General features: G+C 36.9%; 53 protein-coding genes and 1 riboswitch. Of the genes, 20 read left to right on the top strand and 33 right to left on the bottom strand.

The features are described from left to right. Nucleotides 1-104: 104 nt before the first annotated feature. The 6 genes from N782_RS10330 to N782_RS10305 form a co-directional block, all read right to left on the bottom strand. Nucleotides 105-1535 carry a hypothetical protein gene (locus N782_RS10330; RefSeq protein ID WP_036819263.1) on the bottom strand — a complete coding sequence of 477 codons (1431 nt, stop codon included), beginning with the start codon at nucleotides 1533-1535 and terminating at the stop codon, nucleotides 105-107. Nucleotides 1536-2147: 612 nt separating this feature from the next. Further along, a complete protein-coding gene (locus N782_RS10325; RefSeq protein WP_036819261.1) occupies nucleotides 2148-2885 on the bottom strand; it encodes a LytR/AlgR family response regulator transcription factor in 738 nt (245 codons plus the stop codon). Between the two features lie 92 nt (nucleotides 2886-2977). Beyond that, the gene (locus tag N782_RS10320) at nucleotides 2978-5917 is read right to left on the bottom strand and encodes an ATP-binding protein (protein ID WP_036819259.1); all 2940 of its coding nucleotides are present in this window, start codon (nucleotides 5915-5917) and stop codon (nucleotides 2978-2980) included. A 120-nt stretch (nucleotides 5918-6037) separates the two neighbouring features. Next, on the bottom strand, nucleotides 6038-7345 hold the full coding sequence (locus N782_RS10315) for a lysine N(6)-hydroxylase/L-ornithine N(5)-oxygenase family protein (protein ID WP_052111290.1): 1308 nt from the start codon (nucleotides 7343-7345) through the stop codon (nucleotides 6038-6040). Nucleotides 7346-7566: 221 nt separating this feature from the next. Next, entirely contained in the window at nucleotides 7567-8559 is a 993-nt protein-coding gene (locus N782_RS10310) for an NADPH:quinone oxidoreductase family protein (protein WP_036819257.1), read from the bottom strand. A 112-nt stretch (nucleotides 8560-8671) separates the two neighbouring features. Continuing rightward, nucleotides 8672-9295, bottom strand: coding sequence for a methanogen output domain 1-containing protein (locus N782_RS10305; protein ID WP_036819255.1), 624 nt, complete (start codon nucleotides 9293-9295; stop codon nucleotides 8672-8674). 182 nt (nucleotides 9296-9477) lie between these two features. On the opposite strand from N782_RS10305, the gene N782_RS21525 reads away from it, so the two are divergent. Then, nucleotides 9478-9618: a hypothetical protein gene (locus N782_RS21525; protein WP_161783100.1), complete on the top strand. Its 141-nt coding sequence runs from the start codon at nucleotides 9478-9480 to the stop codon at nucleotides 9616-9618. A gap of 145 nt (nucleotides 9619-9763) precedes the next feature. Here the strand turns inward: N782_RS21525 and N782_RS10300 are convergent, their stop codons facing one another. The 6 genes from N782_RS10300 to N782_RS10275 all read right to left on the bottom strand — a co-directional run bounded on the left by N782_RS10300 (nucleotide 9764) and on the right by N782_RS10275 (nucleotide 15730). Then, a complete protein-coding gene (locus N782_RS10300) occupies nucleotides 9764-10579 on the bottom strand; it encodes a hypothetical protein (RefSeq protein WP_036819253.1) in 816 nt (271 codons plus the stop codon). Between the two features lie 97 nt (nucleotides 10580-10676). Then, nucleotides 10677-11240: an energy-coupled thiamine transporter ThiT gene (gene thiT, locus N782_RS10295; protein WP_036819251.1), complete on the bottom strand. Its 564-nt coding sequence runs from the start codon at nucleotides 11238-11240 to the stop codon at nucleotides 10677-10679. A 110-nt stretch (nucleotides 11241-11350) separates the two neighbouring features. Continuing rightward, a riboswitch (TPP riboswitch) is annotated at nucleotides 11351-11452 on the bottom strand. A gap of 129 nt (nucleotides 11453-11581) precedes the next feature. Further along, nucleotides 11582-12490, bottom strand: a complete 909-nt coding sequence (locus N782_RS10290) for an aminoglycoside phosphotransferase family protein (RefSeq protein ID WP_052111289.1) — start codon at nucleotides 12488-12490, stop codon at nucleotides 11582-11584. Nucleotides 12491-12599: 109 nt separating this feature from the next. After that, entirely contained in the window at nucleotides 12600-13520 is a 921-nt protein-coding gene (locus tag N782_RS10285; RefSeq protein ID WP_036819249.1) for a ketopantoate reductase family protein, read from the bottom strand. A gap of 526 nt (nucleotides 13521-14046) precedes the next feature. Further along, nucleotides 14047-14463 (bottom strand): YkvA family protein, encoded by a 417-nt coding sequence (locus N782_RS10280; protein WP_036819247.1) that lies wholly within the window; start codon nucleotides 14461-14463, stop codon nucleotides 14047-14049. Nucleotides 14464-14755: 292 nt separating this feature from the next. Continuing rightward, nucleotides 14756-15730 carry a C40 family peptidase gene (locus N782_RS10275; protein ID WP_036819244.1) on the bottom strand — a complete coding sequence of 325 codons (975 nt, stop codon included), beginning with the start codon at nucleotides 15728-15730 and terminating at the stop codon, nucleotides 14756-14758. Nucleotides 15731-15962: 232 nt separating this feature from the next. Between N782_RS10275 and N782_RS10270 the strand changes: the two genes are divergently transcribed. The 4 genes from N782_RS10270 to N782_RS10255 all read left to right on the top strand — a co-directional run bounded on the left by N782_RS10270 (nucleotide 15963) and on the right by N782_RS10255 (nucleotide 19370). Continuing rightward, nucleotides 15963-16310, top strand: a complete 348-nt coding sequence (locus N782_RS10270; protein ID WP_036819242.1) for a YflT domain-containing protein — start codon at nucleotides 15963-15965, stop codon at nucleotides 16308-16310. Nucleotides 16311-16564: 254 nt separating this feature from the next. Beyond that, entirely contained in the window at nucleotides 16565-17857 is a 1293-nt protein-coding gene (locus tag N782_RS10265; RefSeq protein WP_036819241.1) for a Na+/H+ antiporter NhaC family protein, read from the top strand. Nucleotides 17858-18027: 170 nt separating this feature from the next. Then, entirely contained in the window at nucleotides 18028-18612 is a 585-nt protein-coding gene (locus tag N782_RS10260; RefSeq protein ID WP_152600756.1) for a sigma-70 family RNA polymerase sigma factor, read from the top strand. Beyond that, nucleotides 18609-19370 carry a hypothetical protein gene (locus N782_RS10255; protein ID WP_036819237.1) on the top strand — a complete coding sequence of 254 codons (762 nt, stop codon included), beginning with the start codon at nucleotides 18609-18611 and terminating at the stop codon, nucleotides 19368-19370. The genes N782_RS10260 and N782_RS10255 overlap by 4 nt, the downstream gene beginning before the upstream one ends. A 96-nt stretch (nucleotides 19371-19466) precedes the next feature. On the opposite strand, the gene N782_RS10250 is transcribed toward N782_RS10255, so the two are convergent. The 8 genes from N782_RS10250 to N782_RS10210 form a co-directional block, all read right to left on the bottom strand. Then, nucleotides 19467-19664, bottom strand: a complete 198-nt coding sequence (locus tag N782_RS10250; protein ID WP_036819235.1) for a hypothetical protein — start codon at nucleotides 19662-19664, stop codon at nucleotides 19467-19469. A 122-nt stretch (nucleotides 19665-19786) separates the two neighbouring features. Then, nucleotides 19787-22051 (bottom strand): S-layer homology domain-containing protein, encoded by a 2265-nt coding sequence (locus tag N782_RS10245; protein WP_036819232.1) that lies wholly within the window; start codon nucleotides 22049-22051, stop codon nucleotides 19787-19789. An 809-nt stretch (nucleotides 22052-22860) separates the two neighbouring features. Next, complete coding sequence (locus tag N782_RS10240) at nucleotides 22861-23724, bottom strand: ABC transporter permease (RefSeq protein ID WP_036819229.1); 864 nt, start codon at nucleotides 23722-23724, stop codon at nucleotides 22861-22863. Further along, complete coding sequence (locus N782_RS10235) at nucleotides 23708-24652, bottom strand: ABC transporter ATP-binding protein (protein ID WP_420805589.1); 945 nt, start codon at nucleotides 24650-24652, stop codon at nucleotides 23708-23710. Before N782_RS10235 ends, N782_RS10240 begins: the two co-directional genes overlap by 17 nt. 72 nt (nucleotides 24653-24724) lie before the next feature. Then, the gene (locus N782_RS10230; RefSeq protein ID WP_036819224.1) at nucleotides 24725-25891 is read right to left on the bottom strand and encodes an anti-sigma factor family protein; all 1167 of its coding nucleotides are present in this window, start codon (nucleotides 25889-25891) and stop codon (nucleotides 24725-24727) included. Beyond that, nucleotides 25878-26444, bottom strand: coding sequence for an RNA polymerase sigma factor SigX (locus N782_RS10225; RefSeq protein WP_237582642.1), 567 nt, complete (start codon nucleotides 26442-26444; stop codon nucleotides 25878-25880). Before N782_RS10225 ends, N782_RS10230 begins: the two co-directional genes overlap by 14 nt. 306 nt (nucleotides 26445-26750) lie before the next feature. Continuing rightward, nucleotides 26751-27626, bottom strand: a complete 876-nt coding sequence (locus N782_RS10220) for a DUF1028 domain-containing protein (RefSeq protein ID WP_036819222.1) — start codon at nucleotides 27624-27626, stop codon at nucleotides 26751-26753. Between the two features lie 661 nt (nucleotides 27627-28287). Further along, a complete protein-coding gene (locus tag N782_RS10210) occupies nucleotides 28288-29985 on the bottom strand; it encodes a BCCT family transporter (protein ID WP_036819217.1) in 1698 nt (565 codons plus the stop codon). Nucleotides 29986-30316: 331 nt separating this feature from the next. Here N782_RS10210 and N782_RS10205 point away from each other — a divergent pair, with 331 nt between their 5' ends. Further along, entirely contained in the window at nucleotides 30317-30886 is a 570-nt protein-coding gene (locus N782_RS10205) for a 3D domain-containing protein (RefSeq protein ID WP_052111287.1), read from the top strand. Between the two features lie 98 nt (nucleotides 30887-30984). Here the strand turns inward: N782_RS10205 and N782_RS10200 are convergent, their stop codons facing one another. Next, nucleotides 30985-32085, bottom strand: a complete 1101-nt coding sequence (locus N782_RS10200) for a M24 family metallopeptidase (RefSeq protein WP_338048256.1) — start codon at nucleotides 32083-32085, stop codon at nucleotides 30985-30987. A 251-nt stretch (nucleotides 32086-32336) separates the two neighbouring features. Here N782_RS10200 and N782_RS22190 point away from each other — a divergent pair, with 251 nt between their 5' ends. Continuing rightward, entirely contained in the window at nucleotides 32337-32897 is a 561-nt protein-coding gene (locus N782_RS22190; RefSeq protein ID WP_084103050.1) for a 3D domain-containing protein, read from the top strand. Nucleotides 32898-33055: 158 nt separating this feature from the next. Continuing rightward, nucleotides 33056-33397 carry a DUF3889 domain-containing protein gene (locus N782_RS10190; RefSeq protein ID WP_237582641.1) on the top strand — a complete coding sequence of 114 codons (342 nt, stop codon included), beginning with the start codon at nucleotides 33056-33058 and terminating at the stop codon, nucleotides 33395-33397. Between the two features lie 61 nt (nucleotides 33398-33458). Here the strand turns inward: N782_RS10190 and N782_RS10185 are convergent, their stop codons facing one another. Beyond that, nucleotides 33459-34016: an NAD(P)H-dependent oxidoreductase gene (locus tag N782_RS10185; RefSeq protein WP_036819266.1), complete on the bottom strand. Its 558-nt coding sequence runs from the start codon at nucleotides 34014-34016 to the stop codon at nucleotides 33459-33461. 326 nt (nucleotides 34017-34342) lie between these two features. On the opposite strand from N782_RS10185, the gene hutH reads away from it, so the two are divergent. From hutH to hutG, 4 genes are read left to right on the top strand one after another with little or no spacing between them, the layout of a single operon-like run. Beyond that, entirely contained in the window at nucleotides 34343-35878 is a 1536-nt protein-coding gene (gene hutH, locus N782_RS10180; protein WP_036819210.1) for a histidine ammonia-lyase, read from the top strand. Beyond that, on the top strand, nucleotides 35875-37533 hold the full coding sequence (gene hutU / locus N782_RS10175) for a urocanate hydratase (protein WP_036819207.1): 1659 nt from the start codon (nucleotides 35875-35877) through the stop codon (nucleotides 37531-37533). The genes hutH and hutU overlap by 4 nt, the downstream gene beginning before the upstream one ends. Before the next feature lie 20 nt (nucleotides 37534-37553). After that, complete coding sequence (gene hutI / locus N782_RS10170) at nucleotides 37554-38834, top strand: imidazolonepropionase (protein ID WP_036819205.1); 1281 nt, start codon at nucleotides 37554-37556, stop codon at nucleotides 38832-38834. After that, nucleotides 38806-39747 (top strand): formimidoylglutamase, encoded by a 942-nt coding sequence (gene hutG, locus N782_RS10165; protein ID WP_036819203.1) that lies wholly within the window; start codon nucleotides 38806-38808, stop codon nucleotides 39745-39747. Before hutI ends, hutG begins: the two co-directional genes overlap by 29 nt. Before the next feature lie 312 nt (nucleotides 39748-40059). On the opposite strand, the gene N782_RS21520 is transcribed toward hutG, so the two are convergent. The 3 genes from N782_RS21520 to N782_RS10150 all read right to left on the bottom strand — a co-directional run bounded on the left by N782_RS21520 (nucleotide 40060) and on the right by N782_RS10150 (nucleotide 43210). Then, a complete protein-coding gene (locus tag N782_RS21520) occupies nucleotides 40060-40209 on the bottom strand; it encodes a hypothetical protein (protein ID WP_161783099.1) in 150 nt (49 codons plus the stop codon). 924 nt (nucleotides 40210-41133) lie between these two features. Beyond that, on the bottom strand, nucleotides 41134-42444 hold the full coding sequence (locus N782_RS10155) for an amino acid permease (protein ID WP_036819200.1): 1311 nt from the start codon (nucleotides 42442-42444) through the stop codon (nucleotides 41134-41136). Nucleotides 42445-42502: 58 nt separating this feature from the next. After that, a complete protein-coding gene (locus N782_RS10150) occupies nucleotides 42503-43210 on the bottom strand; it encodes a hypothetical protein (RefSeq protein ID WP_052111286.1) in 708 nt (235 codons plus the stop codon). Between the two features lie 138 nt (nucleotides 43211-43348). Between N782_RS10150 and N782_RS10145 the strand changes: the two genes are divergently transcribed. Then, the gene (locus tag N782_RS10145) at nucleotides 43349-43882 is read left to right on the top strand and encodes a hypothetical protein (protein ID WP_036819199.1); all 534 of its coding nucleotides are present in this window, start codon (nucleotides 43349-43351) and stop codon (nucleotides 43880-43882) included. A 63-nt stretch (nucleotides 43883-43945) separates the two neighbouring features. Here N782_RS10145 and N782_RS10140 read toward each other — a convergent pair whose 3' ends face one another. Continuing rightward, complete coding sequence (locus tag N782_RS10140; RefSeq protein WP_036819197.1) at nucleotides 43946-44371, bottom strand: pyridoxamine 5'-phosphate oxidase family protein; 426 nt, start codon at nucleotides 44369-44371, stop codon at nucleotides 43946-43948. Between the two features lie 153 nt (nucleotides 44372-44524). On the opposite strand from N782_RS10140, the gene N782_RS10135 reads away from it, so the two are divergent. Beyond that, a complete protein-coding gene (locus tag N782_RS10135; protein WP_036819195.1) occupies nucleotides 44525-45061 on the top strand; it encodes a ferritin-like domain-containing protein in 537 nt (178 codons plus the stop codon). 62 nt (nucleotides 45062-45123) lie between these two features. Here the strand turns inward: N782_RS10135 and N782_RS10130 are convergent, their stop codons facing one another. Both N782_RS10130 and pgmB read right to left on the bottom strand, forming a co-directional pair. Beyond that, nucleotides 45124-46368 (bottom strand): S-layer homology domain-containing protein, encoded by a 1245-nt coding sequence (locus N782_RS10130; RefSeq protein ID WP_036819192.1) that lies wholly within the window; start codon nucleotides 46366-46368, stop codon nucleotides 45124-45126. 1032 nt (nucleotides 46369-47400) lie between these two features. Further along, a complete protein-coding gene (pgmB, locus tag N782_RS10120) occupies nucleotides 47401-48081 on the bottom strand; it encodes a beta-phosphoglucomutase (protein ID WP_036819187.1) in 681 nt (226 codons plus the stop codon). A gap of 175 nt (nucleotides 48082-48256) precedes the next feature. Here pgmB and N782_RS10115 point away from each other — a divergent pair, with 175 nt between their 5' ends. Both N782_RS10115 and N782_RS10110 read left to right on the top strand, forming a co-directional pair. Further along, complete coding sequence (locus N782_RS10115; RefSeq protein WP_036819185.1) at nucleotides 48257-48634, top strand: IDEAL domain-containing protein; 378 nt, start codon at nucleotides 48257-48259, stop codon at nucleotides 48632-48634. Nucleotides 48635-48898: 264 nt separating this feature from the next. Further along, nucleotides 48899-49228, top strand: a complete 330-nt coding sequence (locus tag N782_RS10110; protein WP_036819183.1) for a four-helix bundle copper-binding protein — start codon at nucleotides 48899-48901, stop codon at nucleotides 49226-49228. Nucleotides 49229-49852: 624 nt separating this feature from the next. On the opposite strand, the gene N782_RS21515 is transcribed toward N782_RS10110, so the two are convergent. Continuing rightward, nucleotides 49853-49996 (bottom strand): hypothetical protein, encoded by a 144-nt coding sequence (locus N782_RS21515; protein WP_161783098.1) that lies wholly within the window; start codon nucleotides 49994-49996, stop codon nucleotides 49853-49855. Between the two features lie 230 nt (nucleotides 49997-50226). Between N782_RS21515 and N782_RS21285 the strand changes: the two genes are divergently transcribed. After that, complete coding sequence (locus N782_RS21285) at nucleotides 50227-50595, top strand: hypothetical protein (RefSeq protein WP_152600755.1); 369 nt, start codon at nucleotides 50227-50229, stop codon at nucleotides 50593-50595. 107 nt (nucleotides 50596-50702) lie between these two features. Then, nucleotides 50703-51041, top strand: a complete 339-nt coding sequence (locus N782_RS10100; RefSeq protein WP_161783097.1) for a tetratricopeptide repeat protein — start codon at nucleotides 50703-50705, stop codon at nucleotides 51039-51041. A 105-nt stretch (nucleotides 51042-51146) separates the two neighbouring features. Here the strand turns inward: N782_RS10100 and N782_RS20720 are convergent, their stop codons facing one another. The 4 genes from N782_RS20720 to N782_RS10080 all read right to left on the bottom strand — a co-directional run bounded on the left by N782_RS20720 (nucleotide 51147) and on the right by N782_RS10080 (nucleotide 54234). Next, complete coding sequence (locus tag N782_RS20720; protein WP_052111285.1) at nucleotides 51147-52823, bottom strand: D-alanyl-D-alanine carboxypeptidase family protein; 1677 nt, start codon at nucleotides 52821-52823, stop codon at nucleotides 51147-51149. A gap of 195 nt (nucleotides 52824-53018) precedes the next feature. Then, nucleotides 53019-53420 carry a secondary thiamine-phosphate synthase enzyme YjbQ gene (locus N782_RS10090; RefSeq protein ID WP_036819177.1) on the bottom strand — a complete coding sequence of 134 codons (402 nt, stop codon included), beginning with the start codon at nucleotides 53418-53420 and terminating at the stop codon, nucleotides 53019-53021. A gap of 99 nt (nucleotides 53421-53519) precedes the next feature. After that, nucleotides 53520-53984: an RDD family protein gene (locus N782_RS10085; RefSeq protein WP_237582640.1), complete on the bottom strand. Its 465-nt coding sequence runs from the start codon at nucleotides 53982-53984 to the stop codon at nucleotides 53520-53522. Beyond that, a complete protein-coding gene (locus N782_RS10080) occupies nucleotides 53977-54234 on the bottom strand; it encodes a hypothetical protein (RefSeq protein WP_036819173.1) in 258 nt (85 codons plus the stop codon). The genes N782_RS10085 and N782_RS10080 overlap by 8 nt, the downstream gene beginning before the upstream one ends. 155 nt (nucleotides 54235-54389) lie before the next feature. Between N782_RS10080 and N782_RS10075 the strand changes: the two genes are divergently transcribed. After that, nucleotides 54390-54848 carry a LytTR family DNA-binding domain-containing protein gene (locus N782_RS10075; protein ID WP_036819171.1) on the top strand — a complete coding sequence of 153 codons (459 nt, stop codon included), beginning with the start codon at nucleotides 54390-54392 and terminating at the stop codon, nucleotides 54846-54848. Next, nucleotides 54838-55239 carry a DUF3021 domain-containing protein gene (locus N782_RS10070; RefSeq protein ID WP_036819169.1) on the top strand — a complete coding sequence of 134 codons (402 nt, stop codon included), beginning with the start codon at nucleotides 54838-54840 and terminating at the stop codon, nucleotides 55237-55239. Before N782_RS10075 ends, N782_RS10070 begins: the two co-directional genes overlap by 11 nt. Nucleotides 55240-55350: the final 111 nt, after the last annotated feature.

The following is a 55350-nucleotide window of genomic DNA, read 5'->3' as shown; positions in this document are numbered from 1 at the left end:
TCCAACTCATACTATCTCGAATCCAAGTCTTCAAGATTATGCCTCTTATATGAAATATTAAAAGAGCATCGCAGTACATATACTACAATGCTCACGTGATTAAGCTATAGTAGGATTACGCCCAAAACAGTTGCTATGATTAAGCCAATGATAACAGGAAAAAAATTCTTCCTTACTAGTTCCATTACTGGCACGCCACAAAAACCTGCAATTGCAATCATGGAGGACCAGGCGATAATAGTTCCTCCTCCAGTCCATATGGAACCCATTTGACCAATTGCTGCAAGTGTTCCTGGATCCATTCCATTTCCAGCTAATGCTCCAGATAAAGCTCCAGTTAATGGTAACCCAGAAAATCCAGAACCATCTAGTCCTGTAATGATTCCGATAAGAAGAATGCTAAATGCTGCTAATAAATTGCTTTGTGGCAAATACTCCTGTGAAGATTGAACGAGATCAAATAAGAATGCTGGTGGTGTTTGATCACTTAACGAGAGAATTGCTCCAGAAAAGTCAGCACTCCCCAGGAAAAAGAAACCAGCAATTGGGATCACAGGACCCATCGCTTTAAATGCAAATACAAATCCGTCTGTTATATGATCACTAATATAATCAAGAGCACGGTGACGTCCGAAAGCGACAGTTGCCATTAACAAAAGAATAACGGCTACTCCACCTATAAAAGCTGCCCCATCTCCTCCTTCGAAACCACCCATTCTTCCTGACCCTAATTTTGTAGCAACCATAAAAATCATAACCCCGACCATAGATAAAGGTACTAGGATGGCAAACAGCTTACTCCATAATCCAATATCATTCCTATTGAAACTTCCTTTATGCTCACTCTTTGCCAGCCCCTGTAGAGCTTTTAATTCACCTTCTATTTTAGGGTCATGTTTATGTCGTATGGTTTTTCTATTCAACATATATGCTAGACCGATTGCCACAACACCAGTAATAATAGAAAGAACAAGCGCTTTATCCACAATTTCAGAAGGATCAATTCCTGCTGAACTAGCAGATAAACCAGGTGCTACCTGCATAATATAGTCAGAGGATAAAGCCATTCCTTGACCTGCTAAAGCGACGGCCATAGCAGCCATCATAGCAGGTAAACCAGCTCTTACAGCCGCTGGTACTAATAACGCACAAATCAAGGGCACAGCTGGCGTTGGCCAGAAAAACAGAGAAATTACATACGTAATACCTACCAAGACAAAATAGGCTATGTGACCATTCGTCATTACCTTTTGGATTGGCTGTATCATCCTTCGATCAGCCCCAAGATCCTTTAATGCTTGTAAGAGAGCAACCATAAATGTAATGATTAAAAAGATATTAAACAATTCCTTTGCAGCTACTAGATTTGCATTAAATACTGCTGTAAATCCACTTACAACATCGCCTTTATATACCCATGCCACAATAAAAGTTCCTAATAACGTTGGTAATACTACACCTTTTCGAAATACCATCGTCATAATGATAAGTAATGTAATGATCGCATATAACCAATGGGTAACACCTAATTCCATGGAAACATCACTCCCTATAGACTCACACTTAGTGTGATGTACTATATGCACACATGCCTAGAGAAGTGATACTGAGCTAGTAGACGCTTTATTATTTATTGTAGTTACCTATATTAATCATAAAAAAAGCAATGCATTACTGCATTACTTTTTCCGTCTCTATATATTTCCAGTCGTCTCTAATTCCCTATAAATGGGTTCTTTTTATTTATACTTCTTGGAGGCCAATATGGTAAAAACAATTAATTATGCTACTTAATAATCGAAAGGAGAAAATTAAGCACTTCTTTACCGAAACGAAAGACCTAATACTTTTTAACCAATTACTAACCTCAACTATAGATTACCAACAAACCAAAAAATGGTCAAAACGAAAAACGCTCATATAGACGTAAAAACACCCCTTTCAAGCGTAACCTTCACCTATTCACCCCCAATAATTACCTTTTTAAAACATATTTAGAGGGAATTGTTCAACATATAAAACACTACAACCTAGTTTCCCTTATCTATCCATGCAGAACGTAAGCTCAGAATGCCTTGTTTGGTTGATGTTGTTACGTGATGTAGCAGCCTATAAAACAAAAAAAGAAGCAACGAAGAACGTTGCTCCTAAATAGGTGCATCCAATAGTTGCTGCACTCGGTTGATATTTTGTTTTGAAATTTGAGCAGGCTCTTCGTACCCATCAAAATACACTAGATAACTCTTCCCAGATGTTTGTATCCTTGCAACATGAGTAAGATTAATAATAAAGGAACGATGTGACTGTACAAAACGATTGTCTAGATAATCTAGAAAGTATTCTAGAGTTTCTGACGAGGAGTATTGTTCACTAATAGTATGAATAATGGACTTTCGATCATTTTTTTCGATAAACAAGATATCATCAACCTGGATATAATACATGGAACGGTTGAATCTTATTGGAATACGTGTAAAAGCTTTCGCTCTTTGTGGAGGTTGAGGCTGTTTTTTTTCCAAAATAGCCTTAGCTCTTTCCAATGCCAGCATTAGCCTACTCATTTGAATAGGTTTTAATACATAATCTACTGCATATAATTCAAATGCTTCCACAGCAAATGATTCATGCGCAGTAGTAAAAATATAGTCAAGTGTTGGCATACTCTTTTGAATCTCTCGAATGGCTTTAATTCCTTTTATTTTTGGCATTTCTATATCACAAAGAACTAAGTCGGGCTGATGTAATAATGCTTTCTCTATAAGTTCTTCCCCGTCTTTTGCCTCATCGATAATTTCAAACGAATCCACTACCATCTTATCAATCATTTGTCTAAGTAGCTTTCGTGAAGCTTCTTGGTCATCTGCTATTAAAATGCTATATGGCATGTGCACCATCCTACAAATTTATAATTTCATAATACTAGTATAAGGGAAAACGGTTACTTTGTTTAGGGTTTGTGACATATTACCACTCTTTCTCAATCATCCTTATACATGTATTTATGAATCATTTGTGAGAATTTAGATACCTGTAAAGGCTTAGTCATATAATCCTGAAATCCAGCTGCCAAACCTTTTTCTACATCTCTCGGCATTGCATTGGCACTAATTGCTACAATTGTAATGTTCTTTGTCTCATGAATTCCTCTCAGTTTCTCAAGCACTTCATACCCATCAATACCTGGTAAATTTAAGTCTAATAAAATTAAGTCAGGCTCATGTGCTTGAGCTAAATCAATCCCAATCTCACCATTAACAGCAGAAAACAATTCAATATCATCATACTTACGAAGAATCTTCTGAACTAAATGTAAATTAGCAGGATTGTCTTCAATATATAATAACTTCTTTTTGTTAACAAAGCTAAAAGGTTCTTCATTGATAGCCGCTGATACACCTTGGTTTATACCCTCTACTTCTTCTACCAAAGGAAGTTCAACCCAAAATGTACTCCCTTTTCCAACCTGACTTTTAACCGAAATAGTTCCATTCATCATCGCGACAAGTTGCTTTGTTAACGTTAAACCAATACCTGTACCTTCAATAGGGCTATCTTCTTTCACTCTAGTAAATGGTTCGAATATATGTTGTATTTCTTCTTCTTCTATACCAAAACCAGAATCTTCAACGATGAATTGCATATGGTCATTTTGTGTATAACAGCTAAATCGAATCTTCCCTCTATCTTCATTATATTTGACTGCATTGGATAATAGATTAAGCAAAACTTGCTTCAATCGAGTTCGATCAGCATAAACATATGTTGATTCATATGGTTCTATGGACTGATCAAGTGTGATTTCTCGTCTATCAGCTAACGGCTGGGTAATACTCATAACTTCCTCAACCACAGGTGCTATTTCGACAGGCTCAATGGATACAGTTAGTTTTCCAGATTCAATTTTGGCTAAATCAAGTATTTCATTAATCAAAGTTAGTAAGTGGTTACCTGCCTTAATTATCTCTTCTACATTTTCCAATTGAGATTCTGTTAAAGATTCATCAGCATCAAATTCAAGTAGCTGAGCAAATCCTAAGATAGCATTCATTGGTGTTCGAAGCTCATGACTCATACTAGACAAGAAGTCAGATTTAGCCGCTGAAGCGCGCTCTGCTTCTTCTTTGGCATGTCGAAGGGATTCTTGTAGCTCCTTCAAATCCGTAATATCCCTTACACTTAGCACGAAATGTTTTTGTTGATCATCTGTACCATATATAGGTGATAATCGACCTTGGAACCAGCGATATCCACTCATAGTTTGGATATAATATTCAAGATTCTTTGATTGCTTTGTCCTGTCCACTTCTTTAATGGTAGACATGAATAAATCTGCATCTTCTTTAGGGAACACTTCTTGTATAGAAGAGCGAAACAGTTCATCCTTAGGTCGAGTTAATTTTTGTTCATCACTAGTCCAAATATTAATATAGCGACCATCAGAATCAATACGCATGATGATATCATCAATGGAAGAGATAAGTGCCCTTAAGTCTGACTCCTTATCTTCTACTTTGGATTGAGCACTTTCTAATTCCTTGTAAGCACTCCCTAAGTTGTGCCCCATTGCTGTAATGCTATTAGATATTTTGTCCAATTCTATAATAGAAAAGGATTTCTGGCTTTGAAAATAATTCCCTTTTCCTATGTCATCAACCATTTCATTCATTTCTACTAATGGCTCAGATATTTGATTACTCATCTTATGTGTTTTTCGGTATAGGTATAAAAAGTAAAGTAAGTAGACAATGAGTAAGCCAGCAATCATGAGCACACCAATTTTAATTAGATGGGAATTTACTGTAGAGATATTCTTATAAATATTATTTTCCTTCACAACTGCCATGAGCTTCCATCCTGTTTCAGGAATAGTGGACCACACAACTAGTTGTTGCTCATTATTCAAATTCGCTTTTGTCATACCGTTCTTTTTCCCATCCATAATGGAAGCAATATGCTGCGTCTCTTTACGCTTAAACATGTTAAATTTATCAGGCTTAAGCGTATTCTTCATGACTGCACTTTGATAGGTATGTTCATTCAATTCTGTGATGCCAAATACCTCTTCTCCTTGTTTCGGTAGAGCAAGAATTGTACCATCTTCCTCTATCAGCATACCAAAACCGCTCCACGGAATGTTTAAGTCTAATACATTATTTGCTATGTTCGATATCGTCACGTCTATTCCTACTACCCCTTCAAGAAAACCTCGATTATAAACAGGGGCAATCGAAGAAGCAATCCAACCTTTACCAGCAGGATCTAAATATGCATCCGTCCACACAACTCCTCTAGAAGGGTTATATTCCTCATTGGCTTTAAAGTAAAAGTTATACTGAGGTATATACATGCTAGCTGAATATTGATCTAATACATCAAAATAAGGATAAATAATATTTAGTGAATCATATGTATTCATATAGACAGCAGAAGCTAATAAATGCGTTTCATATATGTCTTTCATCAAGGATTGCGTTGATAGGAGTTGGGCTACCTTTTCTTTATCATGTTTAGCAGCTGTTCTTATTGCACTATAGTACACTGCAGCTCCATCATTATCAAGATTACTCTTTGAATAATAAACGCCTTTACTAGAGTAACCTAGACGGTTTTCATCTTCAGGAGAAAGCTGTGCTGGAACTTCTAATGCCTTCGCAACTTGTTTGCGATACAGATTAGTTGAATTTGATATCGATTGAATTTGATTTGCAATAACTTCTCCTTCTCTAGAGGCCATTTGTTGAAGATCTTGATGAGCCTCTTCTCTCAAAGAGTCAACCGTAGTACGTTTAGACCATTCATATGTTACAAAATACATCCCTATAAATAACAATTCAACGACTAATAAAGGTATAAGAGCAGTTCGTATAAAAGAACTCCATATCCATTTGGTAAGCGGCCATTTTTGATGATGTTTCATCTCATATTCACCTCACTTTTAACCCCATCAGAAACATTTGTAGGTATGTAGTCTTTTTAAGTTTTTTAATTAAGCAAAAAATGATCAACTAGAACGGACTAGCTGATCATAGGCACTTTTTTATACATCAAAGGTTTGGAATACATTTTTCTCAGGGATTTTATATATTTCTCTCCCCATTAGATGATTTATAATTACCTTATTCCGATGAACAGCCAAACCTAAATTGGTTGATCCCACTCCATGTGTATGCGAGATTCCGCTATGAACATATATTTCATTACTAGTTTCTTTTGTTTTATCTAAACGGTAATCACCAAGAACTTTATAACGGCCCTCTTCATCCCATCTTAATAGAGATGTCAGATTATGAATGAATTCTGGAACGTATGGTTTATACCCTGTTGCTGCAATTACCACCTCACTATCGAGAGTGAAACGTTCCTTTTTTTCAGTATGCAAACAATTAATTTCGTATGAAATTCCATCTTCTTTCCTACGAATATTCTCTACTTCAGAAAGGACACGCAAACTTACATTCACTTCATTTGTACCTATTGAATTTTCATACAGAAGGTTATAAATATCTGTAATTGTATGATTACTTATGCCTTTATAAAATAAATCTTGTGAAGCAAACACTTCCTCTTTTTGCTTCTGTGGGAGCTGATAGAAATAATCAACATAATCTGGTGAAAAGTGCTCTAAACTTAATTTTGATTCTTCCATCGACGCAAAACCAGATCTTGTAATCCAATCTAAACGGTAGCCAAACTCACACTGTTCCTTCAAAAGTTCACGAAACGTTTCTGCTGCACTTTGACCAGAGCCTATAACCGATATAGATTTTGCACGTCTACATCGTTCCTGATGAGATAAAAATTCTGCAGTATGAAATACATCTTCGTTAGGTAAATCTTGAAAGGATTGGGGCATTGTTGGTACACTACCTGTTCCCATTACGATATGTTTGCTTCTATACCGTTCTTGCTCACCTGACTCAACATTCATAATGTCTATTATATAATGATCTTCTCCTTCTTCTGAATGTCGGATATCCTCCACCTTCGAACCAAACTTACAACTATTTATGTCGTTTGCTACCCATTGGCAGTAGTCATTATATTCTCTTCTTGGGATATCAAGTCGTTGTAAAAAGTAGAATTGGTACATACGTTCATGTTCATTCACATAATTCAAAAATGTATATTTACTTTTAGGGTCTGCCATTGTTACTAAGTCTGCAATAAATGGAACTTGCATGACTGTACCTTCAATCAACATTCCCGGATGCCAATTAAATGTTTCAGTTTGTTCAAAAAAGAGTGCATTAATCTCTGGTTGATCCTCCAGTAATGCAGCTAAGCTTAAATTAAAAGGGCCAATCCCTACACCAATGATGTCATACATGAATTTATGTTCTTTCATTCCTTCACTCCTCAGTTGATTATCATTGTCTTATGTAAAATCTATTTTTATGTTAGCACAAAATGTTACATCCTGTAACTTTATTACTAAGGAACAATAGCTCATGTTTCCAACCTGGTAGAGGTTAGAGATAACAAACATTTTATAAAGGTAAACAAATATGAGAAAGGACATCTACCAACTTGGCAGATGTCCTTATTATACCGTATATGTCGATAGGATTATTCCCCTAACGTTACAATCGTACGTCCTTTAACATTACTTTGCAAAATATCGCTTAATGTATGAGGTAGTTCCTCTAAAGATATTTCACGTTCAATGGTGTTTAATTGATTTGGTTTTAAATCAGTCGCAATTCGTTGCCATACCTTTTTCCGAGTCTCCATTGGACAATACACAGAATCAACGCCTAGCAAATCTACACCCCTAAGGATAAATGGCATAACTGTTGTTGGAATTTCAACTCCGGCAGTTAATCCACTTACTGCGACTGCACCTCCATATTTCAGTGAACTAAGTACTGAAGCTAGAGGTTTGCCACCAACAGGGTCAACTGCAGCTGCCCATGTTTGCTTTTGTAATGGCTTAACCTTCTCTGGAGTCACATCTTCTCGACCAATAACGTCTGAAGCCCCTATAGATCGCAAGAAGTCTGCTTCTGATTCTTTCCCTGTTGAAGCCACTACATTAAATCCTCGCTTTGATAGCATCGCTACAGCCATACTACCAACACCACCAGTAGCCCCTTGAACTAGAACTGGACCATCTTCTGGAGTTAAACCATTTTGTTCTAGCTTATGAACAGATAATGCAGCTGTAAATCCTGCTGTACCAAATGTCATGGCTTCCTTTAATGTCATGCCTTCAGGTAAAGGTACAATCCAGTCACTATTAACACGGGCATATTCACTAAATCCACCATCATGTGAAACACCAAGCTCATAGCTCGTAACAATTACTTGGTCTCCCTCTTCATAACGTTCATTACTGGAATCTACCACAGTTCCGGCTAAATCAATTCCAGGTACAATTGGGTATTGTGGTACAACTTTAGATTTAGAGACTGTAGCTAAACCATCTTTATAATTCACACTTGAATAAGCAACCTTAACGGTTACATCTCCTTCAGGCAGGTCTGCTTCTGTTCGGTTTACTATCTCTGTTGTAACGTTTTCTTCTTGTTTTGTTGCTAGTAATGCTCGAAATGTCATCATTAGACTCCCTTCTTTGTTTGAGTACTGCTAGTTCACCATACAATGTAACGAATACAATCAGCAAATTTCACGCATAAAAAAGAGCACAGAGATGCTGCACTCTTTAATCAATTCATTTTTGTTTGTTGACCTGTTTTTTCAATTCTTCAATTTCTGCTAATAATTCTGAAACCATGTCATCGCTTTTTCGTAATTCTTCACCTAACATTTTAATGGTCTCTTCTTCCCAAGTAAAAGGGTCCCCTTGTTCTGGTGTAACGGGTAAATCTATATATTCTTCACCTTCAACCTCATTTGGTGAAAAATAAATATAAACCTTACATCCATCGTCACCATTTGCTATTCGTTCTTGAATGCTTACTTTCCCATATCCAAAATGTCGAGAGGCTATGCCACCAAACACACTAGATGTCATCATGCACAAATGAGGTGCATCCTTAACCACATCCCCGAATGGACATTGATGAGCCTTCACTACTACACAATCAGGATGGACAGAATCAATTTCAAAATGCCCACCGATTGAGTTTTTTATATCTACAATTAACTCAGCATACTCATCCACAGATAATGTATAAGGTTGATTTAGATAGAAACTTTCTACCCATTCTCCTGTACGAATACCTAATTGACGGATGTATTCCTCTGCTTTTGCACCAATACTTTGGTGATGTATGTTGGCATATTGTGCAATTAATTTTGATAAAAAGAGCTGGCTACTTAATTGACTATTCATCATATTCACCCCTGTCTCTTCCCATAATCAAATGATGTATTTGCTACACTTCTAATACACTAAAACCAAGCTTAGTAAACATTTCTTAAAGATTTCGGTCAGGTAAAAAGATATTTAGTTAACATGGAATGAATAAATAATCTTGCTACGTGCTATTACTAAACAAAAAAGGAGGGTTTATAATGGAAAACCAGTCCATGATGGAAGATTACAATACAGCCAATCTTTCCGATGAAATGCTCCATGAAATTAAAGCATTAGAAAATAAACTTAAGAATGAATCGGAGGAGCAAATTATTTTAATTGCATACACTCATAAATAACGAAATTACAAAGACTTATATATAGAAAACTCACCTCATGTTGTACCAGAAAAAAGAATTGTTAAAAACCAATATTGATAGCCACATTCTAAACATTTAAAAAATGGAGAGCCTGTTAATATGAACAGGCTCTCCATTCTGATAATTACCCATCTATCGTTACAGGCTTTAGTCTCCCTTTACTATATTGGAAGTATTTCGGGTCTTGTTTTTCCATAATCACTTTTAGAACCTTCTGATTATCTCGTTTCACAATCAGGACAGCTTTTCCTGGTGTAGCTTTTGCCACATCTCCTTTTTCAAAATGGTCATTTTTCCATCGATAAACCCATACATATGGAGGTGACGCCTTCTTTGAGTGAGATATAAGTTCTTTAGCATCATCATTGTCTATATTCACCAAGTCCCCATTTCCTGCCGTCAACAGTTTCACCAAGCTTTCATTTTGATAGCCTATAACATTCATTTCATTCGATGTAGGACCCATATCGCCAGTAATGAGTAGCTCTGTTTGTTTGTCATTGGTAACATCCACTTGTTGTATATCGATAGCATCCATACCATATTGTCCTACAATACCAATATCGTATTGGGTTTCTTCTACAGTTATGATAGCATGGACTTCATTCTTCTCCGAATCAGTTTCTTCCTTTGAGACTGGACTATAAAAGGAAAGGGAACCTTCTTTATCTTTTGTGATATTAACTAATTTCTTCCCTATCTTCTCCCAGTCATCCTTAGGTTGAGTTGACTTTAGCTTCTTCACTTCAGCGGGCTGAAAGGTTAATGTTACCTGACTTTGTTCCCCTTTTTCAGGTCCTTGATTCTCTTTATTTGAGTCATTTTCTTGGTGATTTTCTTCGTTCTTATCTTGGTTATGTTGTATTGCTTGCTCCTCATTACTACAAGCACAAAGTAAACAAATAATACCTATCAGTCCCAAAATCAGTTTCCACTTCATTGCAAAAACCCCTGACATCTGTTTTTTCGTAAATGTATTTCACAAAAGACAGGATTTTACACTTCTATGCTATTATTTAGGATGTATTACCCATATGTTATTTTTGGATTAAGCGAGGCTGCTTCCATATCATAAATCCTAGCAAGGCTGCACAAGCAATAAAAGAAGGAAGCATATACCCTAAGTTATACGTTAGAGAATAGACCCAAACTGGTGTCCCTTCAGGTGCTAGATAATCGAAAAAAACTATTCCTCCTAAGAAGTGACTACAAAATCGTAATGCGCTACCAAGAAATGTACCCAGTAATAAGTTAATAATAAGTTGTCTAGACTGACCATCATTCCTTGCATGATGAATTGAGTTTGCAAACACCCCAGCAAAACCTACTAGCATAAAGGCGAGAGGATAATCTGTTATATATTGTATAGGATGAACAATGAAAGGTTGAATAAGGGAATTTAACAACCCTACTAGCAAGCCTGTGACTAAGCCACCTTTTAACCCCCATCGAAATGCCATAACTAAAATTGGCACCATGACAAATGAAATCGATCCCCCTTGAAGCCATAACGGTATGGATAAAAATGGTAGACTAAGCACTAAACCGATAGCCGCGAAAATGGAGGATTCCACCATAAACAAAACAGAAGTATGTTTCATGTTGCATTTCCCTTCCTTTCTTATAAACGCAATCTAGCCAATAACATAAAAAAAACAAAGCAAGGGATTGCTTTGAGATGGAAGAGTCCTAGATCATTATTTACTTAGCACCATCACGAAAGCCACATCCCTACGCTAGTACTACCTAACAGGTTATAAGGGTTAGAACAAATTGTTCACTCTCAGCCAATACAGCTCCCCTTGTGGTTTCATAAACTGTTTAATTTATTATTTATTATAGGAAATGGATATTATTCTTTCAAGCAAGATGGATAAACTGAGAAATTTCATGAAAGGAGTCATTTCACAATAAAATAGTACTCATATTCTATTATAGTGTGTTATGTGAAATATTCGTTATATAGGTCCTCAAATATGCTTATCCCTTTAAAAAAAGGCTTTGAATAGGTTCCATCTTTATCAACAGACCACGCGGTAGATAGTACAGAATGGCAATAGCCCCATAATAGTAATCGATCCTTTTTAAGAGACAATTCTTCAGTAAACAGATTCACTCGATTTTCAATTGTCTCATAAGCATTCTCAAGTGGTAAGTTATTGAGCATATATTGAATAAGGTCATATTCACGTTCCCCAATAAGTCCCTTAGGATCAATAGACATCCACCCATAATGATCTGATGAAAGAATATTGTAATGATGAAAATCTCCGTGTAGAAGCCAGTCATGTTTTGCAGTTTTGTTCATTGAGGTGAAAATATCTAGCGCTTTATGGAGCTCCTCAACTGATATAGGTCCTAAGCCAGTGGGGTATTGTGTAATAATTTCTTCAAGATTCTTTTCCCTTTGTTTGGTAGTATGTAGAGAAGATTTTCTAGGAGCCTTAATATGGAGATTCTTAAGTATATTTGCTGCAATAAGTGTCTCTTGGCGTTCATCCCCTACTTCAACTAGGGTAGCTCCAGGGATTAGCTTTTCAAGTATTAAGATCCCTCTGTTTAAGTCATAATCTAGTAAAGTATTCATCTTTTGATTCTCAAATAGTTTAAGAGCCTCCACTTCATCACGAAATTCAAGGCCTGGGATACAAACTTTTACTACCACCTCATTATTGTCTTTCATTATGGCGGGAGCGACATAATTAATAGAAAGATTATAAGGTTTTTGTATAACCATTTCCCATTTTTCTTCACAATAGGAAAGAATTGAAGGCAATTCATTCAACCATTTCTCTCCATTTTCTTTAAAATGTAATCGAACATTATTCATAAATGAATGTTGTATTCTCAACAAATAACCTTCTTTCGTTAATATAGAATAGATATAGAAAGTAAATTAGGGCCTCTAACCATTTACATTTCTGCAAGAGCAAAATTATATTTTTTTGAATGAATCATTATTATTTACTCCTTCTTTCATATGGTTTGATTAAAGCATATAACATATGAATATATGGTAAGCCTATGCCTACTTTCTCAGCCAAACGTAGTGCTCCCCCTTGTAAATGTTCAACTTCTAAAGGTAATCCTTTACGTTTATCTTGATGCATAGAAGAAGTTGCTTCATTTGGCAGTGATTCAAATTTTGATATGCCTTCTTGAATAGTTTCTTCTGTTAATGGAATATCATAAGCATTAGCTAATAGTTTCATTTCATTTAAAACATGCTTGGTGACTTCATATGTTGATTGTTCTTCACGAATCGTACCAACTGTAAAATTCCCAGCTGTTGTCATCCCTGAAAAAGCAGTGATAAACATATACTTTTTCCAAAGATCTTCCTTTATATTTTGGCTTTGATTTACATTCATATTTGCCTCAGAACTACTATTCATCAATTGCCTACATAGTTCATGTTGGGAAGAATGAAGTGAGCCAATATGAATGTCGTGTAACTGACTAGAGTGAACCACATGCCCCTTCTCATCTAATGTGGCAATAATATATGACAATCCACCTATAACGTTCTCTATACCTAATTCATTTTGAAGCTTGAATATGTGTTCCATCCCATTTAATAGAGGCAGAACTTTAGCACCTTTTTGCACTAATTCCTTTAACTCCGGCATCACATCTTGTAAATGATAACCTTTTACTGCTAAAATTACTAAATCTGTTTGCTCTAGCTCACTAACGTCCTCAACTACAGAGGGGTGCTCCACCGTATAATCTCCTTGAACACTATGTAGATGCAAACCATAATTACGTAATTGCTCAGCCCGTCTTGATCGAACTAAATATTGAACCTCGTGACCTACTTGATCCCAACGAGCTCCGAAGTAAGCTCCTAATGCGCCTGCCCCAAGTATTGTTATATTCATAACCATTCACCTCTTTTCACAATTAGTCTATCAGAAAACGCTTCCTTTTGGTTACGATTTACCCTCATTAATATGGAATCACAAAAGAGTAGTAGCCATTCGAAGTTGATTTATCAATAAGGGGGATTAATAAATTTGCGCTCTCTGGTCCCTGGAATTGGACGGGATTATATCACTTTTTTTATACATAAGCGTTAAATTCCTAAAGAACAAAAGAGGAAGCGCCCGGGTAGCGACGTATATGCTGCGGCCCACACGACGTGGGTTGGTTCGATGTTATTGCGTGATGCAGCGATCTTAATCGAACTTCCCCTGATTCCGTAGGAGATAAAGGAAACACGAAGAGCCATAGCGATTCGATGTTGACTTATCGTACAGAGGTGAGGGAAGCACACTAGTCGCTGGGCGCTGGAGCTGGACGTGGCCACTTCACTTTTTCAGTTATAAACAAGCATTGAATTTTATTATTTCCTGGCCAACGATAAAAAGTCTGCCCAAAAGTTGAGCAGACTTTCACACTAACAGTCTATTCCTCTAAAAACAGCTTTTGATCCACAACTGTTGTATCCACTTCCGAACCAAACCAGATTTGAAGTTTTTCCTTAGCCTTCATTTTTACTTCCTCATCAATGTACATGGCTACTTGTAGCAAAGCTGCCCCTAATGCACCGAGGTCATCTGTAAAACCAACTCCTGCAGCAAAATCTGGAATAAGGTCAAAAGGTAAGATAAAGTAACCTAATGCTCCGATGATTGTTGTACGAACCCAAACTGGAAGATCATCTTTTTGTAACGTGAAATATAAAAGTAATGCAGCATAGACCACTGAATGTCCTGCTTTTTTGGCAAACAATTGTAATTTACTCCAAAATTTTTCTTTGGAAAAAAACTTACCTTTATCTCTTGTTGATGGAATAAGCTGCTGTTTGTGAGAATTCCCCATGTTAAGATCCTCCTTACTAGTAATTGCTATAGTCTATTGTAATATATTAATCTTTTTATTTTCTCATCTTATTAATGATACTACCCTTTTCCCTAACTTCACCTATTTCTACCTCTATATAATAATCTTTTTTTGTACTAAAAATGGTTTGTAATGGAAGAAAGCTGGGTAATATATATGTAAAGAAAATAAACTGATATAAATAGCTCTATAAACAACTAGTAAGATCAACAAAAAAATAACCTCTCCTGAAACCGAAGAGGCTTTTATTTCGTCTTATTAGTAAATGCAATTATTGATTCATAGCTTGATATAGTGCTACTGAAAATGCCGCACGAGTTGTAGCCGCACTTGACTTAAATGCATCTGCTTTGAAATAACCGGACTCATCAGAAGCACTTAGTAGTTCTATAGCGTGGTTATCATCACCATTTGTTGTTTGAACTTTAGCTGCTAACTTCTCTTCCAAATCAAACGCTCTATTCATCATAATAGCCATCTGCCAGCGAGCAATTGTTTCGTCTGGTTTAAAGTTTCCATCTGGGAAGCCTTTAATAATACCTGTTTTTTTCATAGCTGCAATGTCTTCAGCGAATGTGTGATTTTCTGCAACATCTGGGAAAGAAACAGACGAATTGGTATCTACTTTTAAAGCATTGTTAATGAGGGCTGCTGCCTGCCCACGAGAAATGGAAACATCAGGTTTAAATGTACCGTCTCTATAACCATTGATGATCTTTGAAGCTGTAAGAGTCTTTACTGCCTCAAATGCTTTGTTATCTTCAGAAAGGTCTGGGAATAACTCATTCTTATCAAAATCTGCTACTCTGCGAGCACCAGCATATTTAGGTCCCCAATAAGGATTATTTAATGAAACAACATCCACACCTTCGCTTGATGTAGCACTAATAAACTTATTGTTACCTACATAAATTCCTACGTGAGAAATACCTTGCTTATATGTATTCTTAAAGAATATTAAATCTCCAACTTTTAGATTAGACTTGCTTACCTTATCCCCTACGTTTGCTTGAGATCCTGTTGTACGCGGGATATCAATGCCCATTTTTTTATACATATATTGAGTAAAGCCAGAACAATCGAATCCGCTTGGTGATGCTCCTCCAAAAACGTAAGGTGTACCCATATGATTTTTTGCAGCTGCGATTAAATTCTCGCCTTCAGAAGCTGCTGAAACTTTCTGTGCATGACCAAAACCCAATATAAGCGCGATCGCCATCCCCATTGCCAAAAGGTGTCTTTTCATAATGTTCACTCTCCATCTCTTCTCTAATTTGTTCGACTTATGCTGTTAGAACCAATTCTACCAAAAAAATGCACGACATAACTTTACAGGTTTATTACATTTTCTTTTCAGAGATATCAAAATAAGGTCTTTCATCTTGCTAATTCACCTGAATCCTTTCACACATTAGCAAGTTTCGAGTTATATATATGGGGAATAATGTCATTGAAACAAACATTTAGGAGGTATAAAATTGAAACCATTTGTAAGAGAATACACGAATGACGAAAAACTTCAAAACGATGTACAAAAACTTTCAAATCAAGGTATACACAAAGATAATATTTATGTAATGAGTCATGATGATGATCGCACAGAACGTATTGCCGACAACTCAGATGCAAATACAGTTGGTCTCAAAGAACAAAATTTCGGAGAAGCTGTAGGTAATATGTTTAACAAAAAAGGAGATGAACTTCGTAATAAGCTCCAGGATCTTGGCTTATCTGAGGATGAAGCTGAAACATATGAGGAACGCCTTGATGAAGGTAAGGTCTTATTATTAGTAACAGAGGCAGAAGATGTAGACAACATCATTTAATTTCAAATTAATTTGGAGCATTCCACGGAATGCTCCTTTTTTTATTACACAAAACTATTTATTGTAACAAGTTTGTAACAGGGAATTCTCCGACTTTTTCATTAAATTCACCACTCAATTTTCCTAAGAAATTAATACTTTACAACTTCTGTTAGATAAGCACTCACATTGACATTAACACCTTAACGATTTAACGTATAAGAGGTTTATATAGCAAAAGGACTATACACAGTGTTAAAGGAAGAGGTGACATCATGAACAAGTCAATGCACTCAAACCCCATTGCGTTATTACCCTTTATCGTTTTTTTAGCTACTTTCCTACTTGCTGGGATTATCACAGGAGATTTTTATCAGGTATCTATGTTAATTCCTGCAGTGATTGCAGCAATTCTATCATTAACTATTTCTAGAAAAACAAGTTTATCATCTAGAGTTGAACAATTCGCTCAAGGAGCAGGACATCCAGATATTATGATCATGGTTATGATTTTTCTATTATCAGGAGCGTTCTCTTCCGTAGCAAACGGTATAGGTTCGGTTGATGCAACCGTTAATTTCGCTTTAACCTATTTACCCCAAAATATGATAATTGTTGGTATTTTTATTATCGGTAGCTTTATATCATTAGCAATGGGTACTTCAGTTGGAACCATATCTGCTTTAGCACCTATCGCGGTTGGAATCAGCGGGGAAACGGAACTTCCTACAGCAATCACTGTTGCTACAGTGGTAGGTGGAGCAATGTTTGGTGACAACTTATCTATTATATCTGATACGACAATAGCAGCAGTCCGCACACAAAAGACCGAAATGAAGGATAAATTTAAGACAAACTTTTTCATCGTATTGCCTGCAGCATTCATTACCATTTCGATCCTATTCATCCTTACACTAGGGAGTTCATCAGCGGTAACAGCTGATTCATTCGAATGGATCAACATTCTCCCATACCTTGGTGTTCTTATTGCAGCTTTATTAGGGGCTAATGTTTTAGGTGTATTATTAGGAGGTATCCTACTAGCAGGAATAATAGGGGTTACAACGGCTGATTATTCTATAATGAATTTTATAGAACAAATCACCTCAGGAATGACTGGTATGGCTGAATTGATTTTATTAACCATTATCCTCGGTGGAATAGTGACTATGATTCAAAACAATGGCGGCATTCAATTTATATTGAATGTATTAACTAGAGGTGTTCGTTCTAAAAAAGGTGCGGAAGCGAGTATTGCAGGACTAGTCAGTACAACAAACCTGGCAACAGCAAATAATACTATTGCCATCATTACAACTGGACAACTTGCAAAACAAATCTCAGATGATTACGAAATTGATTCTCGTAAGTCTGCAAGCTTACTTGATATCTTTTCTTGTACCATTCAAGGCCTAATTCCGTATGGTGCCCAGTTACTTACTGCGGCGCAATTCGGAGAGATATCACCATTAGCAATCATCCCATACTCCTTTTACCCTATGTTAATAGCTTTAATGGGAATTATAGCTATTTCGACTAGTTTTCCAAGGTTTAAAACAGCATCCTAAATTTCAGGTGTGGCCCAGAATATTAAGGCCACACTTTCTTTTCTGATTAGAATTTAAAAAAATTCTTCAAAAGTGAATCCTGTTTAAAAGTCTTTCCGTCTTATATATGAACGCACTATTAATGGTAGGATTCATTTGCGAAAGGATGACACAGGATGGGAGAACAAATCATGGTCAAAAAACATCCTTCTCATCAAGAAGAGACAATTAATGTACTAGAAATGGACTCTACTGAAGCTCTTGAAAAAATTATGGATGAATACGGTGACGATGTGAAACGATTTATTTACACATATGTAAAAAATCAAGCAGATACAGATGATATAACTCAAGAAACGTTTCTTACTGTATATAAAAAGCTACACACTTTTCAGTATAAGTCTTCCCTTCGTACATGGATTTTTTCGATAGCGATCAATAAGAGTAAAGATTACTTGAGAAGTTTTCACACTCGCCATGACAATCTATTTCAAAAAATGATTACGTACCTTACCGAATCACAAGATAATGAGACACCAGAAAAACAGATTGTCGATGAAAGTGAGTCACATGAATTTATGACATTCATCTTACAACTCCCTATCAAGTATCGTGAAGTGCTGATTCTATACTATTTTAATGATTTTTCTATTAAAGAAATCTCTCACTCTCTTAACCAAAAAGAGTCAAGCGTTAAGACTCGTTTGAATCGAGCGCGAACTAGACTAGCGAATATCCTTGAAGATAGTAGTAACCTAAGGAGTGATCAGTCATGAGCTTGGATCAAAAATTGAGAGGTATGAAAAATCATTATAAAGATGAAATACCGACATCATTTTCATCTAAAGACAAAGAAGATGTATTTAAAACTATAAGTCAGGACACATATCCTAAGCGACCAAAATTCATCACCTATCTATTGAGACCTGCTGCAATTACTGTATGTACAACCATAACGCTTTTGATAGGTGGGCTGACAGTTAATCAAATAGGTGATATGGAAGGTTCTTCTACAGCACAGCCTTTTATGATAGAAAATCATGATGGTCGGGATTCTCTTAATAGTAAAAGTTCTTTAGGTGGAGGCTCAAGTCCTCAGCAAAAGCCTGAAGTAAAGTCACAGAGTTATGACTATGACTCTCTAAAACCTGGAGATCAAGTTGATGCAATGACTTTGCAAGAAATTAAACAAGAACCCACCACAACCTACACTTTTAGTGGAGATGTGGTTGTTTCTGGAACACTACGAAAACAAGATGATACAGATGAATTTCTGTTTCATATAAATGATTTGACCAAATCTAAGCTTCCTTTTTCAAAAGATCAATCAGGGATGATGTTGGTTAAATTAATCAACGCAGATGCTGTTGTCAAGACTCTGCAAGATGGCGCTAAGAATGATGCTTATATGAAGTTTGTTATTTCTGAATATGTACATACGGTAGGATCAAACTCCTCCCCTATTACAAGGTCCATTACCGTGGATGGCATTATTCAGAATGGGGAATACCAAAAGGTGGTATCTTCCCCTTAAGTAAGTATCCTCCCTATTCAAGGTTTATACGGAAAAAGAAATGCCATGTAAGCTCCGGTTAGCGATAAGGCCGGGGCTATCTTTTTGTCCAAAAGTTCACGTCCCCCCTCTTAAGAGTATTGGTGAAATTAACACGATTGCACCGATTACAATTAACACCATACCTCCAATTCTAGCTATCATTTCTTCATTATTATCTTCTAATTGTCTTATCCGTAGTATTTTAAATCGCAACAAAAATCCCGTAGTTACAATAACTATTCCAATTAACAAGACCACTATATTTAAAAGCAAGACTTTAACCTCCTTCTTTAAATCATCTTCAGAGTTAGGTTTACCTAATTAGTCTATAGAAAAACGCAAAAACGTCAGGTAAATCACCTGACGTTTTTTGTATAGTACTTTTTAAATTGTAATTAATCTAACTTTGGCTCTACTTCAAGGAAGGCGAGCAAGCTATTCGCAAATTGAGCTTTCGTAACTGTTTCATTAGGATTGAAGCTACTTTCTTCTCCATTTAAAATTCCTAACCTTGTCGCTAATGCAACATGACCTTGGAATTCCATCTCATCTGAATCGTTGAAATCAGTTGAGAATACACCATCCATGCTCGCGAGTTCGTCATACCCTAGCGCTGTAACTAGTAGTTTTGCTACAAATTCACGTTCTGCTTTTTCGTTAGGGTTGAAATTATCAGAATCGTTATCCAGCATATTTCGTTGAAGTGCTGTAGAGATATAACGATAATTTTCATTTTCTTTCGATACATCTTCAAACATATCGATATCTTGTGAAGAGTAATAGCGATCGTACCCAAGGGCTACCATCATATATTTAACTAGATCACCACGAGAAACCTTCTCATCTGGGTTTACATTACCTTCGTCATCCAGTTTAAATACTCCATGTTCAACCATGGTAGATAATGCTTCCTCAGCCTTATGACCTTCAATATCCTGTGGCTTTTGTCCACCTTTGGTATATTCTTTTCCGGTTTCTGCATTAACCCATTTGCCTGTTTTAGCATCATAAAACACATTGTATTGGGAAATATCTCTTATTGGTTGGTGAACAAGCATAGCTTCTGTTACGCGCTCTTCCTCATCATTAGTTCTAGGTAAATGGTAACTTAAATCCATTGAATAATGAGAAAGAATATCCTCTTTGGCTTTATCTTTTGATAATACATCCTCCGCACTTGGAAATTCTAAGTCATTCCACCGAAGATTATAGCGAAGCAATTCACCATTTTTAGTAGAAATGGAAACTCTAGCTTCATTACCTTCAACTATGATTCCATTTTCTTTACGGACGAATGTTACATCGTAGGATGTAGGTTTATCACTGCCATTATAGGTGCTTTCCTGAACAGTGGTTGCATATAAATGATCTAGCTTAGAAGGCGCTATATTCTTAACTAGTTCCACAGCTTTCTCTTTAGCTTCTTCTTTTGTAATGTTCACTTTATAATTTTCTGGTAAAACCTCTCCATAGCGATACATCATATCATCTTGAAAATTTAACACTTGTCCTGTTTTTGCATCTACTTGGATACTAAGACTCATCGGAGCTGCTTGCTCTTGATCTCTGTAGTGGAATCTCCAGGTAGCATTCCCTGAAGGCATTGGGTTATGGTCTTCATAGCGAGCATCTTCAAGTGTATATTTATCTGGAAGGTCAAATGTATCCTCTACTATTTGAATTGCCTCTTTTTGAGTAAGATCTTCATCAGGCTCTTCTTTGGAGGTAGCTTCTTCTGCAACAGGTTCTTCTGCTACTTCATAAGTGTTTTCTAATTCAGATAGTAGCTTTCCTTCATAATTTAACCAATCCCCTGTTTGAGCATCCATATACGCTGGTAAACCATGTTCATAATCTTTTAGTACTGGAGTGTACTTTAAATTAGGTTCTACCTTTTTTCCTGTTCGTTCTTCTAAATACGGGTCTACATGGTAACGTAACTCTACATTCATTTGCTCTTTAAGAAGTTCAAATGCTTTTTCATTAGATAGTACATTTTCTGGTTCCTCAAAAGTTACGTCTGAACGCCAACTATAATGAAAACCCTTCACTTCACCATCAGATCCTACTTCAATTTGAATATTATTCTGATCAAATTGAATATCATTCACTTTTTGATTAAAGTTAACTCGATATGCATCCTGTTGACTTAATGGTCGCTCTTCGTATCTTTCATTTGCTTGTTCATCAAGAGAAAGCTTGCCCATTTTGTCTGGGAATTCATCCATTATGTAGTTCTTGGCAATGGTAACAGCTTTTTCATACTCGAAATCTGGTGAGAAAGCACGATTTGGTTGTGCTCCGTGAAAGTGCTTATCCATGGCAATGACATCACCTGTTTCAGCATCTACACGAACATCAACATGATGATGATTTCCATCTTCTTGTTTACTCCAAGAGACTGACCATACTGTGAGGCCATTCCTATTATTATCGAAACGAACGTTCTCATTTTGATAATCTTCAGAAAGGTTAACAAAAGATTTTGCTTTTTCTAAAGCTTCTTCCCTTGTAACCTCAGCTTCCTTAATGGCTTTTTGGAGTGCTGCAGTTTTCATCTTTTCTACGTTTACATTCGAGGAGGTTTCCGCTAAAGCTGGCGTGAAACTCCCTGCTAATAATGCGGTGCATAATACACCCGACATCCACTTTTTCTTCATTTATCTCTCTCCCTTTTTTTTAGTACAGTAACTCTTTGAAAGAGGTTATTCAGAAAAACTGGTTCCTGGTGTCTGACTATTTGGAAAAAGTTACTATTTATAGCTTACAATACCTATGTTCTTTTGAAAACAGAAACGCTGTATTTTTTTACAATGATTCCAATAAAAACTAGATTTGAGCTATTTATTTTTACGAGCGTATGACAAAAACGTTTCAAAAAATGTATAAAAAATATTCGTACATGTTCTAAGATGTGAACATAATAGCGGTATCCACGAAGCGAGGAATGGTTTATGACAGATAGTGATGCTATGCTAGCGAACATACAGTCTCTTATTCTTCGATTTAATGGCTATTTTGCATTCCAAATGGACACTCAGTACGCTATTTAGCCTAAAACACCTTAATGCATTGTGTTTTTTCACAAATAAGATACTATATGTCCCTTAGCCTCTCCAAAAGAGGATTTTTACAGTAAATAAGAGAATATATGTCCGCCAAAAAAAGTTGTCCTACATATTGCCAATTCCGATTGCAACATATCGGCAGGATTGGGTGGGAAACAGAAAGACCCCCGCGAATGAAAGAGGTTGGTAGATACTACGCAGGGAAGCATTTTGGCCCTAGTAGGATTACTAGCTCGCAGCCCGCCCTCAGGAAAGCGAGTTGCTTCCCATCCCCCCCACTCTTTTCAAGCATCGCGCCACTGCAATTATTTCGAATCCAAATCTTCCACATTATTCCTCTATAATTGAAATAAGTTATCTAAAAATAAATCCTGATGTATGGTGACATACATCAGGATTTCCTATACATCTCGTTTTTTAAATGTCAATATAGCGATAAAAAGCATAACAGCACCGTATAAAATGGCATAAATAATCATTAGATTACTTGGCGCTGAAGCACTTGCGAACATTCCTTGTTGGGCAAAACTTATTGGATTATCAGCTGTATCAAATAATAAAACAGTCATTTTACGGTACATTGCATCAACTGGAAATATTAAACTTGTAACAATACCTATGTTAATTAATGCAGCCTTTTCCATAAGCGTACCAATTTGCTCCACAAAACCACCAATAAAAGCAGCTCCATATAGGATAATAAGTACGATACCAGCGTTTAGGGTGGTCATGCGTGTACTTAACATTACCCCAAGAGTTACAAGAATAATAGGCTGTAGAATAAAAATACTTACGGCTTTCATCATTTGCGCTATACCTATAGGTAACTCCATCATCTCTCCACCAACAATTTGATGGATTAACGTTATGCTTACAAATAGCGCGATGGCATACATCACCAATAAACCACCTAAGCCAATTACTTTCCCTAAAACAAATTGTGTTCTGGAGATAGGTCGCATAAGCCATGTATCTATTTGATGGCTATCGACTTCGCTCGCAATTGAACTTACACTTGAAAGTATAGCAAGCAGAGCTGTAATAAACGAAGAAAAATATAACCCTACCCCTAATAACTGGGACGCGAAGAATTTGTTTTGTAGCGCATTATCCATAGTGTTACTCATCATAGGCCCAGTTTCTTGCACAGCAAAATGAATAGCAACCCCATAAAGAGTAACGAACGCAATCGTCATTAAAATGGTTATAAGAAAGATACGCTTCGACACAATTTCTCGAAAGGTTAACTTAGCGATTGTCCACATAAGCACCCTCCTCTTTCTGATTAACCCAATGCATAAACACATCTTCTAAGTGTGGAGTTATTGGCGTAACTTCAAATACCGGGACTCCCGCTGAAGCTAAACTTGAAATAAGTGCAGGCACTTGTTCTTGTTTTTCCATTTGAACTGTCCATCGTGTCAGTTCACCTTCGTCATTTTTCTTTTCATGATATTTTACATACTCAGGAAGTTGATTCATATATTGATTAGAATTTGCAGCAATTACGATTTCCACTTGAGCTTCAATCATCATAAGCTGTCTCCACTCGCCTTGAACAATGTGCTCTCCTTTATGTACGATAGAAACATGATCACAAACGGTTTCTACTTCATTTAACAAATGACTATTCAAAAAGATGGTTTTACCTTGGTCTTTGAGGTATAGCATCAAATCTCTAACATCTTTTCTTCCTATTGGATCAAGTGCTGAGGTAGGCTCGTCTAAAAAGATTAACTTTGGATCATTTAATAAGGCACATGCCAATCCTATACGTTGTGACATTCCTTTTGAATATCCTTTAATCTTTTCATGATCTCTCCCAGTTAAACCAACTAGTTCAATGACTTCTTCGATACGCTTTTTCCGTCCTCTAACAGGCATATTGCATAGTTCAGCATGGCTTTCCAGCAATTTTCGGCCTGTTAACCAGTCTGGGTAACGAAATAGCTCTGGTAAATAGCCTACCTTTTCACGCGATTCAGGTTTACCAATAGGTTCCCCTAACAGTTTTCCCTCACCCCCGGTAGGGTTCAATAATCCAAGCATAGTTCGTACAAATGTACTTTTGCCTGCACCATTTGGACCTAAAAAACCATAAACAATTCCTTCACCAATTTCTAACGTAACATTGGAAATCCCACCTTTACCGTCATAGGTTTTTGTTAAGTTCGAAGCTTCAATTACATTCACGTTTCCCATTCCTCCCATACCAATTGGCTGATCCCTATACGGGATCAGCCAATTCTCTTCTAATAGATTACTTTATTTAATTAGTTGGTTAGCCATGTCAACTAGTTGACTTTTAGGAGTTACATTTTCGCCATCATGAGCGTAGCTTTCTAGCATGTGAATTTGTTCATTACTTTGCCATACCAAAAAGGTATTCCCTTGCGCTTCAACTGCATAGCCCTTCATACCGTTTATGCTGACTTCTTCTGACTTGCTACCATTTCTTTGCACGTATGGAATCGGCAAAGTGTGTTCTAGGTTATCAATACTTTCTAGTTGTTGTTTTACATTTTCAGGAATAAACGGTAACGCAAGCATTGTGTCACGCAATTCATCAACCGATGCACCTTTTGGAACTGAAATTTCAGGTTTTCCAATGGACGTATAGGATACAGAGTTTCCATCTGATTCGTAATGTACATTAATTGTGTCTTGTACTTGAACGGAGAAAGGTTTGCCGTCTAGGTTTTGATCAAATGTTGATTCCGCTCCGATTTGGGTAAGCAGTGCATTAGCTTTCTCTACATTGAGATTAAAGGTTATTTTTGAGGTAGGCTCGACACTTACATGTTCAATATCGTAACCTGAAATAGCAGGAACGTTGTACCCAGCCTGCTTAGCTTCATTTTCATCATCAAAACTTTGATGCTCATTCGAATTTGATACTTCAATTTCACCTAATCCATTTAGACTCATCGTACCTTCCTCTTGGCGTCTCACCCAGTGCTCAACCTCTCTCAAGTCATTTTCGGTCATTTTAACCATCTCTACTTGGTTAACTCGGAAAATAGATAAAAAGTTGTCTGCAGCTACTTGAACTTGTGGAATTGCAAAAGATCCAAGAATTGTTGCAGCTGCTGCCCCTGTCATAATCCATCGTTTTGTTGCTTTTTTCATTTGATCCCATCCCCTTTTTGGTTTTAATGAGTTTTCCTTTTCTTGAGAGTTCAATACTTTTGATGGTTGTTCATGTTTATTCATAAGTTGGTGCTCGAAGCGATCCCAAGCTGCTTCTAAATCTACTTCAACTTCTGATTCACCTAACTTTTCAAATCCCAAAACTTCTAACTCTTGTAGCTCTTGCACATACGATCTGCATGATTCACAGGTTTCTAAATGCTGCATTACATCCTTCTTCTCTTCTCTTGTTAGTTCATCATCTAAATAGGCTTGAAGTAATCCAAGATTAGCGCAGTTCACTTGAACCCTCTCCTTTCATTTGATTGTATGTACTTTTAAACCTCATCTTAGCTCTAGCCAATAAGCTCCCCACTGAGGTATGTTCCACATGAATGGCAGAGGCTATATCATAGTAATTGTATCCAGAGTATTTTAACAACAGTATTGTTCTGTCACGTTCTGTTAACTTCTTTAATACTTCTTGAACTTCTGTAACATCTTCTTTTATCATGAATGTTTCTTCTATGGAAGCAACTGCTTGTTCAGAATAATGAGTTTGTTTCTCTTCTCTAGCTTTATGACGCTTTTCTGAACGAATGTCATTGTATGCTGTATTCACTGCGGTAGTCATTAACCACGCAGACATATGTTCAATTGTTTCCCAATCAGTATGATATAGCTTCATAAAAACCTCTTGAGCTATATCTTCTGCTGCTTGTTTATTCTTTACAATAGTCATCACTTTTCGAACAACTCGTGGATAATACGTTTTGAAGAGTTGTTGAAACCTAATATAGGAAGCATCGTGATCTTGTGATGTTGTATTCGTATTCTCTATCACAGTAGCCTTCACCTCCAAAGCAGCTCCTCCTTTCGAACAGCTTTCATATAGGAGACACCATTTCACTTATTTTTGTGACAGGTTTATAGAAAAAATTTATTTCCTATCTATCATAGTTGATAAACAAAGCAATAACTAGGTCAGTTTGAAAAGCTAATGTTAAAATTTTATATGGTAACTCAAGCTTAAAAATACACTTACCTATCCCATATGTGCTAGCAACTGAAGGCTGGAATTAGAATTGGCCACTATTTATCCACTTACATAACCCGTGTATAGTACGTTAGACAAAAAAAAGACCCCCTTATTAGGAGTCCATCATACAGATTTATATTTCATAAAGTCCAGCACTTCTAAATCGATCTTACCTTCTTCTAGTTCTCGTTCCTCGAAGTTTTCTCGGTGTAAAAAGGCAGTGAAGTTTTTATATAGAATAGAGTCAACTACATATACGGTAGGAATGTAACCTAAGCGTTTCAACTGCTCTCGTAGTTCATCCTTAACTTCGCCTTTGATTTCAGCAATGTTTTCTTCTTTTGTTACACCAAAATATAATTGTTGCAAGTGGTAAATGCGATTAAGTTCTCGTATCGGATGGTCATGATCATCTACTCGTAAATCAATAAACCGATCATTATAACCTCCATATCCCCCTTGTTCCTTTACAACATAAAGAGCTGCTGATTGTTTTCCACGTTTATCTCCTCCTGCTTGTTGACCTTCATCCAATGCTTTTAACAACCGGTCCGCTAGAGAACCTGTGTTTTTTTCAAATGCCTGCCCCATTGCTTGAATAGTTTCTTGCCCAACCAAAATATTCCCTTGAGCAGCATAGTGTTCACCTGTCAAACCGCCTGCATAGGAGTAACAACTTACACCTGTATATGTAGCAGCACGACCTTTTGCATCTACGATTCCAACCTGGCGCATATCACGCCCGCTATCCTCTGCTGTTAATTGTTTGATTACTTCTTCTGGTTCTTCACCCTCTTCTAAAAGGGATAATCCTTTTGGTCCATAAGAAGGATTTGCAAGAGATTGAGTCGCAACTGCACCTACTCCAGCTTTAGCCCATGGAACAACAGAACCTACCCCCAGAAACTTGGATTGGACAGCTACTCCTAACTCTCCTGTTGCAGGATCATAACCAACGATGGAGAACGTAGCCACAAGATTATTTGCACTATTACTCACTTATAATCCTCCTTCTATTCATCTTCTTCATTGTATTAGATAATATTTTGTTTCATAACATATAGTAACAAAGCAAACATTTATAATTTTCAACATGTTTATCCAGTTTCAGCTTAGCCTAAACTACATACCAATACAACTAAAAAAAGGAGAAGGATACATGCTGAATCTATTCATAATGTTTTTCTGTATGCTTATTATGCTAATTGGAGTATTAACTGCCTACTTCTACTCGTGGTTTATGATGAGGCACACTCCCTATTATGTTCCTCATGTTTATGTTTCAGCTGTGATCCACATCTTATTTGGTTATCTGGCACTATTATGTTGGTTTTATTACGCCTACGAAAATACCCCATTGTTATGGTACAAAGGAACGTTAATCGGTGCATGGATTTCATTCATTGGGCTATTAATGCTTCTAATACTATTATTCCTTCAAAAAGAACAACTCTGTGGAACAAAAGCTCGGGGCGCCCTGCTAGCGACGTAAATGCTGCGGCCCACAGGAAGTGATTGGTTCATTTGAGCTAGAAGTGGATTCATCACTTTTTTAGTAATACACAAGAATGGAATTTTAACAATTACAATACGAAAAACAGGGTTATCATCCACTTGGACGATAACCCTGTTTCCATGTCTATATGTTACCGTAGACAAATTACTCCCTATCATTATGCGGCTTATCATCCTCGCCACGGTCTTTGTCCTTTTCTTCTTCTTCAAAATGAGCATCCACAGGTCCTTGTTTTTTGTCTTGCTTCTTCTTCTTACGACGTCGAACGCGTTCAAGAATCTTCTTATAATTTAAAGCAAATGTTTTTGGCTTATAGTGTTCCGATGCTTGAATGTCACTCGTTGAAGCTTTCATAAAGGACCAACCCAACATAATCATTATAAAAAGAAGTGGAAATCCTCCTACAATGGCTGCTGTCTGCAACGTCCCCAATCCACCTAAGAACATTAACACAAGTGGAAGTAAACACAGGGAAAATGCCCAGAATAAACGATTCCATCTAATTGGCTCGTCCTCTACTTCTTTTTGTACTACTGAAGCTAAAATATAGGAGCTTGAATCAAATGTCGTAGCCAAGAAAATAATGGCTAGAATGGTAAAAATAAAAATCATAAAAGTCCCTAGTGGAAGCTGGCCAATGGTTTCTATAATTGCCTTTGGAGCACCTTGGTCGTTCAGAACTCCTACTACATCAAATTGGCCTGTCAACTGAAGGTTTAACCCGTAGTTTCCTACAATGCCAAAGAACAATATGCTTCCAATTGTTCCATATAGTATCGTCCCCATAATCATCTGACGAATGGATCGTCCACGTGAAATCTTTGCAACAAACAACCCTACAAATGGAGCATAAACTAGCCACCAAGCCCAATAGAAAACGGTCCATGCTTCTGGAAATCCTGTTTTATCGTATGGACCTAATTTATTATAAGGCTCTGTCCAAGTACTCATGTGGAAAAAGTTATCTAATAATAAACCAATACTATTTGTAGTTGTTTCAGAAATAAATCTTGTAGGTCCTACAACAAATACAAAGATAAGTAAGAAAAAGGATAACCATAAATTGAGGTCACTTAATATCTTAATCCCTTTTCGAAGGCCAGAATAGGCACTAATTGCGAAAATCGCAGTAACAAGAGCTAAAATAAAAGTTTTCATTATCATATTAACAGGTAATCCTGTTAAGCTATTGATTCCCTCAGCAATCATAGGTGTCCCTAAAGCAAGCGTGGTTCCAGCTCCACCAAGTAGTCCAAACATAAATAATACATCAATAATCGTACCAATTGGACCATCGGCATATTTCCCAATCAATGGACGTGTTGCCTCACTAACTTTAAGAACTGGTTTTTTACGCACATAGTAAAAGTAAGAAATTGGCAAAGCAGGCAGTGTGTAAATAGCCCAGGCAATTGGACCCCAGTGGAAAATTCCATACGTAGACGCCCATGCAATAGCCTCTTCTGTACCAGGTTCAATACCAAATGGTGGACCTTGATAATAATAAGCCCACTCGATCGTCCCCCAATATAAAATACTCGAGCCAATCCCTGCACAGAAAAGCATTCCAGCCCATGAGAAGTTGTTAAACTCGGGTTGCTCATTTGCCTCCCCCAATTTAATCCTCCCGTTGTCACTAACGGCCACATAAATGAGGAAGAAGAAAATTCCTAATCCAACTAATAGGTAAAGTACCCCAAAATTGGTTGTAACAAATGTATTGGCAAGGTCAACGTACTCAGCGCCCTTGTCAGGAAAGATAACTAACGGAACGACAACGAGTAAAAGTAACATAAATGCCCCTAAAAACGTGGGCCAATCGATCATCCGATTCTTATTCATATTTACGTATCTCCTTTTCTAGATGGCATTAAGCTGTGTTGTATTCTTATATTGAACAAGAAACGTTTTTTTATGCTATAAGGATATTATCTCTCCAATATACACTTTAAAACCAATGTTAAATTATAACCTTTATTAAAAAATATTTCCTTTATGGTTTACACACTTGTATAGGCATGTTAGCTTACACGATGGAAAACAAATCAACGACATTTTGTTTACTCCTTTAAATGTAATTAATGTTTTGGATTAAAAAAAGCCGCAGATTCTATAAAGAATCCGTGGCTTTTCTGGTGTTTATATGAAATAGAATATTGAGGAGGAGCTAACCATGAATAAATTAATGAGAATTGTAGTAGGTGCCGTTGCCTTTTTTGGATATATTGGTGTAGGAGCGTTCCATGCCCAAGCACTAGAAACAGAAAAAAGCACAGTTGCTTCAGCAGATAATACAACGAAACAAGAGGAAGCACCTAGTGCATTCCTTGCTTCTGAAATACCTGTTAAAAGCGTAGATCTTAGTAAAAAGAAAGATACTCCAGCACTAAAAAATGACAAAGCTACCAAGAATGTGGAATCAAAACAAACACAACAAAACGTAGAACGAACTCTTCAGGTTGAGGCAACAGCCTATACGGCAAATTGCGATGGTTGTATCGGTATAACAAAAACAGGAATCAACCTTTTAGAAAATCCTAACAAAAAAGTGATCGCTGTTGATCCAAGCGTTATTCCTCTTGGTTCAATTGTCCATGTTGAAGGGTACGGAAAAGCCGTAGCCGGAGACATCGGTAGTGCTATACAGGGGAATCGCATTGATGTATTTATCCCTAACCGTAGCAATGCTTTAGATTTTGGTCGCCGTCATGATGTTACAGTTAAAATCTTAGAAGAAGCATAGTAGTGTGAAACTGCCCCTTACAAAAAGTAAGGGGCAGTTTATTTTATCTATTTTGTTTTTACCCAAGATGACTTAGCTTCTAAACAGGGTCATATTTATTATTTAATAATCTGCAACTCTTTCGGGATAGAAGTCAAGGTCTCATGTCCATCTTTCGTTATCAGAACATCATCTTCAATTCGCACACCACCTATAGATGGATCATAAATGCCAGGCTCAATGGTGTATGTCATCCCTTCTTGTAGTTTATCGTTATTCAGATGGCTCATCGAAGGAAACTCATGAACATTAATGCCTAGACCATGACCGATGCGATGAGGGAATCTGTCTCCAAAACCAGCCTCTGTAATGATGTCACGTGCTATTTTATCCAAGTCACCTATTCTTGTACCTGGTTTACTTGCTTCGAGGGAAGCTAATTGAGCTTGAAGAACAGTATCATATAAGGATTTCTGAGCATCACTTGCATGTTGATACACAAATGTACGAGTTATATCTGACGTGTATCCATCCAATACGACACCAAGATCGAATAATACAAAGTCCCCTGGCTTTAACTTTCGATCTCCTGGATTTCCATGAGGATGACCCGATTTTTCTCCGAAGAGAACCATAGTTGAAAACGACATTTCTCTTATGCCTTTTTTCTTTAACTCGTACTCAATCTTCGCGAGAACTTCCATTTCTGTTACGTCCTCATGTAGAGCATCTACACCTACATTAACTCCATAGTCTGCCATTTTAGCAGCCCTACGCATAATTTCAATTTCAGATTGATCCTTAATTACGCGCATATAATGAAGTTTGTCCTCTGCTGAGGTTACCTGTGTATTTGGGAACAATGTAAGTAAAGATTGACTACGACGATATGGCAATGTTTCCTGCTCAAAAGCAACCTTGTTCACTTCAGTAAGTTCTCGTTTTTCAATTGCTTCTTTTGCTAAGTTCCATGGATCTTCATGATCCGCATAACCAATTATTTCTGAGGACCAACCTGCTTCAATAGCTTGCTGCTTTTCCATACCTGGCAAGATAAATAAGGGCTCAGCTTGTTGAAAGATGAACAGTCCCATCAACCTTTCATGTGGATCAGTATGAAAATCTGTGAGGTAAAAAACATTTTCTGTGGAATTCAGAAAAACAACATCTATTTGTTGTTCTTCCATCCAATTTGATAATTCATTTATCCTGTTTCTCAAAATTACCATCCCTTCTTGTAACCACCATATAAGCTATGTACTCTTCTCCTTTTATCATACCCTATTATAAAAAAACCGGAAAGACCTCCTCCATTTCTTAACAGCTATTAGTATAAAAGATAAAACTGTCTCTATGTAATATTTGTAACTTTTGTATTCAATTTGTAGCGGAAATGTCACCCCTCTTTAATGGGATTGTCCTAGGTCCATTGTTATAATGCAATTAGTCGAAGAAAGACAGGAGGAATATCATGAAAAAACTAATCATGACGTCTATCGCTACTATCCTCATTGGCCTAGGTTTTGCAGGTACTACTCTATCAGAGAATAAAGAAGTGCATGCTCAAACCTTAAAGAACACTACTGAAAATACTGATGCAGCAAACGTAAGTGAAAACAAAACAAGCCTAGATAAAAAAACATCCACAGTTGCTTATATAAATGAACAAGAAAAGAAAGCAGTTCAGCATGCTTCTTCACAAAAAGGACAAGAATCCCAAGCTAAACAAAAAACACAAGAAAACAAAACAATCACAATGGAAGCAACAGCTTATACAGCAAATTGCGCGGGTTGTAGCGGTGTAACAAGAACTGGAATTAACCTTAAAGCAAATCCTAATCAAAAAGTAATTGCAGTTGACCCTAATGTTATTCCTCTTGGCACAAAAGTTCATGTAGAGGGATATGGAACTGCAGTTGCAGGTGATATTGGCAGTGACATTCAAGGCAATCGAATTGATGTCTTTATTCCAAGCAGACAAAACGCACTTGATTTTGGCCGCAAGCAAGTCAAGGTTACAATTCTTTCCTAATCTAACATGAACAGAGATGCCCTTATTAAAGGGTATCTTTTTTTGTATGCTACCTATACTTTTTCGAAATAGCTTAGTAATATTATCCAATCCTCTAAAGAATACATATTAACCATTTGAACACAGACACTAATATAAAAAGTTTAGAGGTTATGTCTATGACACGTATTTTGATTTGTTTACTTCTTGTTACTTCTATTATATATAGTCCCTTTGCTATACCTTCTTCCCAACCATATCAAAGTGTTGGTGCACAACCTGAAGTCCCCTCTTATGCAAAATGGGGACGAATGGCTGTTAAAAAGACACAAGAAAAATATCCAAATGCCAAGGTGAAAGATTATCTTCACATTGGAAAATCTTCAAAGAATGGTACTTCTGTAGAACAATTCAAGTTATGGGTGAAGGAAGATGACAAAGAGTTCCCTGTCTACGTTGATATCGAGTTTGAAACAAAGACAGATAAATTTATCAGCATTACCATTAAAAAGGGAAACTAGCCTAAAGCTCAGAGATTAATCTCTGAGCTTTATTATGTTGTTCTTAAAGGATTTTCAAACTTCATATGGTGAAATATTTACTCAAATGCATATCCAATTCTCTTAGGTATTTATCTACATCTGGCTTTTTCTTTACATCAAAACATGAAAATGTCGGTAATTTTTCCATACCAGCATATTTATGACTTAAATATAGATGGAATAAAACATCATCCACTCCTCTTCCTTCAAAAAACAAATCTTTGTTATGGAAAGCTGTACTTGGTGCATTCCACGTGGTAGAAAACATGTACTTTTTGTCTGTTAACTTTCCTCCACCAATACCATATTTATCTGTATTTCCTGTAAAGTAAACACCATGTTCATGCGTAAGATCTAAATAATTCTTAAACAACGCCGGAACACTGTAATTATAAATTGGTGTTTGATAAATTATATAATCGGCCCACATTACTTTTCGTTGTTCTTCTTCTTTTTCAAAACCATTTTGTAATACAGTAGTATCTACATGATAATTGTTTGAAATTTTATTAACTATATGATGGAACAGCGTACTATTTAGTTCTCCTTGCGAGTGTTTATAGTACTCATGACCATTTAATACTAATATATTTTTCACACTTTCCTTCCTTTCTATCACTTAGATTTACCTTCCCCCTACTAAAGTCATCATACTTCTGAAAATACCATCCTTTAATTAACTTGATTAAATTCATCTATATACATAACCATGTTATTTCCTTCATCCCGCTAATGAATCATCACCTTACCATAGTTTATTGCGCGCTTTTATGACGAAGCATAAAATAAAGATGAACTTTTAAAATTTTCTAACAATAAATATACTGTCTCTCTTTCATAGCTAACTATAAAACTTCAAAGATGATAGTAATGTAGAAGACTTCTGCCTACACGAACTAAGGGAAGATAAGGAGGTTTGATTCAATGATTACCTTAACGGGTCATACTCTTTCATTACAAGAGATTAAGCGTATTTGTTACGACAAAGAACAAATTCAAATTGCTCCAACTTCGATTCAAAAAATACAACATAGTCGAAATGTGGTCGAGTCGATAGTGGAGAATGGTCAAACCATTTACGGTATTAATACAGGATTTGGAAAATTTAGTGATGTTAAAATTGAAGAACAAGATGTCAATGAACTCCAACAGCACCTCATACGTTCTCATGCATGTGGGGTTGGAGAACCTTTCCCGGAAATTGTTTCAAGAGCGATGATGCTACTTCGGTTAAATGCTCTTATTAAAGGGTATTCAGGAATAAGAATGACCATAGCAGAACAGTTAACTACCTTAATTAATGAACAAATCCATCCTGTTATTCCTCAACAAGGTTCATTAGGGGCTTCAGGTGATCTTGCTCCACTGTCTCATCTTGCACTCGTTCTTATAGGGGAAGGTAACGTATTTTATAAGGAAAAGGTATATACTACGAAATCCATTTTTAGCCTTCTTGGAATAAAGCCAGTTGAATTAAAAGCCAAAGAAGGTTTAGCTCTCATTAATGGCACACAGGCAATGACTGCTCAGGGTGTAATAAATTATTTAGAAGTAGAGAAAATCGCTTACCAAGCTGAATGGATTGCTGCTTTAACATTGGAAGGTTTAAACGGAATAATAGATGCGTTTCACCCTGCCATTCACGAAGCTAGAGGCTACCCTCAACAAATCAAAGTAGCTCAGCGAATCAATCATATACTTCAAGATAGCAATCTTGTAACTCACCAAGGGGAAAAACGAGTACAGGATGCTTATTCATTGCGATGTATTCCACAGGTTCATGGAGCTTCGTGGCAGTCATTTGATTATGTGAAAGAGAAATTAGAAATTGAAGCCAATGCCGCTACAGATAACCCTCTTATTTTAGAAAATGGTCAAACCATTATTTCAGGAGGTAATTTTCATGGTCAACCAATTGCTTTGGCTATGGATTTTATGAAGATAGGTATCGCAGAACTGGCTAGCATTTCAGAACGAAGAATAGAGAGACTAGTTAACCCTCAACTAAATGATCTCCCACCTTTCTTAAGTGCAAAACCAGGATTACAATCTGGTGCTATGATTATGCAGTACACAGCTGCATCATTGGTTTCTGAAAATAAAACACTGGCTCATCCTGCAAGTGTGGATTCTATCCCCTCCTCAGCCAATCAGGAAGATCATGTCAGCATGGGTACAATTGGGGCCAGGCACGCTTATTCCATTTTACAGAATTCTAGGCGTGTATTGGCCATTGAATTAATTTGTGCCATGCAAGCACTTGAACACCGCGAACTAGGAAAAATGAGTTCTCACACTTCCTCTCTTTACAAAAAAGTACGTCAGATTGTGCCATGTATCAAGGAGGATAGAGTATTTTCTGAGGATATAGAGCGACTTACCTTATGGCTAAAAGAGAGTGATTTTTCGTGGAACATTTTCCCCACTAATTCTAAATCTCAAGGAGGAATAAATGGATGACTACTGAAAAAAGAGAAATACGCGCAAAAAAAGGGTTAGATATCGAATGCAAAGGTTGGGAGCAAGAGGCTGTACTTCGCATGCTTTACAACAACCTTGATCCAGAAGTAGCTGAGAAACCTGAGGAATTAGTTGTTTATGGAGGGATAGGTAAAGCTGCTCGCAATTGGGAAGCTTTTGATTCTATTGTTTCTACTTTACAACGACTAGAAAGCAATGAAACGATGTTAATTCAGTCCGGTAAGCCAGTAGCAGTTTTCAAAACACATGAAGCAGCGCCACGTGTGTTGTTATCCAACTCCGTCCTAGTCCCAAAATGGGCGAACTGGGAGCACTTTCATGAACTTGACCAACAAGGTCTTATGATGTATGGACAAATGACTGCTGGTAGCTGGATTTATATAGGTACACAAGGTATTTTGCAAGGAACTTATGAAACGTTTGCCTCATTAGCAGAAAAACATTTCAAAACCAGTCTAAAAGGGACCATCACCCTTACTGCTGGACTTGGTGGGATGGGTGGAGCTCAACCACTTGCTGTTACAATGAATGGTGGCGTTGTCATAGCGGTTGAAGTCGACCCTGCCCGTATAGAAAAGCGTCTTCAGACAAAGTACCTTGATAAAATGACTGAATCGATTGACGAAGCCCTTATATGGGCTATGGAAGCAAAACAAAAAGGTGAACCATTATCCATTGGCCTTTTAGGAAATGCAGCTGAAGTTCATGAAGATATCCTAAACAGAAACGTACAAATTGACATCGTTACCGACCAAACTTCCGCACATGACCCATTAAATGGATATATTCCAGTAGGTTATTCACTGAATGAAGCTACTCAATTACGAAACCAAGATCAATCTACTTATGTTACCCTCTCTTCTGCATCAATGGCGCGCCATGTAAAAGCAATGCTGCAGTTTCAAAACAAAGGAGCAATCGTTTTTGATTATGGAAACAATATCCGACAAGTTGCCCAAGATGAAGGTGTAGAGCAAGCTTTTGATTTCCCTGGATTTGTCCCTGCCTATATTCGTCCTTTATTTTGTGAAGGAAAAGGTCCATTTAGATGGGCTGCACTATCTGGTGATCCTGAGGATATTTATCGTACGGATCGTTTAATAAAAGAACTTTTTCCTAATAATGAGCCGTTAATAAGGTGGATTGACATGGCTCAGAAAAAAGTAAGCTTTCAAGGGTTACCTTCTAGGATTTGTTGGCTTGGATATGGGGAAAGAGTAAAAATGGGTCTAGCAATTAATGAACTTGTAAAGAACGGAGAAATAAAAGCACCCATTGTAATTGGAAGAGACCATCTGGATTGTGGATCCGTCGCCTCCCCTAATCGAGAAACGGAATCTATGAAAGATGGCAGTGATGCTGTTGGAGACTGGGCTGTACTAAATGCTCTTATCAACACAGCAGCAGGAGGTTCATGGATTTCTTTCCATCACGGTGGTGGTGTAGGAATGGGGTATTCCCTTCATGCAGGCATGGTTGTGGTGGCAGATGGCACAGAGCTTGCTAAGGAACGTTTAAACCGAGTGCTTACAACAGATCCAGGAATGGGTATCGCTCGCCATGCTGATGCTGGTTATGAAAAAGCCAAAGAAATAGCAAAACAGAAAAACATTGATATTCCCATGCTCGACTAAATTAATTAGGAGTTGATCAAGTGAATCACGATAAACTCATCACAAATATTGGACAATTAATATTACCAACGCGGTCTTCACAAGCTTTAAAAGGTGAAGCAATGAAAAATCTAACTGTAAAAGAAGATGCAGCAATTGCCATTTTTGATGGGAAGGTATCTTGGATTGGCACAAGTCAAGAAGCCCAGCAAATTCAAGCCGAAGACACCATTGATGCCAGAGGTCGCCTTGTCTCACCTGGTCTGGTCGACCCCCACACCCACCTCGTTCATGGTGGATCTCGAGAAAAAGAGATGGCCTTAAAACAACAAGGCGTCCCTTACCTTGACATATTAAAACAAGGCGGAGGTATTTTATCTACTGTTGAAGCAACTCGCCAAGCTTCTGAAGATGAACTTTATCAAAAGGCCAGTTTCCATGTTGAACGGATGATATCTCATGGAACAACAACCATTGAGGCTAAGAGTGGATATGGACTGGATACAGATACAGAACTAAAACAACTTCGCGTAACACAGCTTTTAAAAGAAACGTATCCAATAAACCTTGTTTCAACATTTTTAGGACCTCATGCTGTACCTCAATCATTCAAAGGAAACGAAGATGCCTTTTTAGACAGCATGACGCTCCTTTTAGATACGATTAAGGAACAAGAACTTGCTGAATACACGGATATTTTTTGTGAAACGGGTGTCTTTACCATTGAACAATCTAGGCGCTTTATGGAAGCTTCCCTAGAAAAAGGGTTTGGGGTAAAAATACATGCTGATGAAATAGACTCGTTGGGAGGCACTGAACTAGCTGCTGAATTGGAGGCTGCTAGTGCTGATCATCTTGTTGCAGCATCAGATGACGGGATTAAACAATTAAGCGAATCAAATACAGTAGCTGTTCTGCTGCCAGGAACAACCTTTTATCTTGGAAAAGAAACATACGCAAGAGCAAGAGAATTAATAGACTCTGGGTCATCCGTTGCACTGGCCACAGATTTCAATCCTGGAAGCTGCGTAACGGAAAACCTGCAACTAATCATGTCTTTTGCAGCTCTTAAATTAAAAATGACACCTGAGGAAATTTGGAATGCTGTGACAGTCAATGCTGCACACTCAATTGGAAAAGGCGATATAGCAGGTTCTCTAGAAATTGGAGACCAAGCCGATATTGTCGTATGGGAAGCGCCGAATTATCATTATATCCCATACCATTACGGCGTCAATCATACTCGTATCGTAATGAAGTCTGGTCAAATCCTATGGGAAAGGAAAGAAGGAAATGCACTTCACCTATCTCAATCCAACTAATCCAGCAACATTTAAAGACCGATATGTTACCAAAGTGGCCGAGACAATCGTCCCCTTTAGCAAAGAAAGGAAAGGAGAGGTTGGCCTTATTGGCCTTCCCTCTTCCAAATCTTCTATCTCCCTATCTATGGCAGCCAATGCGCCTTCTACTATACGGAAAGCACTAAACTCATTTTCCACCTATGCTGCTACTCAAAAGCATGATTTTAAAAATGAAGGTATTGTGGATTTTGGTGATGTCCCTATACATCCTACAAGTGTAATAGAAACCTTGGATCGCCTACACATCAGCATTCAAGAAATGCTTCAAACAGATGCATGTGACCGTTATATTATGCTTGGTGGAGATCATGGCATAAGCTTTCCTTCCATTCATGCCTTTCAAAAAAAATATGGAACTATTGGAGTGATTCAATGGGATGCGCACCATGATGTGCGTAATTTAGAGGATGGTGGTCGTACAAACGGGACACCATTTCGTAGTTTGTTAGAAGAAGGGATTATAAAAGGAGAGCACCTTGTCCAAGTTGGCATTCGTAATTATTCCAATGCACAAGCTTATGATCAATATGCCCATGATAAAGGCATTCATGTCTATATGATGGAAGACATAGAAGAGCACGGAATCTTACCTATTATAGACAAGGAATTAGAACGTCTTTCCAATGAAGTAGATTTCCTATACCTATCTGTTGATATGGATTCTGTCGACCAAGCCCATGCGCCAGGTTGCCCAGCTATCGGACCAGGTGGCTTCACAAGCAGAGAACTACTATCTAGCATCAAAAAAGCAGCACAACATCCTAAAACGAAAGCCATGGACATTGTAGAAATAGACCCCTCTCAAGATGTCAGAGACATGACAAGTAGGTTAGCTGCGCATGTAATGATGAAATTTATGTATAAAGTCTAAGAAGGATGAAAATATAAACCAATCTCCAGTTTTAGTGAAAGTATAGATGTATGTACGAGTATATAGAAAGATAATACACTGTAGGAAGTGTTTTTGGGAAAGTAGTAGAACAAAAGAATTTTTTCTGAAGTGTATCTGAAGGAAGCATAGAAATACGTAGAAAGATGAGAAGAAGTTTGTAGAAGTAAAACAAAGTTATGGAAAGTACCTGTGTGATTTGTCATCAATAAAGTTTTCTTTTTACAACGCCTTACTATTTTTCAAATCAGGTACTTTCCAATTTCATGTCATATTAATAAACTCGTGCTCCTTTTATTTTTTGAATGGATTTCTTCTTAGCTTAGGTTGAGATTTGTTTGCTTTTACTTTTCCACCTTGCATAGAAGCATTATAGTGTCTTACCTCTTGGCTTGTTTGATAATCCTTTTCGAAAAGTTCACGTGCTTTGATAAACATGTTCATTTTGTAACCCTCCTTGAATTTAAATAAATAGGATTTCCCTTATATTTGAGAGTAAAGCAAAGGAATTTGGATTTCTACCTAGCTAATTCCTTTTATTTGTTACTCACGAATGTTTAAGGGCTTATTTTGAAATATACCACGCTTGGACCGGTTTACGCATTAATTTTCAATAATTTGTATAAAAAAGTTTGTAAACTATATGCTGTATGAAATGGCTTTCCTACATAAATTGTTTGTGTAGTCCGTACGCTATTACAATTACTATTATCAGTCTTCATCAAGACTGCCACAATAGGGTTTTATTTATTAAGAGTCCAGTTCATTTTTTTATACCTTTCCCACCTATCCCTGCTGAAATGTTACGATCGGACTCTTGAAAATACGTTGGCCATCTTCTAACGAACATATAGTATCTTATTTGTGAAAAAACACATTAATTTTAGGTGATTTTGGCTAAATAGCGTACTGTATGTCCGTTACGAATGCAAAATAGCCTTTAAATCGAAGAATAGGGGACTATATGTCCGCATAGCATCACTTTGTGTCATGTACCATTCCTTGCTTCGCGAAAACCATTATCCAGAACGTCCCACTCTAGCCTGGCTATGTTTCCGTTAATCCACATGAACGCAAAGATGGGCCGGGCAATGGCGAGACTCCGCGGAAAAACGGATGTGTCGAGACCCCACAGGGCAGTATTTTGGCCCGAGGAGACTCTGTAAGTAATCAAGGAAGGTCGAGTAAGTTCGCTACATCCTGTAGCAAACGCGACCGACCTCACGTCATGTGAGGCCGCAGGAAAGCGAGCTATTTCCCGGCCCATCTTTTCTCTGTTTAAAACAACGGAAACATCTCTCTTATCAAAATTATCTCGAACTTAAGTCTTCAAGATAATGTGGCTATCCTAAAATACTTATGAACCTCCTACCTACTTGCTATTTTGTTTCGAAACACAAGCCAACTTACGCCAATAAGTACAATAAATCCAATACTTACATAAACACCAGGACGTGTAGTGGCTTGAAACCATGCACCAGAGATTGCTACTGCTAAAAGCGCAATGCCTAGCCACGTTCGAATAGTAAGCCAACCAGTAGGTTTTAATAACTTTTGGTACGCTAATAAGATAAAAGCCCAATTAAGTAATAACATAAGGCCTGCTGCGGTTGTAATGTATTCATACACCTTTTCCGGCAGCCATAATGCAACAAGTATAGAGAATAGAAGACCACCACTAGTTAACCCAAGTGCAGTGAATGGCCAGTCGCGTTTGCTTTTTTTAGAAAACACCCGTGGAGCATCACCCTCTTCTGATAAGGTTACAATCATAGTGGTCACTCCATACAATGCTGCTACCATGGTAGAAAATCCTGCAATAATTAGGATTCCATTAAATAGATGGGATACATAAGGTAGATCAAATGCTTTTAACGCTGTCACAAATGGACTTTCATCTGCAGTAAACTGTTTCCAAGAAACAAGCAGCAATGCGCCAATAATAGACAAAACGTACACAGCGGTAAGTAATATAAGCATAAGACGGCCTGCTTTAGGTGCATCGTCTGTGTTTTTTAGACGTATGGCCATAAGACCTATAACCTCTATTCCTCCAAAAGCATAATAAGCATATAAAAAAGACCCCCAGACACTAGGAAGTCCAGCTGAGAAGATAGTATCACCTAATATATTTGGAGAATCTGTTCCTTTAAGCAAACCCAATACTCCCAGTCCAGCAAGCAGGATAAACATCAAGATGGCTGCAGCTTTAATAACAGCAAAACCATTTTCCATGCGTTCAAAACTTTTTACTCCTGTAAACATCACTAGTAATCCTAATATTGCATAAACAAGTGAACATAGCCATAGCGGAGCATTTGGGAACCAAAACCTCGTAAACAAACCAAGCGCAGTGAGCTGACTCCCCATAATTAAAAGTTCAGAGGTCCAATAGACCCACCCATTACAAAAGCCAGCCCAATGACCAAATGCGTGTTTACTATAGTCACGAAACGAACCTTTTTCAGGATGAGCACTGGTCATGCTTGCTAATGCCATATATACGATATATGTACCTATTCCAGCTAGTAAAAACGTTCCCACTACTGCAGGTCCGCCTAACTGTATAGCAATAGAAGACCCTAAAAAATATCCTGTTCCAATAATACATCCAACTCCAATAAGCGACAGTTGCCACCACTGTAGGGACGATACTTGATCTTTTGTACTATAGCTCATGTTCCAACCTCCTATTCCCACACTTAGTGTCAGACAAGAGGTGAATTTTATGTATGAGCTACCACCTGTTTTTCTCTTTCCATGAGCCCCATCCTATCAAGAATACAAGAACCACAATGACTATTCCGGTAGTCCAAATGATAGAGGAATGATTTTGTTCCACTATAATAGCTACATACCCCCATATGAATACAATTGGAAATATACGGTCATGATGGGAAAATTGAAATAGTATAGCAATAACCCCACCAGCAGAGAGCATAATGACTGCCCACTCTAATTGATTTAGTCCGGCAATTTCTGATATACCATTTGAATAAATAATAATAAAGGCATCCACTATTGTAGCGATAGATGTCCAACCTAAATATAACGAAAAAGGAAATCGGTATAATGTACTTCGATATATGGTATGCTGTATTTTCGTATAAACAATACTTAAAGTTACTAAGGATGCTACTATATAAAAGAAAGCTGGTGTAGTCCCTACCGTTACTGCAGTACCTGATAATACCATGCTTAAGGGAAACCACAGCCCAATTTTTGTGACTAGTTGTTCCATAGCTTCTTTTTGAGTAAACTGAGCGATTAATAGTAGTCCTAGTAATATATAAATTACTCCCCAAATAGAAAAGGCATACCCTGAGGGCATGACATACACATACTCTTCTACCCCACCACCAATATCGCCAGCCAAAATAAATGAGGCAACTAATAAATAAAGGTAACTGATTATGTTAATCCATTTAAGTGTATGGAATCCCAATGGTTTCCCCTCCTTTTCCTCATACTTATTTTACCCATAACTCAAAAGCTAATGCTATTAAAGTTGTAGGAATCTTCTTTCTTTTATTTCTCCAAATATGCTATAATTCTTTGGAGACTATAATGGGGGTATTTTTAAATGAAACAACTTCTACTAACGAGTATGCTTGTTATGTTACTCGTAGCAGGTTGCTCAAATGATAGCAATGAAAGCAGTAATACATCTGATAATAATCAAGATAAGTCAACCCAATCTGAACAAGACCAACAAACAAATGAGAGTAATGAAAAAGATCCTCAAGATGAAGGAACTTCTTCACAAGATAAAGAAGATGAAAATACGTATGCATTTTCTAATAAAGATGAACAGCTCACGATTTTAGAGAAGAACCTTCATGAGTTTACTTTTGAATATACTGTTGAAGATGTGAAGGACCTAAATGTAAAACAAGAACAAATTAGTATTAAAACACCCGATGCAATGGACGAGTATTTGGAGGAAAAAGAAGTCACATCCGTATCTCATAGCAATGAGAATTTAATTGTAAAAGGATTTATTACCTTCGATGCTGAAGATTTAAACAAACTAGAGGTCATCGATGATCTAGAACCATTTATTGACGGTTTGAAAGTTGAACAAGATAATAGAACCTTGAATTTTAATCGCCAATAATATGGATGCCTGTCTCATCAGTAAAAACCTGAAAGCCAACACATTGGCTTTCAGGTTTTTTATTTAGGGCTTATATATTTGGGGGCTTTCTTCTCCCTCTACATTCATTAAACGAATCTGAGTAGGATGAATTTCAAGGATAATATAATCTTCATCCTCTGGTCCGGAAAACCAATGCTTCATATAATCGTTCCAAAGCTTTTCTTTCATCTCTTTAGAATCATTAATTTTAGCTCTACCTTCAACTTCAACATAAGGATCCTCAAATCCCTTTCCATCATAGCCAACTAAAATATGAACAAATGGGTTGCGTTCAACCTCTTCTACTTTGTGCGTGTCTTTGTCTGTTGCAGTGTACAAGATCAAGTCTTCTTGGTGAAATGTCATATAACGTGAATGTGGCTTACCATCTTGAACAGTTGCTAAAGAACCTACTTTATGTGTATCCATTACTTCTTGAATTTTTGTTCTAATTTGTTCTTGATTCATATTGTAGAATCTCCTTTCGATGATGATTTCAAGGTTAGTGTTCCTGTTTATTGGAAAATATAAACGAATCGATATGCTCAATTTTTCCTTTTTGTATGAATTTGGAGAGTGTAGGAAAACTAACCATAGAATAATCTTAAGGAGATGGCTATTATGAAATGGATATTATCCAGAAAAGTAAGATGGATATTAATTGCTGTAATGCTACTTGTATTTATGTTCTCATCACGTATGAATGCACAAACTGCTGTACCAAGTGATTTTGGTGCAAAAGGAGCATTACAAGATCAAGATATCTCTATTGAAGAAGCATTAACGTATGCGCTTCAAGACGAATACTTAGCCCTTGCAAGGTATGAAGCCGTTACAAAAAAGTACGGGAATATTCTTCCTTTCTCTCAGATTGTACAAGCCGAACAACAGCACATAGAAGCAATCAAAAGACTAATGGAGCAGTATGAAATAGAGATACCAGTATATAATGCAAAACAGTACATTACAACACCCGTCACTCTAAAAGAAGCATTTCAAACTGGAGTAAAAGGTGAAATTGACAACATTGCCATGTATGAAACGTTCCTAAAAATAGAAGAATTACCAAATGACATAGCAAAAGTATTCTCGAACTTACGTGATGCTTCCAAAAAGCATTTAATAGCTTTTAACTTTGGACTTGCTCAATCTAGCTAGCTTTCATATTAAGGACTTGTTTCTACTTCATCTATATACGTAGTGATAAGTCCTTGAATGTTTTATTTAGAAAAGTTAATTTCCCTAACTATTCTTTCCCAAATCCTATAAAGTTCAGTGCCAGAAACCTCTTGATCTGGCCTGAAGCTTCCATCTGGATAACCATTTAATATCCCAATCTCAGCTAATCCAGTTATATAATGGTTAGCCCAATGATTTGAAGGAATATCAGTAAATAAAGGTGAAATGGTTGGTGGAACATCTAATGCCCTTGCAAGAATAGCTACCATTTCAGCTCGAGTGATGGGTTGCTTAGGATTAAAAAAATCACTTTTTCGAATTATCTGCATATCAGTCATGCTAACCAACAATGGATAAAGTTCATGTGAAACTTGAATATCCTTCCATTCATAGGTGAATTGTGGTTTCTCCACATGAGGTGCAAGGTATTTAAAAAAATATATAGCTTCTTCTCTAGTGATGGCCTTTAAAGAATGCATGCTTTTGGCATACTTCATAACTTTTTCGTAAGACTCTTCATCTCCCCATTTCCATTCAGAATCAGTTGATTGAAATGATAGACCATGTCGTTCTGAGTAGGTTTGTAAAAAAGCCTTGGCCATACGATTGTAAATTTTTTCGTTCGGCAATAGTGTAACAGAACTCTTCTCCATTGGAATATAGGTCGGTGCCTTTACATAAGACACATTGTTCTTCCCATCTGTTGATTTCTCTAATGTCTTGTTTAACTGCAAGATGAGGTCTTTTGTGATATCTTTCATAAAGGATGGAACATCTGGTGTCGCATAACCAAATACATATACCTCAGCTTGAGGTTGAATTTTTTGGATAATGTCTATAGATTCATTCACATTAAACTCTACTTTTTGCAAAGATTTTGTTAAAACGTTTTCCCTTACTCCAACACTTGCATCTTCTTCTACAGTAAGCAGCTTCTGAATGTCACTCAACCCAATGGAAATTGTAATAAAATCGGATAAAGATATTCCTTGCTGTACAGCCTTCCCCTCTAATTGTGTCAGCAGTTCACTACTTGTAAGGTAAGGTTTCGGATATGGGTGATCAACATATATGTGATAACCTTCTCGTTCAAAGGCTTGGCTTATTAAGCCTACATACCCTTCTCCCATCCCTCCGTTCCCAAGCAACCCTCTAGCCCAGTCATCTCCTAATACAAGATATCCAGCACTCTTTTCTTCCTCGGCTTGTATATGATGATACATACTCAACACTAAGTAACATAACAGAACTAGTCCACAAAAAAATAAGGTTTGAAACCTTTTCATGATGGTACCCCCTGTATTGGCAATCCCTTTAATTGAACCAATAGATAACATTTAGTTTATATATATGTATCTACTACCACTAGCTATGAATGGGGTACCTTTTTTAACGCAAGGCTATGTTAAAGTTTGTTGTTGATATAATCATGAAATAGTTTTATGTTCCTCCATAATAGCACCATTATGTTGAAGACTTAGATTCGAGATATAATAAGGGTGAGGTCCGATACTTTATGAGGGTTAGGGTTGGGTGGGAAACAACTCGCGTCCTGCGGCGAGCTGGCAAGCTACCTTCGGGGAAAACGCCCTCAGGGGATCTTGCCTACCTCTTCCTCCCGCGGGAGTCTCCTTGTTTCCCACCCAACCCTGCCAATATGTTGCAATCGGACCTATGGCCTCAATTGCCATAAAATTTGATCGAGTTTGCTATTCGTAGTAGCGACCTTTTGCCATAATTATGGGCTCTGGAGCGACTTTTCTACTTTTAGAGCGAGAATCGGAAAACAGGAACAACTTTTGAAATTTAGGAGCGAGATTTAAGAAATAGGAGCTACTTTTAAAAATTAGGAGCGACAACCTAAAACTCCCTTTTTTGGCCATGTTTCCGTCCCTCCCAAAACAGCAAAGGTGGCCGTGGAACAAGGAGACTCCCGCCGGAGAAAGAGGTAGGCGAGACCCCACAGAGCCCCGCTCTTGGGCTCGAGGAGGCTTGCCAGCTCGCCGGCAGGACGCGAGTTGTTCCACGGCCACCTTTATTCTCACGAAAGCAACGGAAACATCCCTCTTTTTAGACCAGTTAGTAATGGTAATTATATAAAATATCTCGAATCCAAGTCTTCCAGATTATGCTTCTTATCTTGAATAAGGCTATTTTTAATTAGTTGATTCCATAATCAACACCAAACTTTAACATAGCCTAACGCAAAAATACAGATAGTCATTAATAAATTTGTATAGGAAAAATCCAATATTTTCCTTCTAAAAATCACTACGAAAATTATCTCTATATTATCTTGAACACATAGAAACACCGCCCTATTCAGAAGGGCGGTGTTCTTCTTTGATATTTACTTTTTCCTGTAATGTATCCAGTGAAAGCTCCCTGGTTGATTCGATATGCCAATCTGCTTGTTGCAGAAACGAAGCAGTTCCAACACCTACTGAAAACATGGAGGTAGCTAGAATGGCTTCTAACCCTGCTTCACCATCTTCAATAGCAACACATTGATTATATTTCACACCTAATTGATCTGCAGCAGATAGGAAAATCTCAGGGTCCGGTTTTCCCTTTTTCAGTTCTTTAGGATTCATAATAATAGAAAAATAATCAGTTAACCCTAGCTTTTTCAAAACCATACGAGCATTAGAACTAGAAGATGCCAGTGCAATTGGGATATCAGCTTGTTTGGTTTCTTCTAAAAACGGAAGAATGCCAGGCATAATATTCTTCTCTGATAAGCTAGAAATATATTCTTGATAATAACGATTCTTTCGCTCACCAAGGTCAATTTTTTCTTGATAAGAATATGTTCGATCGGAGCGGTTTGCTAATGCATCAATTAAATCAAGACGAGGTCTTCCTTGATAAGCTAAGTTATCTTCCTCAGTAAATGGCACTCCCATTTCATCGGCCACTTTCTTCGTAGACTTATAATAGTAGGGAACTGTATTCACAATAACACCGTCTAAATCAAACACAACTGCTTCTACCTTCATGGTGAACCTCCTAAAAAAACATTTGCCTTTAGTGTACATGAATTTATATGAAAGTAAAAAAGCCTGGCTATAAAATGTAGAGAAGCAACCTATTTGACTTTGAATTTTCTTAGAATTTATGATAACTTTAATAGAATTTCTCATTACGAAACCATTCTAGAAAGGAGCCAACCAATTGTACCCTTCTTTTGTCGCGACCACATCGTTTCAACATGAAGTCGATCGTAGCTTGGATACAACACCATCCTATACTTTGTCCATCACAAAGGGTGATCAGTTATCCCTTACAGAAGAAAGAAGATATGTAAAAGGGATTGGCTGGTGTATCAAAGTATTTCTAAATGGTGAGGATAGTATTAATTTAGCAATAAAAGAGTTGGAAAGCCTTTATCAACAGGAATATATTCGTTCCCTAATGGACGTCCAACTAGATCTGAATTATTGCCAATTTAAAGTGGACAAAGCACTAGATGACAAAGACAAAGAAACATTTGATGAATATGTAACCAAACTAGAGAGCTTAGAAAAACTCATACCACTAACTACAAGTTAATAGATCTTTGTTTAGCACCTTCTTAAATTTAGAGAAGGTGTTTTTTTAGTAGTAATCAAAAGTATAAGTTTCTAACGTTTACGACTCTAGCTTCAGCGCTTCCCCCCCTCGTGATCTTGCCCACCGCCCTCTCTTTTGCAACATCTAATCATTTATGGAGTGAGTAAGGTGCACTAAACCTTTCTTTAGTGTATAAAATACGTTTAGAAAAGAGAAATAAATGGTAAACCTTACTAGAACCAATACTTAGGAGGTAACACTGTTATGACGCATGAAAATTTCCCATCTGTATTAAAGGCATTACATGAATGTATGGAAGCTTGCAATCATTGTTACGATGCTTGTCTCCAAGAGGAAGACGTAAATGCAATGGTAGAATGTATTCGGTTAGATCGAGAGTGTGCTGACATTTGTGCATTTTTAGAACAGTCCATCACTCGAAATTCTCCATATATGCAAGAAATCGCTAAAGTATGTATCACAGCTTGTGAAGAGTGTGCTGATTCTTGTGAAGCACACCATCACGACCATTGCCAAAAATGTGCTAAAGCATGTCGTAAATGTGCTGATGAATGCAGAAAGTTGATTGCGTAATTCCTATTTTGATGAAAGAGTTCATTTCCTGTAAGAAGGAAAACAGGAAATTGACTCTTTCTTACATAACTATAGTCATTTTCCTAAAAAATTCACTCTACAAAAGCTTACACCCCTACCTCGCATTCTTCAAAATCTTCTCTTTATTTTTAAAAATCCCATCTAATTAACTCGAATTCCATCGAACATTGTAGATATTTTTGTTGTTTAAATTGTTTAAAATGACGGTATAGACAATTAGAATCAAAGATACAAGGTGTGCATGTCAAAAAGGGATCTAAAATTCAAGGAGGAGAATGGAATGAAAATTAAAGCTAGTAGCTGGAGAATGCTGACAAGTCAAGATAAGTTGTTTATCTTAAAAGCCATGAGCCAACGTCCCCATCTAGTTAAAACCGTTTAATTCCATGTCGAAAATAATCTTGCCTTTCTCAAAATACCTTAGTACACTCTGGAACACAATTTGCTAATAATTTGATGCAAGAAGTTAATCTAAAAATACTAACATAATAGAGACCTATGTTATGAAATTAAATAATGAGCTAATAATTACCTCATTATCATTGATGAAAAAGAGGAATTAGAAGTAGCTTCAAAATAAAGGAACTATGTATATCAATCTCCCTAATCCCCTTTTACATCAATGTTTACTACATATAAGTTGTCCACTAGATTTGGAGTTATGTCAAGCTTCATTACTTCAATATGTATGATGATAAGTGCTAATGTTAAGACATAATAAAGGGCTTGTTCCCCCTGTTTGTCCAAATTTTATTAACTATCAAGCTAAATGTTGCCTTACTTATAGATAAGATCGGTACTCATTTTTTCAATAGTACAAAATATTTGCTATTTATAAATGTCCTCGTGAAGCCATCTCACTCTCTCCTTCTATGTATGTAAGTTTTTCTACCTAAACTCCTCCAATCTACCCACCAAATAATTACATTTAATGTTAAAATAAAATGTAAGATATATAGTAGAAAGGGAATGCAAATATGAAAAAGTTTCTTATTACCAGTTCATCTTTCATTTTCATTTGTTGGACAAGCCTTGTGTTAGCTACAATATCGATGTCACCTGCCCCAACCATCTCTGAAACAGTTATGTTTACAATATCTGCTTTCCTTACGATTGTACTAATACTTGTGAACATATATATGTTAGACTACCACGACACTCCTGAACTTTTAGCAATATCCTTAACCATTGCTACAATAGGAAATGCTATTCTCCTCACACAAGTACTCCCAGCAGTCTTTATTGTCATCATAATGTACTCTATTTATCTTCTATTATTGTTATTGCTTACTATATATAGCTATTATAACGCCATAACAGCAAGACCAAATTTACCAGGTATGTAAGTTTAATGCGGAACTTATCTTTCAATATAAAAAACTACTGCAAACGACTAAGTCTTTACATCTCCACATAATTATGTAGAGTAGTTCAACCTGCTTCACTACTCTACATGAAAGTGGGGATACGATTGAATAAACAGTTAGAAGAGGTTAAACAGGGAATTTACATTAACAAGAATGACCCAAATTATTTAGAGAAATGTGTTCATTATTCTCCAAATGATCGAGATCGCTTATATGAATATGGTTTATTTCTTATGGAAAAGGGTGACACAGAAAAGGCGAATAAATATTTACAAAAAGCATCCACTTTAGGACATGTTAAAGCCAAACGTCAACTAAACCAGAATCTTATCACCCAAACCATCCCAGCCCTTCCTCGCTGGCTTCCCTTTCTTTACCTTTCCATTGTTTTAGCAGGTTTCCTTGCTCTAGTTCTCATACAATAATATTTCCAAAACCTATCAAATATTTCAAAAAAACATCCTTGCACACTTATAGAATTGCAAGGATGTTTACGTTCGTTGATGCATTTTCAGAATAGCAGGTTACTTTTAAATTTCTGTTATGCTCTGAAAATATTCCTCTAAAGTTATATTGTTGTTGTGAATAATCTCTGCATATGCTTTACCTACATAGCGAAAATGCCAAGGCTCATACTGATAGCCAGTTACATCCTTTTTACCTTGAGGATAGCGTAATATAAATCCATATTTATATGCATTTTCTTCTAACCACTGACCGGCCTCTGTATCACCAAATCGTTGCACAAGATGGTAGTCAACAGAAGGTGAGGTAATATCCATAGCTAATCCAGATTGGTGCTCGCTGGATCCAGGTATAGCAACTACTTCTTCTGCAGCTTCTCTACCAGATTCCTCAACCTCTTGTTGGAATAATGTTTGCTGACGTTCATACGAACGATAACCAGATGTAGCAAGGATATTTATACCATCCTCTGCAGCAGCATTAAACAACTCTTCAAGGTGATTAGCCGCTTCTGGTCTCATCAGTGCTTTATTTAATTTTTGATCACCGAATACAAAGTCCACTTTCGGACGGACAAGTTCTGGTGTATAGCTTGATGGTAAATAGTTATCCTTATTCACCAGCGCTAGCTGATTTTCAGGGTTTTGTATGACAGGCTTTCCATTCACCTGCTCTACATTATTAATATATTCACTCTGCAATAACCATGTAGGATCCAAATAATGATTAGGCATTACTTCAATATGATGAAGAACGTTTTCTTGATAAGGATATACAAGCTTTACAGTGTAATCTTCTAACTCATATATTTGATTAATAGTAGAATTGTTTTGTTCATTGGAGCGATCTGGCTCACCTAACATATTGGTCATCTTTTCTTTCGTTAGACGCTCATCCTTAGGAAAATACATGAATTTAAACATGTTTTGAGGTCGTTCTCCGTTAAAGCTATACGTACACTTTCCATATTCTGCGGAAAACCCATTATCAAAATCTAGTCTTTTTTCAGGGCTACCATGTGTTTCCTTAAACTCCTCGTATGTTATCTCTTGATTTAGCGGAGCAAAGCAGTTACGAATCTTTCCATCTTCAGCATCTTCTAATAAATTTGAACTAACTGTTGGATTTTTAAATTGATCATCCATTGTTCTTGCTAGAAAGATTGAAAATTGAGCACGGGTTGTAGCGATATCAGGACGGAATGTTTGATTTGGGAATCCGACAGAGATACCATTTGAAACAACCTTGGTCATATATTGTCGATCATCAGCTACATCACGAAAATCCGGGGTGATTGGCCCACTCTCTAGCTCGTAAGCTCTTGTTAGCACTGCCGCCATGTCAATTCTTTTTATGCTTTCACTTGGCAAAAATTGATTGGAAGGCGTCCCTTGATAAATTCCCTCATCTACAACGGTCGCAACATATTCATAGTGTGGATGATCTTTAGAAATATCATTTAAATTAGGATCAGGACGATTTTTTGTGGATAAATCTAATGCCCTTGTAAGCATAATCGCTGCTTCCATTCGAGTCACATCATCTCCAGGTCTAAAACTACTATCTGGATATCCTTTGATAATGTTTTTGTTTGATAAAAATTGAATCTCTTCATAACCTGTTACATCTTCCGACAAGTCATTATATTTGGCATCCGCTTGAGCAAAAGATGAGGACCATGGGGCAACGGTAAAACAACTTGCTGCAACCACTAGCCCGATTTTTTTCAATGATTCTTTCATCACCGTTCCTCCTTTTAGTTGTAAATGTTCTCTTTTCGTTTAATCTACCATCATTTAGGCCAAACCAAATAAACTTATTAAGAGGAGCATTGGTAGATTACTATAATAGAAATCTTACCATGCTCTCCTAATAAGCTTTCATTTACACCTTTAGACGAGATTTTGTAATAATTGGTTTCATCGTTTAGGAAGTTTTTACGATTCCATCATCCTTGCCACGTAACGTCTACTCCGAGGTCCATCGAATTCACAAAAATAAACTCCTTGCCAGGTCCCTAGAACCAGTTTTCCATCCTGTACAATAATTGTTTCAGATGAGCCTACTGTACTTGTTTTTAAATGAGATGCTGTGTTTCCTTCACCATGCTTATCTTTTGAGTGCTCCCAAGGATAAACCTCATCCAATCTCATTAGCATATCTGTCTTCACATCTGGATCAGCGTTCTCGTTAACCGTAATGCCTGCTGTTGTATGTAGTGAGGAAACAACGAGCACGCCATCCTTTATATTATTATCGCTAATCCATTGCTCTAAAGTTTCTGTAATATCAACCATTTGATCATGAGATCTGGTCTTTAATTTAAACGTTTCCATCATAAATCTCTAACACCCCTTATTTATTGATAGTATTCTATTTCCTTCCAGTACAGTAATAAAACTAAAAAAAGCTGCCACTATAGGGGCAGCTTTCCTGTGTTACGGTCTATTATATGTTACATATGTCCCAGCAACTAAATCATGTATAGCTCGCTTATCTTCTCGAAGTCCAATCATAAAAGCACTTACAATAACTCCAATCCCTAGTGTGGCTAAATATATAATCCCGCTGACAAAGACCCTTAGAACCATTGTTAGAAAGCCAACATCAGAACCATCCATGTTCACAATGCGTATTCCAACAATACGTTTACCGATTACATAACCTGACCAAAGTAGAGGCAGAACAATTGCATAAATAAGATTTAACATTCTTGATGTAATATCTATTATTGTGTCCCCTACTCCCATAGAACTAAATATAAACGTAACTGGATAAAATAGAATCGTTAAAATAATCCCGTCTAACAATAACGCACCAAATCTTATCCAAAAACCAGCTGGGTTATTCTCAACTGTATCCAAAACTCCCACCACTTTTCCTAAAAATTCAATACTAACCAATACCTATATAATGCTTAGCTTTCTCAGCATCTTGTTTAGGTACTTTTAAATCAAATTGCTTCATTTGAAAATGATCATTACCTGTAAACTCCTGATTCACCGTAGTTGGGGCATTATTCGTAACCTTTACTTTTACATTTAGACCATTAGCCAATAATTGTTGATACTTTCTCATATAATCGCTTTGATCAAATGTTGTATAGATGATGACCTTGCGCTTGGCTAATAATCTCTTTACCCATTGAACCATGTATATCCCTTCCTTACAATTAATTTATACGTTTAACAAAACCTTCCTATGAGTTAATTCTAGCTTCTTATACATACACATCGACATCTTATACAAATGATGTAGCGATTACAGCAAGACTTTGCAATACTTGTAATGAATCGAGGTGATTACACATGCATGTAAATATTGATATCCGGGATGAATATAACGAGTTATCCGTCACCATTCATGCTCAATCTTGGAGTATGGAATTAGACCAATTAATGAAACGGATTAAACATCCCACTCCTGAACGAATTATAGGAACCGACCAAGAACAAACCATCTTAATCGAACCAGAGAATATTGATTTTATTTATGCAGAAAAACGAAAGGTGTACGCACGCATCCATAATCAAGACGTCGAATTAAAAATGAAGTTATATGAATTAGAAAATTTGCTTGAACCCTTTCATTTCGCAAGATTTTCAAAATCCGTTCTTGGCAATACTCGTATGATACAAAAATTCGAAGTCGCCTTTAATGGTAATTTATGTGTTCACTTTAAGTCGGGTAATAAAGAATACGTTACTAGGAACTATGTCGTTTCACTTAAACAAAAATTATTAGGAGGAGATGGGAATGGTCGTTGAATTAATGAAAAGAGGAATAGTTGGAATAGGCTTTGCTGGAATCTTTACATTTATTGCACTAACTATTATGAAGATAATAGAAGTAGAAGCTTCTGTAGATGAAGTTTGGTTAAATATGTTGGGTAGCTTAATAGTAGGTATTTATTTCAGTTTCGCCTCCTTTATTTTTGATAAAAATGAATGGAGTTTATTAAAACAATTAGGTCTACACTTCACTCTTTCCATTGTAGTGTATTTTGCACTTGCATTTGGCTTTGGCTGGGTACCTGCAGATCCAATATCCATTAGTATTGCTGTTGTTGTTTTTGTAATCATCTATTTAATTTTTTGGTTTTCTATTCGTTCATATTTAAAGAAAATGGCATCTTCCATGAATAATGCAGTGAAATAATTCTTAACTGCCCTTTCCTCATTGATGTTTTTGTAATGTATTGGCACTAGTATTCTGTTAAAGCCCCATTATCTTGAAGACTTGGAATCGAGATATTATGGATTAGAGAAA

This window comes from Pontibacillus yanchengensis Y32, from assembly GCF_000770635.1.
GTDB lineage: Bacteria > Bacillota > Bacilli > Bacillales > BH030062 > Pontibacillus > Pontibacillus yanchengensis.
This window is presented reverse-complemented; position numbering and strand designations above follow the sequence as displayed.

What these genes read in the sequence shown, in the direction of transcription:
- N782_RS10240 (WP_036819229.1), bottom strand. Translation starts at nt 23,724, where the DNA reads ATGTGGACAATCGCTAAGTTAACCTTTCGAGAAATTGTGTCGAAGCGT.
- N782_RS22190 (WP_084103050.1), top strand. Translation starts at nt 32,337, where the DNA reads ATGAAAAAACTAATCATGACGTCTATCGCTACTATCCTCATTGGCCTA.
- N782_RS20720 (WP_052111285.1), bottom strand. Translation starts at nt 52,823, where the DNA reads ATGAAAGAATCATTGAAAAAAATCGGGCTAGTGGTTGCAGCAAGTTGT.
- N782_RS10110 (WP_036819183.1), top strand. Translation starts at nt 48,899, where the DNA reads ATGACGCATGAAAATTTCCCATCTGTATTAAAGGCATTACATGAATGT.
- N782_RS10080 (WP_036819173.1), bottom strand. Translation starts at nt 54,234, where the DNA reads ATGGTTCAATGGGTAAAGAGATTATTAGCCAAGCGCAAGGTCATCATC.
- pgmB (WP_036819187.1), bottom strand. Translation starts at nt 48,081, where the DNA reads ATGAAGGTAGAAGCAGTTGTGTTTGATTTAGACGGTGTTATTGTGAAT.
- N782_RS10300 (WP_036819253.1), bottom strand. Translation starts at nt 10,579, where the DNA reads ATGAAGTGGAAACTGATTTTGGGACTGATAGGTATTATTTGTTTACTT.
- N782_RS21525 (WP_161783100.1), top strand. Translation starts at nt 9,478, where the DNA reads ATGGAAAACCAGTCCATGATGGAAGATTACAATACAGCCAATCTTTCC.
- N782_RS10100 (WP_161783097.1), top strand. Translation starts at nt 50,703, where the DNA reads ATGAAAGTGGGGATACGATTGAATAAACAGTTAGAAGAGGTTAAACAG.
- N782_RS10285 (WP_036819249.1), bottom strand. Translation starts at nt 13,520, where the DNA reads ATGAATATAACAATACTTGGGGCAGGCGCATTAGGAGCTTACTTCGGA.
- N782_RS10135 (WP_036819195.1), top strand. Translation starts at nt 44,525, where the DNA reads ATGAAATGGATATTATCCAGAAAAGTAAGATGGATATTAATTGCTGTA.
- N782_RS10210 (WP_036819217.1), bottom strand. Translation starts at nt 29,985, where the DNA reads ATGAATAAGAATCGGATGATCGATTGGCCCACGTTTTTAGGGGCATTT.
- N782_RS21520 (WP_161783099.1), bottom strand. Translation starts at nt 40,209, where the DNA reads ATGAACATGTTTATCAAAGCACGTGAACTTTTCGAAAAGGATTATCAA.
- N782_RS10320 (WP_036819259.1), bottom strand. Translation starts at nt 5,917, where the DNA reads ATGAAACATCATCAAAAATGGCCGCTTACCAAATGGATATGGAGTTCT.
- N782_RS10205 (WP_052111287.1), top strand. Translation starts at nt 30,317, where the DNA reads ATGAATAAATTAATGAGAATTGTAGTAGGTGCCGTTGCCTTTTTTGGA.
- N782_RS21285 (WP_152600755.1), top strand. Translation starts at nt 50,227, where the DNA reads ATGAAAAAGTTTCTTATTACCAGTTCATCTTTCATTTTCATTTGTTGG.
- hutU (WP_036819207.1), top strand. Translation starts at nt 35,875, where the DNA reads ATGACTACTGAAAAAAGAGAAATACGCGCAAAAAAAGGGTTAGATATC.
- N782_RS10075 (WP_036819171.1), top strand. Translation starts at nt 54,390, where the DNA reads ATGCATGTAAATATTGATATCCGGGATGAATATAACGAGTTATCCGTC.
- hutH (WP_036819210.1), top strand. Translation starts at nt 34,343, where the DNA reads ATGATTACCTTAACGGGTCATACTCTTTCATTACAAGAGATTAAGCGT.
- N782_RS10255 (WP_036819237.1), top strand. Translation starts at nt 18,609, where the DNA reads ATGAGCTTGGATCAAAAATTGAGAGGTATGAAAAATCATTATAAAGAT.
- N782_RS10275 (WP_036819244.1), bottom strand. Translation starts at nt 15,730, where the DNA reads ATGAAAAGACACCTTTTGGCAATGGGGATGGCGATCGCGCTTATATTG.
- N782_RS10325 (WP_036819261.1), bottom strand. Translation starts at nt 2,885, where the DNA reads ATGCCATATAGCATTTTAATAGCAGATGACCAAGAAGCTTCACGAAAG.
- N782_RS10090 (WP_036819177.1), bottom strand. Translation starts at nt 53,420, where the DNA reads ATGATGGAAACGTTTAAATTAAAGACCAGATCTCATGATCAAATGGTT.
- N782_RS10315 (WP_052111290.1), bottom strand. Translation starts at nt 7,345, where the DNA reads ATGAAAGAACATAAATTCATGTATGACATCATTGGTGTAGGGATTGGC.
- N782_RS10130 (WP_036819192.1), bottom strand. Translation starts at nt 46,368, where the DNA reads ATGAAAAGGTTTCAAACCTTATTTTTTTGTGGACTAGTTCTGTTATGT.
- N782_RS10330 (WP_036819263.1), bottom strand. Translation starts at nt 1,535, where the DNA reads ATGGAATTAGGTGTTACCCATTGGTTATATGCGATCATTACATTACTT.
- N782_RS10310 (WP_036819257.1), bottom strand. Translation starts at nt 8,559, where the DNA reads ATGATGACATTTCGAGCATTACTAGCAACAAAACAAGAAGAAAACGTT.
- N782_RS10190 (WP_237582641.1), top strand. Translation starts at nt 33,056, where the DNA reads ATGACACGTATTTTGATTTGTTTACTTCTTGTTACTTCTATTATATAT.
- thiT (WP_036819251.1), bottom strand. Translation starts at nt 11,240, where the DNA reads ATGAAACATACTTCTGTTTTGTTTATGGTGGAATCCTCCATTTTCGCG.
- N782_RS10265 (WP_036819241.1), top strand. Translation starts at nt 16,565, where the DNA reads ATGAACAAGTCAATGCACTCAAACCCCATTGCGTTATTACCCTTTATC.
- N782_RS10245 (WP_036819232.1), bottom strand. Translation starts at nt 22,051, where the DNA reads ATGAAGAAAAAGTGGATGTCGGGTGTATTATGCACCGCATTATTAGCA.
- N782_RS10155 (WP_036819200.1), bottom strand. Translation starts at nt 42,444, where the DNA reads ATGAGCTATAGTACAAAAGATCAAGTATCGTCCCTACAGTGGTGGCAA.
- N782_RS10140 (WP_036819197.1), bottom strand. Translation starts at nt 44,371, where the DNA reads ATGAATCAAGAACAAATTAGAACAAAAATTCAAGAAGTAATGGATACA.
- N782_RS10070 (WP_036819169.1), top strand. Translation starts at nt 54,838, where the DNA reads ATGGTCGTTGAATTAATGAAAAGAGGAATAGTTGGAATAGGCTTTGCT.
- N782_RS10280 (WP_036819247.1), bottom strand. Translation starts at nt 14,463, where the DNA reads ATGGGGAATTCTCACAAACAGCAGCTTATTCCATCAACAAGAGATAAA.
- hutG (WP_036819203.1), top strand. Translation starts at nt 38,806, where the DNA reads ATGCACTTCACCTATCTCAATCCAACTAATCCAGCAACATTTAAAGAC.
- N782_RS10260 (WP_152600756.1), top strand. Translation starts at nt 18,028, where the DNA reads ATGGTCAAAAAACATCCTTCTCATCAAGAAGAGACAATTAATGTACTA.
- N782_RS10145 (WP_036819199.1), top strand. Translation starts at nt 43,349, where the DNA reads ATGAAACAACTTCTACTAACGAGTATGCTTGTTATGTTACTCGTAGCA.
- N782_RS10305 (WP_036819255.1), bottom strand. Translation starts at nt 9,295, where the DNA reads ATGAATAGTCAATTAAGTAGCCAGCTCTTTTTATCAAAATTAATTGCA.